Annotated in this window: 51 protein-coding genes (1 of these 51 only partly in view); 17 read left to right on the forward strand and 34 right to left on the reverse strand. The window is 69.5% G+C overall.

What is annotated here, in order from left to right; genetic code table 11:
- Window positions 1-120: 120 nt before the first annotated feature.
- The 3 genes from B7K23_RS14000 to B7K23_RS15565 all read right to left on the reverse strand — a co-directional run bounded on the left by B7K23_RS14000 (window position 121) and on the right by B7K23_RS15565 (window position 2,192).
- Window positions 121-870, reverse strand: coding sequence for a hypothetical protein (locus tag B7K23_RS14000; RefSeq protein ID WP_084127308.1), 750 nt, complete (start codon window positions 868-870; stop codon window positions 121-123).
- Window positions 871-1,008: 138 nt separating this feature from the next.
- A complete protein-coding gene (locus B7K23_RS14005) occupies window positions 1,009-1,779 on the reverse strand; it encodes a hypothetical protein (RefSeq protein ID WP_084127309.1) in 771 nt (256 codons plus the stop codon).
- A gap of 188 nt (window positions 1,780-1,967) precedes the next feature.
- The gene (locus tag B7K23_RS15565) at window positions 1,968-2,192 is read right to left on the reverse strand and encodes a HypC/HybG/HupF family hydrogenase formation chaperone (RefSeq protein ID WP_143338310.1); all 225 of its coding nucleotides are present in this window, start codon (window positions 2,190-2,192) and stop codon (window positions 1,968-1,970) included.
- A 326-nt stretch (window positions 2,193-2,518) separates the two neighbouring features.
- On the opposite strand from B7K23_RS15565, the gene B7K23_RS14015 reads away from it, so the two are divergent.
- The gene (locus B7K23_RS14015; RefSeq protein WP_084127311.1) at window positions 2,519-3,136 is read left to right on the forward strand and encodes a hypothetical protein; all 618 of its coding nucleotides are present in this window, start codon (window positions 2,519-2,521) and stop codon (window positions 3,134-3,136) included.
- Between the two features lie 21 nt (window positions 3,137-3,157).
- Here the strand turns inward: B7K23_RS14015 and B7K23_RS14020 are convergent, their stop codons facing one another.
- The 4 genes from B7K23_RS14020 to B7K23_RS14035 form a co-directional block, all read right to left on the reverse strand.
- Window positions 3,158-3,433, reverse strand: a complete 276-nt coding sequence (locus tag B7K23_RS14020; protein WP_084127312.1) for a hypothetical protein — start codon at window positions 3,431-3,433, stop codon at window positions 3,158-3,160.
- A gap of 105 nt (window positions 3,434-3,538) precedes the next feature.
- Window positions 3,539-4,501, reverse strand: a complete 963-nt coding sequence (locus B7K23_RS14025) for a hypothetical protein (protein ID WP_084127313.1) — start codon at window positions 4,499-4,501, stop codon at window positions 3,539-3,541.
- 54 nt (window positions 4,502-4,555) lie between these two features.
- Window positions 4,556-4,792, reverse strand: coding sequence for a hypothetical protein (locus B7K23_RS14030; RefSeq protein WP_143338311.1), 237 nt, complete (start codon window positions 4,790-4,792; stop codon window positions 4,556-4,558).
- Window positions 4,793-4,901: 109 nt separating this feature from the next.
- Window positions 4,902-6,773 (reverse strand): DUF2075 domain-containing protein, encoded by a 1,872-nt coding sequence (locus tag B7K23_RS14035; protein ID WP_084127315.1) that lies wholly within the window; start codon window positions 6,771-6,773, stop codon window positions 4,902-4,904.
- A gap of 130 nt (window positions 6,774-6,903) precedes the next feature.
- Here B7K23_RS14035 and B7K23_RS14040 point away from each other — a divergent pair, with 130 nt between their 5' ends.
- Window positions 6,904-7,263, forward strand: coding sequence for a nucleotide pyrophosphohydrolase (locus B7K23_RS14040; RefSeq protein ID WP_084127316.1), 360 nt, complete (start codon window positions 6,904-6,906; stop codon window positions 7,261-7,263).
- Window positions 7,264-7,501: 238 nt separating this feature from the next.
- On the opposite strand, the gene B7K23_RS14045 is transcribed toward B7K23_RS14040, so the two are convergent.
- The 4 genes from B7K23_RS14045 to B7K23_RS14060 form a co-directional block, all read right to left on the reverse strand.
- Entirely contained in the window at window positions 7,502-8,002 is a 501-nt protein-coding gene (locus tag B7K23_RS14045) for an HNH endonuclease (RefSeq protein ID WP_200809848.1), read from the reverse strand.
- Complete coding sequence (locus B7K23_RS14050) at window positions 8,002-10,107, reverse strand: nuclease-related domain-containing DEAD/DEAH box helicase (RefSeq protein ID WP_084127317.1); 2,106 nt, start codon at window positions 10,105-10,107, stop codon at window positions 8,002-8,004. The genes B7K23_RS14045 and B7K23_RS14050 overlap by 1 nt, the downstream gene beginning before the upstream one ends.
- A gap of 49 nt (window positions 10,108-10,156) precedes the next feature.
- On the reverse strand, window positions 10,157-12,007 hold the full coding sequence (locus tag B7K23_RS14055; protein ID WP_084127318.1) for a glycoside hydrolase family 6 protein: 1,851 nt from the start codon (window positions 12,005-12,007) through the stop codon (window positions 10,157-10,159).
- A gap of 73 nt (window positions 12,008-12,080) precedes the next feature.
- The gene (locus B7K23_RS14060; protein ID WP_084127319.1) at window positions 12,081-13,265 is read right to left on the reverse strand and encodes a transglutaminase domain-containing protein; all 1,185 of its coding nucleotides are present in this window, start codon (window positions 13,263-13,265) and stop codon (window positions 12,081-12,083) included.
- Window positions 13,266-13,546: 281 nt separating this feature from the next.
- On the opposite strand from B7K23_RS14060, the gene B7K23_RS14065 reads away from it, so the two are divergent.
- Window positions 13,547-14,407, forward strand: coding sequence for a nuclease-related domain-containing protein (locus B7K23_RS14065; RefSeq protein WP_084127320.1), 861 nt, complete (start codon window positions 13,547-13,549; stop codon window positions 14,405-14,407).
- 109 nt (window positions 14,408-14,516) lie between these two features.
- On the opposite strand, the gene B7K23_RS14070 is transcribed toward B7K23_RS14065, so the two are convergent.
- The 3 genes from B7K23_RS14070 to B7K23_RS14080 all read right to left on the reverse strand — a co-directional run bounded on the left by B7K23_RS14070 (window position 14,517) and on the right by B7K23_RS14080 (window position 17,085).
- Window positions 14,517-15,677 (reverse strand): DUF2510 domain-containing protein, encoded by a 1,161-nt coding sequence (locus B7K23_RS14070; RefSeq protein WP_084127321.1) that lies wholly within the window; start codon window positions 15,675-15,677, stop codon window positions 14,517-14,519.
- A gap of 88 nt (window positions 15,678-15,765) precedes the next feature.
- The gene (locus B7K23_RS14075; protein WP_084127322.1) at window positions 15,766-16,329 is read right to left on the reverse strand and encodes a hypothetical protein; all 564 of its coding nucleotides are present in this window, start codon (window positions 16,327-16,329) and stop codon (window positions 15,766-15,768) included.
- Window positions 16,330-16,404: 75 nt separating this feature from the next.
- Entirely contained in the window at window positions 16,405-17,085 is a 681-nt protein-coding gene (locus B7K23_RS14080) for a TetR/AcrR family transcriptional regulator (protein WP_234996550.1), read from the reverse strand.
- A gap of 98 nt (window positions 17,086-17,183) precedes the next feature.
- Here B7K23_RS14080 and B7K23_RS14085 point away from each other — a divergent pair, with 98 nt between their 5' ends.
- Both B7K23_RS14085 and B7K23_RS14090 read left to right on the forward strand, forming a co-directional pair.
- A complete protein-coding gene (locus B7K23_RS14085) occupies window positions 17,184-17,678 on the forward strand; it encodes a DUF6326 family protein (protein ID WP_200809849.1) in 495 nt (164 codons plus the stop codon).
- Window positions 17,679-17,782: 104 nt separating this feature from the next.
- Window positions 17,783-18,241 (forward strand): lamin tail domain-containing protein, encoded by a 459-nt coding sequence (locus tag B7K23_RS14090; protein ID WP_234996551.1) that lies wholly within the window; start codon window positions 17,783-17,785, stop codon window positions 18,239-18,241.
- A 7-nt stretch (window positions 18,242-18,248) separates the two neighbouring features.
- Here the strand turns inward: B7K23_RS14090 and B7K23_RS14095 are convergent, their stop codons facing one another.
- Window positions 18,249-19,346: a DUF2510 domain-containing protein gene (locus B7K23_RS14095; protein WP_084127325.1), complete on the reverse strand. Its 1,098-nt coding sequence runs from the start codon at window positions 19,344-19,346 to the stop codon at window positions 18,249-18,251.
- A gap of 157 nt (window positions 19,347-19,503) precedes the next feature.
- Here B7K23_RS14095 and B7K23_RS14100 point away from each other — a divergent pair, with 157 nt between their 5' ends.
- Window positions 19,504-20,115 carry a TetR/AcrR family transcriptional regulator gene (locus B7K23_RS14100; RefSeq protein ID WP_200809850.1) on the forward strand — a complete coding sequence of 204 codons (612 nt, stop codon included), beginning with the start codon at window positions 19,504-19,506 and terminating at the stop codon, window positions 20,113-20,115.
- A 44-nt stretch (window positions 20,116-20,159) separates the two neighbouring features.
- Complete coding sequence (locus B7K23_RS14105) at window positions 20,160-22,346, forward strand: alpha/beta fold hydrolase (RefSeq protein ID WP_084127327.1); 2,187 nt, start codon at window positions 20,160-20,162, stop codon at window positions 22,344-22,346.
- On the opposite strand, the gene B7K23_RS15570 is transcribed toward B7K23_RS14105, so the two are convergent.
- The gene (locus B7K23_RS15570) at window positions 22,327-26,166 is read right to left on the reverse strand and encodes an ExeM/NucH family extracellular endonuclease (protein WP_234996552.1); all 3,840 of its coding nucleotides are present in this window, start codon (window positions 26,164-26,166) and stop codon (window positions 22,327-22,329) included. The two genes, B7K23_RS14105 and B7K23_RS15570, sit on opposite strands and share 20 nt — an antisense overlap.
- Before the next feature lie 374 nt (window positions 26,167-26,540).
- Between B7K23_RS15570 and B7K23_RS14115 the strand changes: the two genes are divergently transcribed.
- Complete coding sequence (locus B7K23_RS14115) at window positions 26,541-27,611, forward strand: class I SAM-dependent methyltransferase (protein WP_084127328.1); 1,071 nt, start codon at window positions 26,541-26,543, stop codon at window positions 27,609-27,611.
- A 100-nt stretch (window positions 27,612-27,711) separates the two neighbouring features.
- Here the strand turns inward: B7K23_RS14115 and B7K23_RS14120 are convergent, their stop codons facing one another.
- Window positions 27,712-28,974, reverse strand: a complete 1,263-nt coding sequence (locus tag B7K23_RS14120) for a DUF2254 domain-containing protein (protein ID WP_084127329.1) — start codon at window positions 28,972-28,974, stop codon at window positions 27,712-27,714.
- 253 nt (window positions 28,975-29,227) lie between these two features.
- Here B7K23_RS14120 and B7K23_RS14125 point away from each other — a divergent pair, with 253 nt between their 5' ends.
- Genes B7K23_RS14125 through B7K23_RS14135 form a run of 3 tightly spaced genes read left to right on the forward strand, consistent with a single transcriptional unit; the run spans window position 29,228 to window position 30,001 of the window.
- The gene (locus tag B7K23_RS14125) at window positions 29,228-29,509 is read left to right on the forward strand and encodes a hypothetical protein (RefSeq protein ID WP_084127330.1); all 282 of its coding nucleotides are present in this window, start codon (window positions 29,228-29,230) and stop codon (window positions 29,507-29,509) included.
- A 55-nt stretch (window positions 29,510-29,564) separates the two neighbouring features.
- Window positions 29,565-29,759, forward strand: coding sequence for a hypothetical protein (locus B7K23_RS14130; protein ID WP_084127331.1), 195 nt, complete (start codon window positions 29,565-29,567; stop codon window positions 29,757-29,759).
- Window positions 29,756-30,001, forward strand: coding sequence for a hypothetical protein (locus tag B7K23_RS14135; RefSeq protein ID WP_084127332.1), 246 nt, complete (start codon window positions 29,756-29,758; stop codon window positions 29,999-30,001). Before B7K23_RS14130 ends, B7K23_RS14135 begins: the two co-directional genes overlap by 4 nt.
- A 145-nt stretch (window positions 30,002-30,146) precedes the next feature.
- Here the strand turns inward: B7K23_RS14135 and B7K23_RS14140 are convergent, their stop codons facing one another.
- Entirely contained in the window at window positions 30,147-31,082 is a 936-nt protein-coding gene (locus tag B7K23_RS14140) for a 5'-nucleotidase (protein ID WP_084127333.1), read from the reverse strand.
- 61 nt (window positions 31,083-31,143) lie between these two features.
- Window positions 31,144-33,174 (reverse strand): ATP-dependent helicase, encoded by a 2,031-nt coding sequence (locus tag B7K23_RS14145; protein WP_084127334.1) that lies wholly within the window; start codon window positions 33,172-33,174, stop codon window positions 31,144-31,146.
- A gap of 90 nt (window positions 33,175-33,264) precedes the next feature.
- Here B7K23_RS14145 and B7K23_RS14150 point away from each other — a divergent pair, with 90 nt between their 5' ends.
- From B7K23_RS14150 to B7K23_RS14165, 4 genes are all read left to right on the forward strand, one after another.
- The gene (locus tag B7K23_RS14150) at window positions 33,265-33,513 is read left to right on the forward strand and encodes a hypothetical protein (RefSeq protein ID WP_084127335.1); all 249 of its coding nucleotides are present in this window, start codon (window positions 33,265-33,267) and stop codon (window positions 33,511-33,513) included.
- A gap of 60 nt (window positions 33,514-33,573) precedes the next feature.
- Window positions 33,574-34,053: a helix-turn-helix transcriptional regulator gene (locus B7K23_RS14155; RefSeq protein ID WP_234996553.1), complete on the forward strand. Its 480-nt coding sequence runs from the start codon at window positions 33,574-33,576 to the stop codon at window positions 34,051-34,053.
- A complete protein-coding gene (locus B7K23_RS14160; protein WP_084127336.1) occupies window positions 34,050-35,105 on the forward strand; it encodes a permease in 1,056 nt (351 codons plus the stop codon). Before B7K23_RS14155 ends, B7K23_RS14160 begins: the two co-directional genes overlap by 4 nt.
- An 89-nt stretch (window positions 35,106-35,194) precedes the next feature.
- Window positions 35,195-35,437: a thioredoxin family protein gene (locus B7K23_RS14165; protein ID WP_234996554.1), complete on the forward strand. Its 243-nt coding sequence runs from the start codon at window positions 35,195-35,197 to the stop codon at window positions 35,435-35,437.
- Window positions 35,438-35,468: 31 nt separating this feature from the next.
- Here the strand turns inward: B7K23_RS14165 and B7K23_RS14170 are convergent, their stop codons facing one another.
- A complete protein-coding gene (locus B7K23_RS14170) occupies window positions 35,469-36,134 on the reverse strand; it encodes a flavin reductase family protein (protein WP_084127337.1) in 666 nt (221 codons plus the stop codon).
- Window positions 36,135-36,249: 115 nt separating this feature from the next.
- On the opposite strand from B7K23_RS14170, the gene B7K23_RS14175 reads away from it, so the two are divergent.
- Window positions 36,250-37,734, forward strand: a complete 1,485-nt coding sequence (locus B7K23_RS14175) for an MFS transporter (protein ID WP_084127338.1) — start codon at window positions 36,250-36,252, stop codon at window positions 37,732-37,734.
- Window positions 37,735-37,779: 45 nt separating this feature from the next.
- Here the strand turns inward: B7K23_RS14175 and B7K23_RS14180 are convergent, their stop codons facing one another.
- The 3 genes from B7K23_RS14180 to B7K23_RS14190 are packed head-to-tail and all read right to left on the reverse strand — an operon-like array spanning window position 37,780 to window position 41,341.
- Window positions 37,780-38,316, reverse strand: a complete 537-nt coding sequence (locus tag B7K23_RS14180) for an N-acetyltransferase (RefSeq protein ID WP_084127339.1) — start codon at window positions 38,314-38,316, stop codon at window positions 37,780-37,782.
- Complete coding sequence (locus tag B7K23_RS14185) at window positions 38,313-38,828, reverse strand: N-acetyltransferase (RefSeq protein WP_159451437.1); 516 nt, start codon at window positions 38,826-38,828, stop codon at window positions 38,313-38,315. The genes B7K23_RS14180 and B7K23_RS14185 overlap by 4 nt, the downstream gene beginning before the upstream one ends.
- 20 nt (window positions 38,829-38,848) lie before the next feature.
- Window positions 38,849-41,341, reverse strand: a complete 2,493-nt coding sequence (locus B7K23_RS14190; RefSeq protein WP_084127341.1) for an LPXTG cell wall anchor domain-containing protein — start codon at window positions 41,339-41,341, stop codon at window positions 38,849-38,851.
- Window positions 41,342-41,648: 307 nt separating this feature from the next.
- Here B7K23_RS14190 and B7K23_RS14195 point away from each other — a divergent pair, with 307 nt between their 5' ends.
- Window positions 41,649-41,879, forward strand: a complete 231-nt coding sequence (locus tag B7K23_RS14195; RefSeq protein WP_200809851.1) for a TM2 domain-containing protein — start codon at window positions 41,649-41,651, stop codon at window positions 41,877-41,879.
- 132 nt (window positions 41,880-42,011) lie between these two features.
- Here B7K23_RS14195 and glpK read toward each other — a convergent pair whose 3' ends face one another.
- The 11 genes from glpK to B7K23_RS14250 form a co-directional block, all read right to left on the reverse strand.
- A complete protein-coding gene (glpK, locus tag B7K23_RS14200; RefSeq protein WP_084127342.1) occupies window positions 42,012-43,526 on the reverse strand; it encodes a glycerol kinase GlpK in 1,515 nt (504 codons plus the stop codon).
- Between the two features lie 66 nt (window positions 43,527-43,592).
- Window positions 43,593-45,362 carry a glycerol-3-phosphate dehydrogenase/oxidase gene (locus B7K23_RS14205; protein WP_084127343.1) on the reverse strand — a complete coding sequence of 590 codons (1,770 nt, stop codon included), beginning with the start codon at window positions 45,360-45,362 and terminating at the stop codon, window positions 43,593-43,595.
- A gap of 68 nt (window positions 45,363-45,430) precedes the next feature.
- Window positions 45,431-46,507, reverse strand: a complete 1,077-nt coding sequence (locus B7K23_RS14210; RefSeq protein WP_084127344.1) for an FHA domain-containing protein — start codon at window positions 46,505-46,507, stop codon at window positions 45,431-45,433.
- Window positions 46,508-46,547: 40 nt separating this feature from the next.
- A complete protein-coding gene (locus B7K23_RS14215; RefSeq protein ID WP_234996555.1) occupies window positions 46,548-47,504 on the reverse strand; it encodes a hypothetical protein in 957 nt (318 codons plus the stop codon).
- A 179-nt stretch (window positions 47,505-47,683) separates the two neighbouring features.
- Window positions 47,684-48,301 (reverse strand): hypothetical protein, encoded by a 618-nt coding sequence (locus B7K23_RS14220; RefSeq protein WP_143338314.1) that lies wholly within the window; start codon window positions 48,299-48,301, stop codon window positions 47,684-47,686.
- A gap of 20 nt (window positions 48,302-48,321) precedes the next feature.
- Complete coding sequence (locus tag B7K23_RS14225; protein WP_084127347.1) at window positions 48,322-49,185, reverse strand: WXG100 family type VII secretion target; 864 nt, start codon at window positions 49,183-49,185, stop codon at window positions 48,322-48,324.
- A gap of 72 nt (window positions 49,186-49,257) precedes the next feature.
- A complete protein-coding gene (locus B7K23_RS14230) occupies window positions 49,258-49,530 on the reverse strand; it encodes a WXG100 family type VII secretion target (protein ID WP_084127348.1) in 273 nt (90 codons plus the stop codon).
- 124 nt (window positions 49,531-49,654) lie between these two features.
- Window positions 49,655-54,070, reverse strand: coding sequence for an FtsK/SpoIIIE domain-containing protein (locus tag B7K23_RS14235; RefSeq protein WP_084127349.1), 4,416 nt, complete (start codon window positions 54,068-54,070; stop codon window positions 49,655-49,657).
- Window positions 54,071-54,072: 2 nt separating this feature from the next.
- Complete coding sequence (locus tag B7K23_RS14240; protein ID WP_084127350.1) at window positions 54,073-54,846, reverse strand: hypothetical protein; 774 nt, start codon at window positions 54,844-54,846, stop codon at window positions 54,073-54,075.
- Window positions 54,837-56,462 (reverse strand): serine/threonine-protein kinase, encoded by a 1,626-nt coding sequence (locus B7K23_RS14245; RefSeq protein WP_084127351.1) that lies wholly within the window; start codon window positions 56,460-56,462, stop codon window positions 54,837-54,839. Before B7K23_RS14245 ends, B7K23_RS14240 begins: the two co-directional genes overlap by 10 nt.
- Window positions 56,459-56,901 carry the end of an FHA domain-containing protein gene (locus B7K23_RS14250; RefSeq protein WP_084127352.1) on the reverse strand. It continues 1,039 nt past the right edge of the window, so 443 of the gene's 1,482 nt are visible here — the last part of the coding sequence; its start codon lies beyond the right edge, outside the window; it ends in the stop codon at window positions 56,459-56,461. The genes B7K23_RS14245 and B7K23_RS14250 overlap by 4 nt, the downstream gene beginning before the upstream one ends.

The raw sequence follows: 56,901 nt of genomic DNA on the forward strand, positions 1-56,901 counted from the left end.
TCGCCTCGGGGACTCGACCCAAGCCCCGTGCCGCCCCGCGAGAACGGCGTACCCCCTGCACGAATGTGGGCGCGCGGGCCAACTCCCCTCAGCCTGCTGGCCCGCGCGCCGACCCCCCGTCTAGAAGTCCTGGGCGGCGTCCCCCTCGAGCGCGCGCTCGAGGTCGAGCGCCTCCTCGAGACGACGGCCGATCGCGACCGACAGGTCCGCGGTGCGGGTGTAGTCGAGCGGCGCGCCGACCATCGCGAGGAGCGCCGCGTGACTGAGGCTCGTGAGCGCGCGGTCCAGGTCGCCGGCCGAGAGCAGCGCCGAGCCGTTGACCGCCGCGAGAGTCGCCCGCATGTACTGCCACGACACCGCGGGCAGCGGGAAGGTGCGGGCGAACAGTTCGCCGGGCTCGGTGTCCTCCAGGCTGAGCCGCTCGAAGTCGGGCCGGTGGGCGTGCGCGGTCGGCTGGGCCGCGCCATCCGACCTCGTCGACGTGTCGCGGAACAACTCGCACGGCGCGCAGCCCGCGCGGTTCGCGCGCTCGTCGAGCATCGCGATCGCCGGCGACAAGATCGAGATCGCAAGCATCGGGTCGCCGAGGTCCTCGAGCCGGGACGCGCAGCGCGCGGCGGCCGCTCCGTAGTGGAGCGCATCGCAGTTGCTCAGGTCCTCGAGCCCCTCGATCGAGGCGAGCGTCTCCGCGCATTCGGCGAGGAGCGCGAGCTCGGCCTCGAACCAGCCATCCTCAGCGTCCGCCCCGGCCTCGAACGCTCTCGCGATGAGCGCCTGGGCCAGGCCGAGCTTCGTGTAGGCGTCGGACGGCTTCTCGTCGAGCGCGGCGCGCCAGGCCCCTGGACTGATCAAACCCCTGGTGTACTGCATGCGAAAACTCCCCCAGAATTGACGCCGCTCCCCCGAGGCGTCCCTGGGTGCCAAACTAAAGGCTTCGTGTGACGAAGGCCACACCTCAGGGCAAAATCACCCGGAAATTGGGTGACATGTCCATCAATGTCCGATTCTCTAGCGGCTGGTCGCGCGCCCGTGAGGCGCGCTTGGCGCAAGAAGCTGCTCGAGTCGGCGGCCGATCGTGGCCGACAGGCTGACGGTGCGCGCGTAGTCATAGGGCGCGCCAGCGAAGCACGTGAGCATCGCGTCGCTGTGGACGGCGATCGCCTTCTCGGTCTCGCCGACGGCGGCGAGACCGCAGCCCATCGCGACGCCGACGGAGGCCCGCAGGTAGTGCCACGACACAGGCGGAAGCGGCCACGGCGTCGAGAAGACGGAACCGGGCGCGACGTCCTCGGGGCTGTACGGCGTGAAGGACTGGAACTTCTGCGAGGCCTCGGAGCGGCGGGCGGAGGCCGCGAGCGCGCGACCCTTCGCCTCGCTTGCGTCGTTGGCCTCGGAGGTCCCGGGCAGCTGAGGCTTGGCCTGCGGCGTCGGGATGCCCGCGAGATCCGGGCGCGAGTCCAGCACGTGGGCCGCGGGAGCAAGGACACCGAGCGCGAGGCGCGGACGGCCCGCGGTGACGAGCCCGCTCGCGCAGCCCGCCGCGGTGCCGGCGAACAGGAGCGCCTCGGGATCGGTCAGCGCCTCGAGGTCGTCGATCGCGCACAGGGTGAAGGCGCACTCGGCGAGCAGGTCGGCCCCGTCACCGCCCGAGCACGTGGCGCGGATCGAATGCGAGACCAGGGCGCGCGCGAGACCCAGCTTGAGTGCCGCATCGTCCTGGTGGTCGGCCACGGCCTTGCGCCAGAGATCCAGGCTGCTCGCGTCTCCGCCGATCTGCATTCTTCCGCCCCCAGTCCTCGCACTTCGTGCAATCTCGCACCCAGTGCAACTTCAACTGTGGTGAACTATACGGCGCACGTGTGACATCTGTCACACACCACGCTAGGCCTCGCCAACACTCGGGGCCACCGGGACACGCCGATGCCCGGACGCGAGCGCGCCCGGGGCATCGACATGCACTGCCGGTGTCAGGCAGTGATCTCGGTCTTGTGCTGCGCCTGGAGCTCCTTGACCTCCTTGTCGGTGAGGCGCTCGAGCGCGAAGCCCGCGCGGACGATGACCCAGTCCCCCGGCGTGATGTCGTCGTCGGAGACGGTCATCTCGAGCACCTCCTGACGCTCGCTGCCGATCTCGACGATGGCGCGGCCGTTGCGGTGGACCTCGACGACCTTGGCGATCTTTCCAGCGGTCACGGCATTCCCCTTCCGTAGGTGTGCGCGAGCCCGGCGCCCGCGCACTTCGTGTGGCGCGTGGCGGCACGGCAGCGCTGGCCGTGCCCCCGGGGAAGGGAAGGGTGCAGTCGCCTGTGACGTGCCTCCACCACAGACGCTAGGACCGTGTTTGACGGTCGTCAAGTGCCGGCTAGCCCTGAGTGCTTCGCGACTGCCGCATCGTCCCTTTTGCAGGGGCGACGCACCCGAACCGGAGGTATCCTGAAGGGGCAGTCTCAGACGCAGAGAGCCCCTTCCGCCCGTGGACCCGGACACCTCCGGACCGTGGCTAGAGGAGGAGGTGCGTCATGGCTGAGGGAAGGACGGCGACGCCCATCGTCGCCGCAGGAATCTGCATCCTCGCACTCGCGGGATGCAGCTCCGGATCAGCGGATCTGGAGGAGGAGCTCGCGCAGGTCACCTCAGAGAGAGACGCGCTGCAGGCCGAGCTCGACACGATCGACGCGCGGCATGACCTTGTCGTCGAGAAGAAGGCCGAGCTCGAGGAGATCCTGACCGACCACACGTCCTACGGAACGCCCGCGCAGGTGGCAGACCTGCTCGGGACGTTCGCCACCGAGGACGCCGTCATGGACGACGACGTCTACGGCGCCGTCGACTACCGCGACGCCTGGTACTACACGCTCTACCAGGACGCCACGTCCGAGGTGGAGTCCATTCACCAGTGGGTCGACGCGGACGGGTCCGAGGCAGGAACGCTCTGGATCTGGCGCGGCACCAACGGCATCGGCAATCCGTTCGAGCTCATCGGCATCTCCGTCGACTCGTACAACGACGAGGGGCTCATCACCAACGAATGGGTCGCGTATCCCTACGACGACGAGTACGTCCTTGAGGCGCTCGACGGAGCCGGGACCGCGACCGACATCTACGGGGAGCTCTGGGACGACGCGGCCGAGCAGTGACCCCAGCCCGCGACAGGCGGCTCAGCCGCGCGCGGCGCGGACCTCGAGCGCGGCGAGAGTCGCGTACGCGATCGAGCGATGGGTCGCCTCGGCGGCGACCTGCGCGCGCGTCTTCTTCTTGCCGAGCAAGGTCACGGACGCGTGCACGCCGCGGTCGGTCGGGACGTCGAGGATCTCAGTGTCGGCCAGAGTCGCCATGTAGGCCCTCTCCTCGCGGTAGTCGTGGTGGTCGGCGAAGACGGGCTCGGGGCCGTGGAAGTACACGACCCCTGCCGTGGATGCGTTATCGACCGCCATGACCGCCTCCTTGACACTGACTGCCTCAAGGGTACTGCGTGGGGTGTGACATGTTCCACACTCTGCGGAGGGGTCGGGTGCACGCCTTTCGGGCGCCGGCTCCGATCAGATGTCGAGGATCGAGTTCTTGGCCTGCGCGAACTCGTCGTCGGTGAGCAGCCGCTCGTAACGCAGAGCGTCGAGCTGCCGGATGCGGTCGGCGGCGGGCTGGCTCGTGTTCGCGAGGATCGAGTCGACCATCTCGCGGATGTCGGACCGCGTGACGGGCTTGCCGGCGCGGCTGGACAGGTGCGCGGTGAGCCGGCCGAGTAGGGCGCGCGCCTCGTTGGCCTGATCCGGGTGGATCGGCGTGCTGAGGGACCAGTCGGCGCTCGCGAGCTGGAACTGCGCGGTGCGCATATCGTTCTCGCGCTGGCTGACCTTCTTGCGGCCGTCGCGGTCCTTGATGATCGTGCTCATCTGGATGGCGCCGCCGGTGAAGACGTCGCCGTGCGTGGCGGCGTCGAAGTTGTGGGCCCTCTGCCCCAGCACGACGTAGTCGCGGAAGATCTCGACGGAGCCGCCCTCGAGCGAGGCGACGTAGCCAAGGCGCTCGGAGCCGATGCTGGACGAGTCGAAGCCGATGCGCGCGATCTCCGCCTCTCGCACGGCAGCCGCGTCCTCAGGCGCGAACTGGCGGACCGTCGCGTCGAGGTTGCGGTAGGCGACGAGGGCGGGCCCGCCTGCGGTGGCCGCCGCGAGTGCGGCCGAGGCCTGCTCGATGCTCGCCGCGGGGACTGCAGCGGGATTCTGCCCACCGGCGGGCTGGCGACGCTTCGCCTTGGTGCCGTCGCCGGGACCTCGCAGCAGGTAGATGCCGGCACCGAGGCATGCGCCGCCGACCACGATCATCACCAGCGGGTTCGACGCGGGCTCGCCCGAGATCAGGTCGACGAGCGAGTACAGCGCCGACAGGAGGCTCAGCCCCCCGAAGATCGAGAGCCCTATCCCCCACGGCTTGTTCTGCTTGGGCGCCGCGAAGGGACGACGCGTCGGCTGGCTGGGCTGTGCTGGTCCGGTTCCATTCACGGGCACCACCCTAGGGAAGGCGCGCCTGAGTGCCAATGGTGGGGTGTGGGTTGTTCATGAGGTGTCGAGGACGTGGCGCGAGACGGCGACGACGTCGTAGGCCTCGTCGACAGGGACGATGCGGTTGGCTGCGATCTCGGTCGAGAGCTTCGCGAGTCGGCGGGCATGGCGACGGCGGGAGAACCTGCCGAAGCAGCCTTCTCGGTTCTCCGCCGCGGCTAGAAGTGCGCGCCAGAGGTCGCGCGCGATCTCCGAATCGCGGGGATGCTCCGAGTGCGCAGTCTCCAACACAGCGATGGCCGCCTCGTACGAGCGGGCCGCAGCGCAGGCACGATGAGTTGGACGATGCCATGACCACGTTTCCGGAGCCGCGAAGCGAGACGACCACATGGCGGTTGGTCTACTCGAGGAGCCCTCGCAGGAACTCCTGCGTCCCCTCGTCGGTCGAGTAGAGGACCGTGCCGACCATGCCGCGCGTGAGCAGGACCTTGTAGACGTTGCGCACGTTCCGGTCAAACGCCTCGTCGCTGACCTGCTTGCGGCTCTTGAATGCGGGGTCCCTGTTGAACTCTCGACGGCTCACGAACCGCCCCTCCCGCACGACGAGGTCGGGGCCGATGATCAGCCCGTTCCAGTCGTACTCGAATCCCTGCGCGGTGTAGACGCAGCCGACCTGGCCGAAGCCGCCAGGCTCGGTTGCCCACAGCGCGGAGGGCGGGATGGTGCCGAGCTTGCGGGTCGCCTTGGAATTCCATGGGCGACGCCACTCGCCAACAACGACGTCCGGCACAAGCGCCCCATCCTTCGCGTCGGACCACGGCCAGCAGAAGCCAGCCGTCATCCGGGCCGAATAGCCCTGCGACTGCTTCTCCTGTAGACGCCTTTCGAGGTCGAACACCGAGTCGGCGACCTCGACGGAGAACGTCTCCTCGTCATTCCAACCGACGGGCCTGTCGCCAGCGAGGCCGAGCAGCCGCAGCACCCAGTCGATGTAGGCCGCGCTCCCTCCTGAGCGGTACTGCGCGTTGAGATCGATCTGTCGAACGGCCAGGCCACGTGCGGCAGCGTGTGCGCGGATGTCAACCACGGTGCCGAGCTCGCCAGGCTTCACCACCTGATGCTCGTCGAGCAGGAACACGGGCACGCGCGCGGCGTCAAGGAGCTCCTCCACCTGGGGTCGGGCGCGTTCCGCGAGCGCACGGGGCGTGTACCGGTCGACCGACTTCTCGCGGATGCGGTGAGCCTCGTCCAGCACGAGCACATCGAGACCGTTGCGTTCGGCCTCCATGAAGCTGTTGAAGTACTTGAACAGGCTCTGCGTCGAGGTCGAACCCTTGCCAGCGACTTTGCGCAGCGTCTGGGTGAACGACCTCGATCCGGTCGCGTGCAGCGCGGTACGGCCCTGGCGGGCGAGCTCACCGAGCAGCGACAGCGCGATCACGCTCTTGCCCGAGCCGGGTCCGCCGCTGACGATCACGACCTCCTTCGAGTCGGAGGCACGGGCGGACTCGACGGCGCGCATCACCAGTTCGTAGGCGACGCGCTGCTCGTCGAGGAGCACGAACTGCTCGCGGTCACGGATCTCTGCGGCGGCGACTTTGAGCAACTGCTTCGACGGTGCGACCGCGGAAGCGAGGAACTCGTCTGCAGCACCCGCTCCGCTATGGGGAGCGAGTCGACTCTTGAGGAAGTCCACGAACTCCCCACGCCGCTGACCGGTGAACATCCGGCCCTCCTCGGACGGGGCGACGGCCCACAGATCGGCGACCCCGGCATCGTCAGCGTTGTGAAGGTAGGCGACGCCGACGAGCGCGCCCGGACGAGACGCGAGCGCGCGGAGGAAATCGCGGTAGTAGCGCGCGTACTCCCCGACCTGGAGAGATGGGTGTAGCACTGGGTTGTAGGCCACGCCCTCGACCTCGACAAGGTTCTCGGCGTCCTCGTGACGCTTCGCCTTGCTCCATTGCTTCAGTTCGACAACAACGTACGAGCTCTCGCCCGTCGCCGGGTGGATACCCGCCAGGACGACGTCGGCGCGTTTGCTCGTCAGAGGCAGCCGGTGCTCGAGCAGCACCTCGACGTCGCCGAGGCCCGCATCGTCCAGGACGTGAGCGAGATGCGGGATGCTGTTCCGCCACGATGCTCGCTCGTTGGCGCTCGGCGCACCGAGACCGTGGAACACGAGCATGTCTGCGAGCGCCTCCTCCACGATGGAGAAGTCACCTGCCGCGGCGGCGGCGAGCGACCTGGCACTGTGGCGAACGACCTGCATGAGACTCCTGGGCAGCGAGATGCTGCGCGGGAGGCATATCCGCAGGTGCGAAAGCCTGTCATTGCGCTTGTGAGAATGACACTAGCGCTTCGTCTGGGCTCGGATAGGTTTCGCGTGGGAGAGTCGTCGCATGTCTTCTTCGACCGACTCGATCTCCGGACTCACCGTTGACATCAGGGCATTCGCCCAGGAGCGCGACTGGGAGCAGTTCCATGACCCCAAGTCGCTACTGCTCGCTCTCGTGGGCGAGGTCGGCGAGCTGGCTGAGCTGTTCCAGTGGGTTCCCGCGGGCGATGCTGTGGCTGCCTTCTCCTCAGCCGAGCGTCAGCAGCGGGCAGGAGAGGAGATCAGCGACGTTCTGATCTACCTGTTGCGGCTTGCCGACGTGCTGGGGGTCGACGTGGGTGCCGCCGCGAGCGCGAAGCTCGCCGACTCAAGGGAGCGGTTCGTCGCTCACGACGTGCGTGGCACGGCGCCTGAAAAGAGGTAGGGCAGTCGTGAGCCGGCGCGGGGACTTCGCTACTCGCCAACAAGGACGCCTTGGTTGCGAGGCCCGCTGAGTCTGTCGGGATTCGCGACGGCTTCGACCGGCTGGCCCCGTGGGAACTCGTTGCTCGTCGGCCGTCCGCGTCTTGCCGGCCCCTACCACGCAGCGCAACGGCACCCCAGTGATCCGCGAAGGCTTCAGCGACGGACTCGAGCGAGCGACTTGGCATTGCGGTGGCCAGCTACGTGCGATGTCTCCCTTCCCGGCCGCGCGCCTGCACATCGAAATCGGACATCACGGCGAGCACGCGGACGTCCTCGCCTTCGGGGAAGTAGCTCCGCCGGCGCTTCTCCAACCCGAGGACGTACCACCACTGGGGATCCCGGTTGCCCTTGCTTCGGTTGCATCGCATGCACAGTGCCTGGCCATTGCTGATGACAGTCGGCCCGCCCTTCGAGTGCGGGAAGACGTGGTCGGCCTCGACCGCACGACTGCTGCATCGTCCCCAGGCGAGCAGCAGCGAGCCTTCGCATCGTCCGCTCGCCCGCTCCAGGATCCTGTCACAAGCCCCGTGCTTGAATCCGCGCCACGGATCGCGCTTCGACGAATTCGGCCCACGGCCTAGCATCGGAAAGCGAAGCACGGCGACGATAGCGAGCAGCGGTATGAGCCACGGCAGTAGAGGCTGAACGCCCGTCCATACGCCAGTCACGAACGGCCCGACAACACCTACCTCGCCCATCACCGCGCCACGACCCCGACCCAGAGGCCATCCCGTGCCCGGGTCAAAGCCACGTACAGTTCCCGCCTGGCGAGCTCCCACGCCTCGCGCGCAGCAGCATCGTCCTCGGACGGAGGCTCGCCCTCGAGCAGAGACAGCCTCACCGAAGCGACGAGCACCTGCTTGAACTCGAGCCCCTTGGCACGCTTGATGGTGCCGACTCGGACCGCATCCACCGCTGATCCGGCGTATTCCTTGAGATCCACCGTTGGGATGCCGACGCCCGCGAGCGCCTTGTGCGCTGCCGCGACGGAGCGACTCGATGCGCACAGCACTCCGACGTCCCCGAGCGATGTGCCGATATCGCGCACCGCCTGCTGGACCCGGGCGACGAGCATCCTGTCGTGCTCGCGCCAGGTCGCGCACCTCACCACCTCAGGCTCTGGACCGGATCTCGCGGTGGACTTGGGGCGCTCACCGCGAGCGATCTCGCCTTCGATGTCTGCGTACCCGGCCCCTGCGACGAGCCCGTGCGCAAAGTCGAGGATCTCCTCGGTGTTGCGATAGTTGATGTCGAGCACCACGCCTCGCGAGGCGACAGAGAGCCCGGCCTCTGCAAGGGTGTAGCCACCCGGATAGATGCTCTGCTGGCCGTCGCCGATGAGCGTGAAGCCGTCGGGACCGTCGCCCACGAGCGAGTGCAGCATCCGCACCATCGCGCAGCTGAGGTCCTGCGCCTCGTCGACGATCACGGCCGCGTAACCGCCGTCCAGGGGCTCGCGTCGCAGCTCGGCGTCGGCGAGCAGGATCACGTCCGCGAAGTCATGCACACGCTGGCGCCGCAGGTTGCGGTCGTAGTCCAGGTACAGGACCCACACGGCCCGACGCTGATCAAGCCCCAGACGATGCTGCCGCCCGGTGCGAGACAGCTCAGCGTAGGTGTCGAAGTCGGAGATGCCTCGCCCCTTGATGACGTAGTCGATCTCCTCCCTCCAATACCGCTCGGATAGCCCCTTGCGCCTCAGTGGGCTGTCTTTGGGGACCGCATTCCACGCTGCGGCGAAGCCGCCATCCGCCGCAGAACTGTCGAGCCTGCGACGCACTCCTCGGTCGTCGAGCACAGACGACGCGAACTGATGCACTCCCATGAAGTCGACGCGGTCCACCACATCGGGCGCCATACGGCCGAGCAGGGTCTTCAACACTGAAGGAAGAGTCCGCACGTACGTCGTGACGAGCACACGCCCCGGCCTGGTCCGCGCCAGATACGCGGCACGATGCAGCCCCACCACAGTCTTGCCGGTCCCGGCCGCGCCACGGATGCGGGAGGGCCCGTTGAAGGAACGACGCACAAGCTTCGCCTGCTCGGGGTGGAGGAAGGTCATCCACTCCTCCACAGGCTGCGCCATGATCCCCTCGAGCAGCGCCGCCTCAACCTCTGAGGCCGAGAAGAGCGCGTCGGTCTCGTCGACCACACGCTCGTCCGCCTGCGCAGCCAGCACGGGGACCTCGACAGATACAGGCGGGGCCGTCTGCACAGGCGCGGACACAGGAGGGAAGAACTGCCGGCACCGCGCGTCGACCTCGTCCACCTGGGTCACGGTGAGCCTCTCGCCCTTGGACGCGATGTGACGCAGCAGGTCCTTCTCCCCGACCACCTCCACGGGTCCGACCCGCGCGTTGATTCCCTGCCGGCCAGCGAGGACGACCACGGCGTGCACCTCGCCCGGTGCGAGTCCGATAGACGCGAGGTCTTCCTCCGCGCGGTCGCATAGGTCGGCGAGGTTCATCAGATCCTCAGTGACGTCCTCGTCTCCACGAAAGATGCGCTGGTCAACGATCGAGACGTCCTTCCAAGCCTTCGTATCGATGATGAAGACGCCGGGCTTGCCGACCATGATCAGGTCGACCTGCGCCCGACGCGACCCAGGCCAACGGCGGTCGTGGAGGAACCGTGCCTCGTAGACACTCAGCGGCGCAAGCAGCCGCGCGATCCGATGCTCGGTCACACCCGCAACCTCGTAGCGCCCAGCCGCAGCTCGCGCGTCAGCCGCCGCAGCCTCGTGGGCAGCCGCGAGTGCGAGCTGTCGCTCGGCCTCCGTCTTTGCAGAACTACCAGCGGTCATGTGTCCCCCTCGGGTGAAGACTAGCGATCAGTTCGAGAACCGAGAAGAGTCAGTTCCCCGCACACACCACATCCACGGCATCCGGCGCGTCCCCGCTCGCCGTGAACCCGAACTCCCCCGTCTCACCCGCCGCGAGCACCCCGTTCCATCCGACGTCGCCGACGGTCACGGTCCCGCTCGTCCCGGACGAGTCACCGTTCCATAGTCCGTCGATCTCGACACCTGAGGGGAGATCAAAGGAGACCTCCCAGCCAGACAGCTCCCCAGCAGCCTTGACGACCACGTTCGCCTGGAACCCGCCCTGCCACGAGTTGGTGACCTCGAGCGAGGCAGAGCACTCCCCCGCTGCCCCGGCCACAACCGCATCGTCCGTGTCGTTTGAGGAGTCACCGGCGGCCGAGTCCTCAGAGGAACCCAGCTCCACCGAGTCATCCTCCCTGGCAGGCGGGTTCTCCTCCCCGACGGCCGGGTACGCATTCGCCACGAGCTCCGCGAACTGCGCGGCGAACCACTTGCCCGACAGCGGCGCATCGGCCAGCGCCCCGGTCGAGTTCCCACCAAGACGTTCAGTGGAATACGAAGGCGAGCACATCGGGTCGTAGCTCTTGCCCTCGTCGTTGGCGATCTCCTCCGACGACCCGTCCGACTCCCCCGGCGGCTTCACCCACAGGTACGCGTCCAGGTGCGAGTCCGGATACCCCGACGGCAGCGCCTGCGGCCTGAGCCCCAGCCCCGCGCCCGCCTGGTTGCACCACGCCCCGCGATGCGTGCGCTGATCGATCGCATTCGCCGCGACATACGCATCCACGGACGATGCGTCAGTCACCTCGGTCGGGCGAGCGGAACCTCCCCAGCCGTTGCGGGAGGTGTCGATGAGCATGCCGATCGTCTCGGGGAAGCCCGTGGCGACGGCGCGCGCGTACAGATCCGCGGTCCAGTCGGCCTCGTCGAACAGCGCGTTCCACTCGTAGAAGCTCCCCGACCGGATCTCCTGGCCTCCCACCTGGAGCGAGGCGTCGGGCAGGTAGGTCTCCTCGGTCGGCGTGTAGTTGGCGGTGTTCGTGACGAAGCCGTCGACAGCCTCGAAACCCGCCTCGGTGGACTCCACGACGGAAGCGAACAGCGCGACCGACGGCCCCGAGTTCGAGTCCCACCCGAGCCAGCCCGAGTGCGCGGCGTCGATGTAGCTGTACACATTCGGAAGCGGGGCGAAGGCGTCGAGCGCATAAGCGATGCCGGCCCGGTAGTACGGATCTGCGGCCTGGCAGTTGGCGTCGGACGCGTTGGTCACGAGGTTCGGCAGCGAGTCGGGCTCGATCACGGTGACGATCCGCAGGTCGGCGTACTCGGGCTCGGCGAAGATCGCGGTGAGCGCGTCGATGTACTCGCTCTCGTATCGCTCGAGCCCCTCGTCGGTGGCGGGCAGCTCGCCGTTGGACGCGAGCGCGAAGCAGTCGCGCCCCGGCAGGTCGTACACGACGACGGTCACGGCGACAGGCTCACCGTCGACGCTCTGGGACAGCGCCGCATCCAGGTGATACCTCAGCCCGGGGCCGTCGGTGTTGCCCTCGATCGCGGAGATCCGGTCCATCCACACGCCGGTCGGCTCGGACGCGACGGCACGCATCGACTCGGCGAGGTCCGGGTCGCCGGACTCATAGGAGGCAGCGGTCGCCTCAACCTGCGCGGACCACTCCGCGTTGACGTACATCGTCGCGCCCGCGAAGGGATTGTCGACGTGGCCAGCCTTGGAAACCGAGCCCGAGGACGATGCGCCACCCGAGTCGGACGTCGAGTCCGAGGGCTCCGCCGAATCACCCCCGGTGCAGGCGGCGAGCGCGAGCACCGCCGCAAGCCCCGCCGCGGTCACCGACGCCCGACGCCGCGCACTTCCACCCATCCGACTCACGAGACCACCCCTTCTCCCAGGGAAGACTAGCGATCTCCACCAGAACTGAGAAGGAGCGTCGCCGCTACTCCCCGTAGCTCGAGATCGCCGCGTCGATCGCCCAGTCGGTGCCTGCGGCGCGGGTCGCGAGGCGCGGGCTGTCGGAGGACAGCAGCAGGTAGTCGTCGCTCGCGCCGGCCTCGCCCAGGTCGTCCCACGTCGCGTCGACCACGAGCCATTCGCCGTCGATCAGCACCTTGTTCCATGCATGACCACCGCTCGTCAGCCCGTCGCTGACCTCGCCCGTCACGATGATGCTCTGAAGCCCGACCTCGTCGGCGAGCAGCTGGAAGGCCTGCGCGTAGCCGTTGCACACCGCGCGGCCCTCGACGAGGGCCTCGTAGGCCTCCTGACCCTGATCGGGCCCTGATCGCACATTTGCGCCCTGCAGCGTCGCGTAGACGTCGTAGTCGTACTCGGTCGCGGAGATCACCGCGTCGTGGATCGCTTCGACGAGCTCCACCTGGGTCGAGGCGCCCGAGACCGCGGGCGTCGCGGCGATCGCGTCCACGGCCTGCGCCGTAGCGACGCGCCGCCGCTCCGCCTCCTCCGCGTCGTACGTGTAGTCGAGCGAGACCCACGCGCCAGTCGCGCTTGTGCTCCACCGCCACGAATCCACGAAGACATAGGGGTTCTGCACGGAGACCTCGTACATCGCGTCCGCGAACGCGTCGTCGAAGTGGCTGTCCTCGACGAAGGCGGACACGTAGATGCGGCTCTCCTGCGCGATCGCCCCCTCAGCGATGTAGGTGCTGAGCTCGCTGTTGCCGTGCACGGGGTACGAGACTCCGGACACGGAGGACTGCACCTCCGTCGCCTGGCTCTGGGCGGAGGTATCGACGCTCATCAGGGCGTCGGTCGCGTTCCTCTGGTAGCCGTACAGCGCCACGACGACCAGGAACAGGCTCACGAGGACGAAGGCTCCCCTCGCGCGCGAGTCCCCCGACGCTCGCGCCGGCGCGCGGCTCGAGGCGGGACCCCCGCGCCACACGGAAGTGTCCTGCCATCCGGACGAGCGCACCGTCGCCGCACCCACTCGGCCGGGGACCTCGGCGAGCGGCACGCGTTCGAGCCTCGACACCCGATCGCGCGTGCGCGGCGTCCAGCTCTGGCCGTCCCAGTAGCGCTCGATGTCGAGCCGGCTCGGGTCCGGCAGCCACCCGGGCGCAGGCAGCACCGGACGATGCGCCGAAAAGTCATGCTCCCCCACGAAGCCCCCTTCTTCGAGGGAAGACTAGCGAGATCTCCGCGCGCTGAACAGAGACGCCCTCACCTCGCCGGCTGCCCGGCATGCCGAGGACGCGGAGCGCGCCACGCGAGCGTCACCTCTTCCCGCGAGCCCGCCGCGCGCTGAACAGAGACGCCCTCACCTCGCCGGCTGCCCGGCATGCCGAGGACGCGGAGCGCGCCACGCGAGCGTCACCTCTTCCCGCGAGCCCGCCGCGCGCGTAATGTGCCAATCAAGGCAGGGCAAGGAGGTCTCCCCGGACCATGACCGGCTTCACCGTCACCCGACTCGGCGCGCCCGGCAGGGATCGCGTCAGGGTCGCGCGCGCCGATGGTACGGAGCTCGGATGGATCGACCTGGGAACCGGCTGCCTCACGGTGAGCCCCGGCGGCGACGCCGAGCTCGTCGACCTCGCGGTGAGGGCTTGGGCCGTCCGCGAGCACGTCTCCGTCCCGGCGCTCGATCCGCCGGACGACCCGGCCCGCATCCTCGCCGCCGCGCCGGGCCCCACCGAGATCCCCGGCGCGGACGAGCCCTCGACCGAGAGCACGCCAACGAAGGCACAATCCCCCACGACACAGACCACCGCAACCCCCAGCCCCTTCGTCCGCCCGGCCGTCGAGTCGCAGCCGCCGGATCAGGACGATGCGCGGGTCGCGATCGCGTCGCGCCTGGACCGCCTCACGGACGTGGGTTGGCAGGTGCTCCACGACGTGCCCTTCGGGCCGTCGGACGCGCGGCTGGACCACCTGCTGGTCGGCCCCGGTGGGGTGTTCACCGTGACCACGCGCAGCCACCGCGGCAAGCGCGTGTGGATCGGCGCGGAGGATGTCATGGTCGACGGCCGCCCCGCGAACCACCTGCTCGACGCGCGCGCCGACGCCGACATCGCCGGACGGCTGCTGTCGGACGCGACGGCCACGCCCGTCGAGGTACGCCCGACGCTCGTGATCGTCGCCGGCGCGATCGGACAGGGCCTCACCTTCCTCCAACCCCCGGCCGACGTCGCGGTGCTGCGCCCGCTGGACCTGCCCGATCACTTCGAGCGTCGCGCCGGAAACCTCACCTCACAGGAGGTCGAGGCGATCGCGAGCGCGGCGCGTCGCCCCGCCACCTGGCACTGAGAACCTGGCGCTGAGAGAGGGCAGCTCAGTCGCACGCCGCCGCGGGCGGGCAACCGCCGCGCGAACGGCCGGGAGGCACGGGACGGCCGGCGCGGGCAGCAAGACCCGTCTACGCCCGGAAGCTCCACACCAGGTCGTCGAGCACCCATTCGCTGTCCGCCGCGCGCGACGACATCGCGGAGTTAGACCCAGCTATGAGGAAGTAGTCGTACGCCGCGCCCAGCTCACCCAGGTCATCGAACGCAGCGTCGGCCACGAGCCAGGCGCCGCTGACGAAGACCATGTTCCATGCGTGCTGGCCGACGGTGTCACCGTCGTACGCGGTGCCGGTGACGACGATGCTCGTGAGCCCCGCGGCCTCGGCGAGCGCCTGGAACGCGTGCGCGTAGCCCTCTCCCACCGCGAGTCCCTCGACGAGCGCGCCGTAGGCCTCGAACTCACTGTCGGATGCCGTGGCGCCGCCGACGGAGAAGGCCGCGTCGGCGTCGTAGTCGGCCGTGTCGATGAGCGCGTCGTACAGCGCCTCGGCGATCGCGACCTCGCCGACCGCGCCCGCGACCGCATCAGAGGTGACGATCGCGTTGACGGCGGTGACCGTCCGCTCGCGCCGGAGCTCGGCCTGGGTGTCGGTGTAGGTGTACTGCGGGATCACCGCCTCGCCTAGCTCCGCGAGCACGGACGCGTCGGGGTCGATGTAGACGTAGGGGTTCTGCGCGGCGACCTCAAGCAGCGCGTCCTCGACGAGCGCCTCGCGCTCGTCGCCGAGCACGGTCATCCAGGACACGTCGATCTCGGGCTCCTGCGCCACGAGGCTCCGCGCGAGGTACATGCTGAGCGAGTCCGTCCCGAACACGGGATAGACGACGTCCGGTCCGGCGGGGGCGCCCGAGGTGCTCGACGTCCAGGGCAGCGTCCCCGGGAACAGGCTGACCGACGCGACGGTGCCTGCGGCGAGCACGCCGACGAGAGCGACGCCCATGGCCCAGTGTCGGTGCGGGTGGGCCTCGTGAGCCGCCGAGACTCCCGGCAGCTCGGGCACGATCGCCTCAAGCCGGGGGTCGATCGGCACCGCCTCGGCCCGCCGCCCGCCCAGCTTCTCGGCCGCGGTCCACAGGGGGTCGACGAACTCGAGCTTGGTGTCGCGATCGCGCGTGTGGGAGCTCCACGAATGCCCGTCCCAGTAGCGCTCGACGTCAGTGAGCGCGGGATCGGGCAGCCACCCCGCTTCGGGCAGCCGCGGCGGCCGCACCTGGCCTTCGCCTGCTGGCATCGGCCACCCCCTGTCACCTTCGACCCGAGAACGGTTTCCCCCTTGTTCCCAGGCTAACCACGCACGACACGACGTGTCGCGCGGAACGCTACTGGTCGTCCCCCGACGACAGCAGCGCGTGGAGCTGCCGGAGCGGCTCCCTCACCATCGAGTTGACGATCGCTGGGCTCGCCTCCGAGCCCGCGAGCATCTCGAGGATCGACTCGCACATGGCCGCGATCTCGGCCTCCCGATCCCCCTGATCGTGAAGCATCTCGGCCCTCACGCCGAGGATCGGGCCGCGCAAGGCCAGCACCATCTCGGGGCTGTCCGTCTCCGACACGAGCCGGTCGTACTGCCTCTCGGTCTCCTCGACCACGGCCAGCGCATCGTCCTGCTTGCCGGCGAGCAGCATCGCGTGCGCCGTGCCGACGCCGATGCGGATCAGCTCGGTGCGCTCGTACTGCGTGGGGCCGGAGCCCTTGAGCACGTAGCGGGCGACGCCGTACGCCTCCTCCCACGTCTGCTCGGACTTGTCGTAGTCCTTCGCGAGCGCGAGCTCCATCGAGTACCAGGACAGACGCTGCGCAAGGCGCAGCGCGCTCTCGCGCGGCTCGACGCTGAACTCCGCACGCAGGCGGCTGACCTCTCGGCGCGTCTTCTCGATGCTCATGTGACGACTGTATGTGAGATCCGTCACATGGCAACCCCCGGTGTCACATATGTGACTCGATGTCCGGCTCGCGTCTCACCGCAGCGCCGCGCGGCGGGCCTCGAGTCCATCCAGGATGAGGTCGAGCGTGAACACGAACTCGGCCCGGGTGTCGCAGGCACTGAGTGATCCGTCGGGGTCGTGCGGCCCGGTGGCCGCCATCTGCAGCAGGTGCGGCATCTGGGCGGCCATCGCGAGCATCGCCTCCTCGTCGATCTCCTCGTCACTGTCGGGCGCGGGATCGAACAGCTCGTTCGAGAAGCCGAGGATCAGCGAGCCGATGCTGTGGATCGCCCGATGCGCTAGCCCGTAGTCGAACCCCGCGTCGATGAGCGTCGCGAGGAAGTCCTCGTAGAGCGCGAACATCGCCGCGGGCGACTGGGTCTGCTCGGAGATCAGCGCCGGGGCCCATGGGTGGGCGAGCATGACACCGCGCGCGGCGAGGCAGCGCGCCCGGAACGTGTCGCGCCAGTCCTCCTCGCGGATCGCGGCCTGCGTCACTGCGACCTCGCCGACGATCGCCTCGACCATCGCGGCCATGAGGTCGGGCTTCTTCGCGACGTGGTGGTACAGCGACATGGCCTCGCAGTCGAGCTCGTCGGCCACCCCGCGCATGGTCACGGCGCGCAGCCCGGAGAAGTCCGCGATGGCGACCGCCGCCTGGACGATGCGGTCGCGGCTGAGCGGCTCGCGCGCGGTCTCCCCTGGTCCGGACATCATTTCCATCCTTCTGTGGCGTTCATCCATCTTACGCCGTAAGGTGACCTTACAACGTAAGGATGGACGACGGGAGAGTCGTCCACGAGGGGAGCACCATGACCACCGACACGACCCACGACGGCGCGACCGGCGCATCGTCCGCGAGCGCCGCATCGTCCACGACCGCGGCCCCGGCCAAGGGCGATACCCGGCCCTTCGCGTTCTTCGGCACGCGCCGCGTCGTCTCCGCGCTGTGGCTGTTCGCGATCCTTAACTACCTGTACTGCGACGTGCTCGGCACGCACGACCCGGAGTACATGAACGACATCCTGGACGGCACCGCCCCGATGGAGATGTCGCCGGGCTTCCTGCTCGGCGCGGGCGTGCTCATGACCATCCCGATCCTCGCGGTCCTGCTCACGCGCATCGCCCCTCACGGCATCGCGCGCTGGTACTCGATCGTCGCGGGCTCGGTCATGACGCTCGTCCAGCTCGCGACGCTCTTCGTGGGCACGGCCACCATGTACTACTGGTACTTCTCCGTGATCGAGATCGCGACGACGGCCGCGATCGTCTACTCCGCGGCGGTGCGCTGGCGCGCGGACTCGTGAGTGCGCCAAGGGCGCTGTGAGATCCCGCACGGAGGTGTCGCCGGAGCCCCGCGTGAGACGTAGGATCTCGCTGTAGATTCCGCGAATGTCTGAGGGGGCATCCTGTGTTTGCTGTTCGCCGCGCGACCGCGCTCGTTCTCGCCGCTGCCATGGCGATGATGCTGAGCGTCACCGTCGGATCGGAGCCGGCGGACGCCGCCTCGTCCGTCCGCTTCTCCTACGTGCAGTACGACAGCCCCGGCTCGGACAAGGGCTCCAACAGCTCGCTGAACGCGGAGTACATCCGCATCAAGAACTACGGCAGCAAGTCGAAGAGCCTCACAGGCTGGACGGTGCGGGACAAGGCCGGCCACGTCTACAAGTTCGGCACGCTCACGCTCAAGCCCGGCGCTACCGTGACGCTTCACACGGGCAAGGGCTCCAACTCGAGCAAGCACCGCTACTGGGGTCAGTCCTGGTACATCTGGAACAACAGCGGCGACGTCGCGGTCCTCAAGAACAAGGCGGGCACCAAGCTCGACACGTGCAAGTGGGGCAGCACCGGCTCGGCCAAGAAGTGCTGACGACTCGTCAGGCCCCGTCGACGAGGTAGGCGGCCTCGCGACCGTCCATGATCCAGTCGGCGTCCGCGGCGCGCGTGTCGAGCACCTCGCTGCTCTGGTCCAGGAGCAGATACTCGCGCCCCGTGCCGAGCAGCCCCGCATCGTCCCAGGTGGTGTCGACGACGAGCCATTCGTCGTCGATCTGGACCAGGTTCCACGCGTGGAGACCCGTCGTCACGCCGCCGTCGGCGGTGCCGGTGACGATCACCGAGTCGAGACCCACCGCGTCCGCGAGCAGCTGGAACGCCTGCGCGTAGCCGTTGCACACCGCCGAGCCCTCCACGAGGATCCCGTAGGCCTCCTGCGAGCGGGCGACGCGCGGCGACGTGGCGGTCGTCTCCCCCGCGATCACGGCGTCGGCCGCGGCGTAGTCGTAGACGGCTGACGACACGACCAGGTCGTGCACCGCCGTGGCGAGCGCGCGGTCGTCGACGGCCGAGGTGACGGACGCGTCGGCGACGAGGCTCGCGACCTCGGCCGCGGTCTCGCGACGGCGGCGCTCCGCCTCGGTGTCGTCGTAGGTGTAGATGGGCTCGAGCACGGCCTTGGGATAGCCGATGCTCCACTCCCACCCCTCGACGAACACGTAGGGGTTCTGGGTCACCGCCTCGAACACCGCGTCGGGGATCGTCTCCTCGGACGCCTCGTCGGTGAACGCCATCCACGACAGATCGATCGTCTCCTCCTGCGCGACCATCGAGCGCGCGAGGTAGGTCACGAGCTCATCGGAGCCGTAGACGGGATACGCGACCTCGGGGCCGCTCGGCGCGGGCCGCACCAGCGCGTCGGGCCACGGGATCCAGGACGGCAGCGCACCCATCCAGCCGACGCCCGCGACGATCGCGGCGAAGACCGCGAGCGTCGCGGTCCAGCCGATCGCGCGGCGCCGCGAGCCGGGCCTCGGCGCACCGCCCGAGGACTCCCCCACCTCGACGCCGGTCTCCCTGTCGCGCACGCGCAGGGTCCACTGCTGGCCGTCCCAGTAGCGCTCGAAGCCGGGACGCATCGGGTCGGGAAGCCAGCCCGCAGGCCGCAGCGACGTGCTGCTGCGCGAGGCGTCGGTCATGCGGCACTCCCCCCTGGCCCGGTCGTGGTCACGTCAGCGTAGCGCGCGGCCCGGGCCGTTGACAGGGAGGGACGACGCCTCTATCGTCGGCAGTATCGGTCGAACGACCGAAACCGTTCGCGGGCACCGCCGCCCGCCGTACCAGGAGGGCAGCCCGTTGCCGACCGCCGACACCCGCGCCCTCATCCTCGACGCCGCGCGCACCTGCGTCCTCGACGAGGGCTACGCGTCCCTCTCCACGCGCAAGGTGGCGGAGCTCGCGGGCGTCCCGCTCAGCCAGATCCACTACCACTTCGGATCCAAGGACAACCTGGTCCTCGCGCTGCTCGATCACGAGGACGCATCCCGTCTCGATCGCCAGGCCGCGCTGTACGCGGGCGACGAGCCGCTGTCCGAGCAGTGGGCCCGCGCGTGCGACTACCTCGACGACGACCTCGGGTCCGGCTACGTTCGGATCCTCCAGGAGATGTTCGCGGCGGGCTACTCGCAGCCCGCGCTCGCCGCGAGGCTCGACGCGATGATGAACCGCTGGATCGTGGTCCTCACCGACGCCTTCGCCCATCACATGGACCGCGGGCTCGACCTAGGCCCGCTCACCCCGGCGCAGCTCGCCTCGCTCGCCGGCAACGTCTTCCTGGGCGCGGAGCAGTCCATCCTCATCGGCCATGAGCACGACGCCCACCCCGCCCGTGAGGCCCTCCGCGCCGTCGGGGGCCTCATCGCCGCCGCCGAGAGACGCGCCGGCCTCCTCCCCGCCCCCACCGACTGAAGGGCACGGGATCCCCGGAAACCCGCACGCAAGGAGTCCCCGCCATGCGAGCAGTGCAGTCCACCCGCGAGGGCTTCGTCGAACGCGACGAGGCCCGCCTCCACTACGACGTCTACGAGCACCTGTGTCCGGAAGACGCCCCCAGCATCGTCCTGCTGCCCACCTGGACCGTGGTCCACGCCGAGGCATGGAAGATGCAGATCCCGTACCTCGCGCATCACTATCGCGTCGTCGTCTACGACGCCGCGCGGTCGGGACAGTCCACGGGCCCGCGCAGGGCCGACCGCCACACGCAGAGCGCACGCCTCGCCGACGCCACCGCGGTCATCGAGGCCACCTGCGCCGAGCCCGTGCTCATCGCGGGCGTCTCCATGGGCGGGACGCTGACCTACTCCGTCATGGCCTACCGACCGGACCTCGTGCGCGGCGCCGTGATCTTCGGAGCGAATCATCCGTTCCTCGTCGACCCGCCGGGCTGGCGCGACGTACCGCCTGCATACCACCCCGCCACCAACCCGCGCCCCGAGGGGTGGGCCAAGGTCAACCCGGAGTACATGAGTCAGGAGTGGCGCGACTTCGTCTCCTTCTTCATGGCACAGGTCGCGAGCGATGAGCACTCGACGAAGGCGATCGACGACCTCACCGCGTGGGCCATGTCCCAGGACCCCGAGGTCGCGATCGCCGCGATCACGCAGGCCGAGGACCTGGATCTCGAGGACTGGCGGCGGCGCCTGTCCGAGTCGACCATCCCCACCCTCATCATCCACGGCACGGACGATCAGATCTGCCATCCCGACTGCTCCCGCCTTGCGGCCGCGACGATCCCGACCGCGAGGCTGCTGATCGACGAGGGCGTCGGCCACGTCCCAGGCTCCCGGTATCCCGTCCTCAACAACCATCGCCTCCGGGACTTCGCCGACGAGGTCTTCGACCGCGAGCCGCGCCCCGGCTCGGAGCGTTGGCGAGCATTGCATCCCGAGCCGACCCGCGAGGAGCTCGACGCGACCGCGTGGGCAGCCCCCGCATCGTCCCCGCGCAAGGCCCTGTACCTGTCCTCGCCCATCGGCCTGGGGCACGCGAGGCGCGACGTCGCGATCGCCGAGGAGCTGCGCTCACTCCATCCCGACCTCGTGATCGACTGGCTCGCTGACGACCCGGTCACCCAGGTGCTCGAGGCGTCCGGCGAGCGCATCCATCCGGCGTCGCGGCTGCTCGCCTCCGAGCTCGCGGTGCTCGAGGCCGAATGCGGGGAGCACTCGCTCAACGTCCTCGAGGCCGTGCGCGACATGGACGCGGTGCAGCTGCACAACTTCCATCTCCTCGACGAGCTGACGGCGAGCGAGCACTACGACCTCGTCATCGCCGACGAGGCCTGGGAGCTCGACTACCACCTGTTCGAGAACCCCCACCTCAAGCGCAGCCCCCTCGCGTGGATGACCGACTTCGTCGGCAACTACGCGATGCCCAGCGGAGGCGAGCGACAGGTCGAGGTCGTGAACGACATGAACGCCCAGATGGTCGAGCACGTCGCCGACCATCCGGGCCTGCGCGACGCCTCCGTGTTCGTCGGATCCGAGACGGACGTGCCGGAGGACCCGCTCGGGCCCGGGCTGCCGACCATGCGCGAATGGACCGAGCAGCACTTCGACTTCGCTGGCTACATCACGGGCTTCGACCCCCGCACCCTCGGCGACCGCGAGCGTCTGCGCGCCGAGCTCGGCTTCGGGGAGCGCGAGAAGGTGTGCATGGTGTGCGTCGGCGGCTCGGGGGTCGGCGTCGACCTCATCCGCCGCGTCGTCGCCGCAGCGTCTACCGTCCGCCGGACCCTGCCGGAGCTGCGGATGATCGTCGTGACCGGGCCGCGCATCGACCGCTCGCGGATGCCGGTCGTCGAGGGCGTCGAGTACCACGCCTACGTGGACCGGCTCTACCGCTGGCTCGCCGCGTGCGACGTCGCGATCGTGCAGGGCGGGCTGACGACCACGATGGAGCTCACCGCCTCGCGTGTGCCGTTCATCTATGTTCCGCTCAGGGAGCACTTCGAGCAGAACCACCACGTCGCGGCCCGCCTTCGCCGCTACCGCGCCGGCCTGCGCATGGACTACGACGAGCTGAGCCCCGAGCGCGTCGCTGACGCGCTCGGGGCTCTGCTGGCCTCTGAACCGGACTACCTGCCGGTCGAGACGGACGGTGCGGCCAGGGCCGCCGCCCTCATCGGAGCCGTGCTCTAGCGACCGACAGGCCACCGATCAGCATCGCGAGCGTCGCGGCCAGCGCGAGCGCCCAGGACAGGCTGCCGATTCCGGTCGAGGCGAGCGAGTCGCCCGCCGCCGCCTCATCCGAGGCCTCGGTGGTCGAGTCGTCGTCCGCCTCCTCGCCGGCCGCCGCCTCGTCCGAGGCGGCCACGGTCACCGGGACCCAGCCCATGAGCTCACCGTCGGCGCCGTACACGGCGACCCGGTGGCTGCCCGTGGCCAGGGTCGTCGGCACGGTCAGCGTCCCGGAGCCCGAGCCGAGCTCGGTGGGCGTCGAGAAGATGAAGACCTTGGTGCCCTTGCCGAGCGTCTTTCCGGTGCACTTCTTCACGTGCACCGAGAACTCCTGCCCCGGCTCGAGCGAGGTGACGACCTCACCATCGACGCAGACCACGATCGCGTTCTTGAGCGCGGCGATCAGGTCCGCGGCGAAGGCCGCGAACTCGACGTCGCCGATCGTGTCACTGTCCGTGAGCTGGTCCAGTCCGTCGGCGTCGAGCGTGGCGCCGTAGGTCACGGAGCCGCGCGCGAAGTCCTTCGGGAGCAGGACGTGGTCGACGGTCCAGGTGAGGGTGCTGCCGGCCGCGAGCGTCGTCTCGGTCGGGAACACACCGGAGATGTCCGAGTCGGAGGTCTCCGCGAGCGCGATGCCCTCGAGCGAGTAATCGCCCTCGTTCGTCACGGTGCCGGTGAAGGTCACCATGTCGCCGATGCTCGGCACACCGTCGCCGTTGGTGTCGGTGTACTCCGCGGTCACGTCGAGCGTCGTCTCCGGCGCCGTGTAGCCGCCGGTGCGGCCGCTCAGCGACAGCCCGATGAGCGCCGCGTCGTGGTCGGACGCGCGGTACGGCGTCGTGTCGTCGAACAGCGCGGCCTGCGCGTCCGACTTGTACGACGTGTCGTAGTCGACGATGTCAGGCTCGTCGGAGTTGATGTGCCACTCCGTCGCGCCGGTGACCTGGCTGGACAGCGTCTCGCTCGACATCACGTAGTCGAGGTAGCCGACCTCGCCGTCGTAGACGTAGCTGTAGGCGTACTCGCCCTGGTAGGCGCCGATCTGGTCGGTGTACCCGGCCGACTCGAGGGCCACGATCGGGTCCTCCTTGTCGTACGAGTTCAGGTCACCGAGGATCAGCCAGTCGGAGTCGCCGCTGCCGGTCGGGTCGCCCTCGATCCACTCCGCGAGGACCTCGGCCGCCGCGGTGCGGGTGTCGTTGCAGTTGCCCTCGAGGCCGCCTTCGCCGGTCTCACCGCACGCGGAGCCCTTGGACTTGAGGTGGTTGACCGCGACCGAGAAGACCTCGCCCGAGGAGTTCTCGGTGAAGGACTGCGCGACGGCGGCACGGTTCTTGCTCGAACCGACGCCCAGCGGGTCGAGGAAGTCCTCGGAGTCGAGGACCGCGGAGGCGCCCAGCGGCGTCACCGCATCGGTGCGGTAGATGATGCCGGTCTTGATGGCATCAGTGCCCACCACCCCGTCGGTGCCCGCGACGATGTAGTCGTAGGTGCCCTCGCCGAGGATGTCGTTGAGGCCGCCGAGACCCGAGCCGTCGCCGTAGGCGCCGTCCTCACCGTCGACGATCGTGGCGAGAGCCTCGACCCCGGTGGTGTTCTCGATCTCGACGAGGCCGACCACGTCCGCGTCGAGTCCGACGAGCGCGTTCATGAGCTTCGCGTGCTGACGCTCGAACTCCTCACGGTCGTCGGCGCCACGGCAGTCCTGGTCCTCGGTGGGTCCGCAGGTGTCGGCGGTGTCGAGCGACACGAAGTAGTTCAGCGCGTTGAACGACGCGACCGTGAGGTCACCGCCCACGTCCTCCGGCTCCGACGGAGCCGTCGTCTGCGTGTAGGTGTCGTAGCCGTCACCGTCGCCGTACGGGAGGATCCGGTACAGCGAGTACGAGTAGAAGATCGGACCGGTGAGGCCCGTCACCGTGTCGCCGCCGCGGAACGCGTTGTCGAGCGTGAACAGCTCCCGGGTGATCGGGTGGATGCTCACGTCGGGGTTCGAGGACGTGTTGCCGTCGTCGATCGTGATGCGGCTGCGCTCGTTGAGGTCGCTCAGCGCGGCGGCCTCGGCGCTGTCCGGCGCGAACACGGCGGTCGGGTTCATGACCCGGTCGACGCCCTCGATGGACGGCAGCGCGACGACGACCTCGCCGTACTGGTCGTAGTTGTAGTACTCGGAGACGACGAGCTCTTGCGGCAGGGTGCCGACCATGCCCTCGTACGCCTCGAGGTCGTCGAGCGACGACACCGGGAACTCGATGGTCGCGGCCGTCGGCAGCGCGACGCCCGTCTCGATGACCTCGATGCTCGTCGCGTTGATCTGGGTGTTCGAGTAGTACTCGGACACGGTGCCCGTGACCTTCACGTGGTCGCCGAGCGACACCGAGTCGCTGCTGCCGTTGTAGACGAAGACACCCTCGGAGGTCGAGTCGTCAGCGTCGGCGTCGGCGTCCTCCTCCTGGAGGAAGAAGCCACCCAGCTCGGGCGAGGCTCCCTCGTAGTCGCCGACCACGACGGCCTCGACCGTCACGGTCTGACCCACGAGCGGCGAGTCGCCGCCGGTGCCCTGGACGTCGTGGAGGAAGACGGTCTCGGCCTCTCCTGAGCCGTCGCCGTCGCCGCTGGACGTGCTCGCGGTCGGAGTGTTGGGCGGCGAGGCCAGGTTGAAGTCCAGCATCGTCCAGTCCTCGACGGTGTCGGTGTCGACGCCGGCCTCGGTGCGGCCCCAGCCGGCCGCGCTGTACGAGCCGTCGGGCCCGAGGACCGGCGCGCCGAGGTAGGTGAGGTCCGACGCCCCGGTGTCGATGCTCGCGAGCGAGTCGAGGGTGGTGACGCCGTCGGTGGTGTCGCCGACGCCCTTGCCGGCGAGCCCCTCCGAGTCCACCAGCGCGATCGTGAGAGTGCCGTTCTCGAAGAAGTTGTCCGCAAGCGCGAGGTCAGCGGTCACCGAGTACTCGGACTCCGCGAGCGAGTTCGCGATCAGGTAGTAGCCGTTGTCGCCGATCTCCGCGCCAGCGGGGATCGTGACAATGTGGTCGATCTGACCCTGCGTCGAACCGCTGTCACCCTCGACCTCGATGATGCTCAGCCCCTCGAGCGAGGTGCCGGGCGTGCCGTAGAGCTCGACATACTCCCGGTCATTGCTCGTGGTGCTGATCAGCACCTCGTTGATGACGAGCGCCTGAGGGGCGTCTCCGGCCGGCGTGGGCGTGTTGGGCGGCGAGGCCAGGTTGAAGTCCAGCAGCTCCCAGTCGTCGGCCGTGTCGGTGTCGACTCCGGCCTCGATGCGACCCCAGCCGGCACCGGCATACGAGCCGTCAGGGCCGAGGACGGGCGCGCCGAGATACGTGACGTCGTCGGCGCCCGTGTCGACGCTTGCGAGAGAGTCGAGGGTGGTGATCCCGTCGGTGGTGTCGCCGACACCCTTTCCGCCGAGTCCCTCGGAATCGACGAGCGCGATGGTGAGCGTGCCGTTCTCGAAGAAGTTGTCCGCGAGCGCGAGGTCGGCCGTCACGCCGTACTCGGTCTCCGCGGAGGTGTTCGCGATCAGGTAGTAGCCGTTGCCGCCGAGCTCGGCGCCAGCGGGCAGCGTCACGATGTGGTCGATCTCGCCCACTGCCGAGGCGCTGTCCCCCTCGACCTCGATGATGCTCAGCCCCTCAAGGGAGGTGCCGGGGGTGCCGTAGAGCTCGATGTACTCCCGGTCCGCGCCCGTGGTGCTGATCAGCACCTCGTTGATGAGGACGTCGTCCCCAGTGGCCGCCTGGGCGGTGGGAACCGCGATCACTCCGATCGAGGCGAGGGCTGCTGCGGCAATGACTGCGCTGGCACGGCGTGGGTGAGACAAGACGTGGCTCCACTACTCCTGATTGACAATTCGACCACGCTAGCGATCCTTTTAGCGTCACGGGGTGCCGGAAAGCGAACTTCAGGTTAATTCTTTGTTTCATCAACATTGACTCGGCCTCCCGCGCGGGACCAGGCACTTCGACGATCCGGGCCTCACGGCGCTGCGATGGTGGCCGCTCGCCCATGCCCTCTCCCCTGTCCGCGACCGCGTCTCGCGCCGCCCGCGTCGCCTCCGCACGTGTGGACGGCGACCCCCTCCGGTGCGACCCTGGAGATATGTGAGCGCCGTTGCCCGCAGGAGGAGGTCCTGCCATGTCCCTGCACCCTCACGCACCCGCCAACGCCTGGGCGGACAGAGTCTTCGAGTCCGCGCTCGGCGCGATCGACATCCTCGCGATCCATCTGGGCGACCGGCTCGGGTGGTACCGCGCCCTCGCGGCGGCCGGGCCGCTGACCGCGAACGAGGTCGCCCAGCGCACGAGCACGCATCCCAGGTACGCGCAGGAGTGGCTCGAGCAGCAGGTGACGTCGGGCTTCCTTGAGGCGCTGCCGACCGACCCCATGCAGTTCCGGCTGCCTGCTGGCGCCGCCGAGGCCCTTACCGACGAGCACTCGCTCGCCTACATCTCCCCGCTCGCGCGCATGCTGTCGGGCTCCGCCTCTCACATGCCCGCGCTGCTCGATGCGTACCGCACGGGCAAGGGCGTGAGCTGGAGCGAACTCGGAGACGATGCGCGGTGGTCCCAGGCGGACATGAACAGGCCGTGGTTCGAGTCCCTGCTCGCGGACGCGATCCGCGGGGTGCCCGACGTCCACGAGGTGCTCGACCGGCCGGGCGCGCGCATCGCGGACGTCGCGTGCGGCGCGGGCTGGTCCACGATCGCGCTCGCCGACGCGTATCCGCGGGCCGGCGTCACGGGGATCGACATCGACGGGCCGTCGATCGAGCGGGCACGCCGCAACGCCTCCGAGTCCGCGGCATGGGATCGCGTGGCATTCCACGCGGGCGACGTCGCCGACCTGGATGGGCAGTTCGACGGGGTCTTCGTCTTCGAGGCCCTGCACGACATGCCACGACCGGTCGAGGCGCTCGCCGCGATCCGCAGGGCCGTCAAGCCCGACGGCGTGGTCGTCGTGATGGATGAGGGCGTCGGCGACGCGGTGGCCCCGGGGGACGACGTCGAGCGGCTCATGTACGGGTTCAGCCTCTTCGTGTGCCTGCCCGACGGCATGTCCTCGCAGCCATCCGCAGGAACAGGAACCGTGATGCGCCCCGCGACGCTCGAGCGCTACGCGAAGGAGGCGGGCTTCGCCGACGTCACTGTGCTGCCGATCACCGACTTCAGCTTCTTCCGCTTCTACCGGCTGCACCTGCCCGGCTGATCGAGCCCCGCCCGCCCGAGCCGAGGCCTGCCTCGGGTACGGACCCTTAGCGACGCGACCCGGCCGGGGCCCCCGGGCTGGCGCATCGTCCCTGGCAGGACTACTCGGCCGCGAAGACCGTGTCTGCGGCCGCCCGCACGGCCGCGAGGTCCGACGGATGGCTCAGCGCCGCCTCGGCGCGCTCGACCGCGCGGGACGATGCGGCGAAGAGGACGTCGCGATGCGCCTGGTCCGGGGCGAGCGCCACAAGGTGGACGAGCACCTTCTGCACGCGCAGCCCGACCTCGACGAGCGGAGCGCCGTCGCGCGCGATGGGCCGCAGCACGTCCTCGACGAGGTCCTCGAACGCGACCGCGGGGACGTGGACGCGAGGGCAGTCGCACTCGCTGTCCGCCTCCGCGGTGAGCAGCACCGTCAGCACCCGCTCGGAGGCGCCGAGCGCCTCGACCGCGGTGCCGGGATCGTTGGTCGACGGCGACAGCGCGCGAGAGCCGATCTCGGCGAGGGCCACGAGCCCGAGCCGAGGATCCTGCTCGTAGGTCCGGTGCCTCTCCACGAGGAAGGCTCCGCGCAGCCGCTCCCACGCCTCGGCATCGTCGCTGCTCGGGCCGCCGCCCGTGATGCGCGCGAGCGCCGAGCCCTTCCCGACGTAGCTGCCGGGGATCGCGTCGACGTGGATCTCGATCCCCTCCTCCGCCGCGATGGACTCGAGCAGCGGCACGTCGACGCGCGTGACCGAGCCCGCGAGAGTCGCGCGCACCACGCGGGCGCCGTCAGGCACCGCGACCGGGGCGACGCCGCCCAGGTGCGGATCGCGCGCATAGGCGCGCGCGGCATCGGTCGCGGCGCGCTCCACCCGGTCGATCACATCGGGCACCCGCCCGAAGGTCGTGAGGTGGTGGATCCAATGCAGCAATGTGCCGACGACGAGCGCCGTCATGAGGATCGCGCCGATGAACAGCAGGCCGCGCGCCTGGTCCGTGAGGCCGTCGACGCCGAGCACGACGATCCCGAGGATCGCGAACACGAAGGCGCCGAGGAAGGTCGACAGGGCGTTCTGCGACGTGCGATCGGAGATGAGCAGCTGGGTGGCGCGCGGCGTCGTTCCTCGGGCCGCGGACCCGTACGCCGAGATCATCGCGGTCAGCGAGAACGTCGTGACCGCGAGCATCGACGAGGCGAGGACCTCGAGGACGCTCTGCACCGCGCCCTGGGCCAGCGGGAACCCGAAGGCCTCGGGCAGGTGTCCGCCGAGCCCCCACGAGAAGGCGACCAGCACGAGCGCGAGCGCCGTGTAGATCGCAAGCCTGAACCAGATGCGCTCCGGCAGCCGCGCGAGGAACGCGCGCACCCCGATCTCCATCGTCGCCTCCTCGCGGCATGCGCGGCCCGGGCGCCGCTGTGCCTGTGCCGCTCACGGTACGCCACGCCGGGGCCCCTCACCCGCGCGCGAACTGAGCGCGGCGCGAAGGTGCGGACCGCATCGTCCCTGGACCACGCACGACTTGTCCGTATCGGTTGACGCATCAACGTGACGGGCGCACCATGGAGGAGGTTCGGTCGAACGACCGAACTAGGACGACGAAGACGTCGTCCCTCCCGGGAAGGAGTCCCCCATGTCGAACGACGACGACGGATTCGTGACGATGCGACTGGCACCACCCGACCCGATGTTCGCGCTGGCCACGCTGTGGATGTACACCGCCGAGACGCAGCAGAGAAGGCTCGCGAAGCGCCAGAGCGAGCCGCTGCCTCTCGAGACCCCCACCCAGCACGATGTGTGGGAGCGCCTCACCTCCGCGGGTCGCCTGCTGCTCAGCAGGGCGAAGGGCGCTGGAGCGTTTACCGACCGTAGACCGACTCCGCCGAACCTGGGATCGGGCGCCACCACCGCGTGACGGTGCCCCGTCCCGACACCCTCGCACAGCCCGCCAGGAACCAGGAGTACCCACCATGACCAGTGCCACCGCCCCGCGGCTCGCCATCCGGCCGCTCGCCAATCCCCTCCGATTCCGCGCGACCGCCGCCAGAACCGATCCGCGCGACGCCTTCCAGCAGCTGTGGCAGTACGCGTACGCGCGGCACCAGGACGAGGCCTCGCGGCAGGATCCGCGCCGCACCGACGCCCACGGGGACGCGCGGTCATGACCACCGCGCGCGTAGCGATCGGCCCCAGCGTCCCTCACTCGACCGTCCTCGCCGCAGTGTTCAACACGATCGGCTACACGGTGCTGATCGTGGAGGCGCCCGTGCGCGGCGCCCGCGCGGCCGGACGGCTCGCGGGCCGCGCCGTCAGCGCGCCGGCGGCATGGCTGTTCGAGGCATCGACCTCACGGCTCGACGCACGCCAAAGCCGAAAGATCCGGCACATCGCCGGCACAGGAGTCTGAGCCGGGCGGGGGTGGGGGGTACGTCGACATCGATGAGGGGGTCGACACCCGCCCGGCTCGGCGCGGTCGGCTCGCGCGTTCACGTCGCACCGCCGCGCCGCACCGGTACATCCCACCTACCGGGCCCGAACGGTCGGCGGCCGGTCTAGAACAGCGGCTCGTTGGCGACGCCGTACGGCACGTGCACCCCGGCGACGTGCTCGAGCGCGGGGCTCAGGTGCCCGTGCTGATCGTCGAAGAACATGTGCGGGCGCAGCACCTCGAGCACCCGCGCCTTCTCGATGCCGCCCATGAAGAAGGCGTCGTTGACGGTGACGCCCCAGCTCCGCAGCGAGTGCACCGCGCGCTCGTGCGCGGGAGCGGCACGTGCCGTGACGAGCGCGATCCGCAGGCGCGGCTGATAGGCCGGATCCGCCGCCTGCTTCTCCTGCTCGAGCCGCTGGATCCTGTTGAGGTCCGCGACGAGCGGCTGGAGAAGGCCCGGCGCGTGCGCGACGTCGCGCTTGGCGACCTCGTTCGCGACGAAGCCGTCCATGCCCTCGGTCTGGAACACGCGCTCCGACTCGTCGGTCGCGAGCACCGCGTCGAAGTCGAACGCGATCCTCAGGCCGCGATCCGCGTCGTCGTAGGCCGCGCTGTTCTCGAGCACGTGGCCGGCTGGGTAGCCGGCCTTGACCGCCGCGAGGACATCGTCAGCGTTGCGCGTGAGGAACAGGCTCATGCCGAGCGCGGGGATGTAGTCGAGCGGCGACCGGCCCTGCGTGAAGAACGCGCGCGTGACGCCGAGTGCGTACTTCTCGACCGACCGCATCACCCGCAGGCCCGTGCTCGCGTCGTTGCGCGACAGCACGATGACCTCGACGAGCGGGTCGCGGGGACGCAGGTCGTTGAGGGTGAGGAGGCGCTTGATGAAGGGGAACGCGGGGCCGGGCGGAAGCAGGTCGTCGAGGTGACGGTCCTGGTAGTCCTGGTAAGCCATCTCGCCGTGCTCACGGAAGTACGCGTCGGACTCCGTGAGGTCGAACAGCGCGCTCGAGGCCACGCCCACGACGAGTCGATCGTGAAGATCGTAGGCGGGCATGCGAACCTCCGGTCGGAATGGGCGGAGCCTCGACTCTAGTCGCCCACGGCGAGGCGTCGCATCATCCCAGGTCACCCAGGTCCACTCCGAGGTCGATCTCCGCGGGCCCGCTGAGCCCAGGCCGCGGCGTGGGCTTGGGCGGGCGCTGCGGCACGTGGACGGTCTCCTCGACCAGCCCCTCGGGCAGGGTGCCGAGGAAGTACGCGTCCTCGATCTCGTGCATCGCGTAGGGGCCGCCAACCCATGCGCGCACGGGGGTGTGGAACACCGAGCGCGTGACGCACAGCCGATCGCGAGCGCGCGTGAGCGCCACGTAGAGCACGCGCCGCTCCTCCTCGACCGCGTCCTCGTCGCCGAGAGCGCGGGAGGACGGGTAGGCGCCGGGGCTGACGCCCGCGCAGAAGGCCCAGTCGCGCTCGAGACCCTTCGCGGAGTGGACCGTCGACAGGACGACGTGGTCGTCGTCCTTGGACTCGGCCGTGAGCTCGGAGGTGAACACGGGTGAGAGCAGGTACTCCTCGATGAACTCGAGGATCGAGCTGCGGCTCGCCGCGAGCCGCTCGACGTGCACCAGGTCACGCTGGCGCGCCTCCCAGTTCTCGTTGCGGTACTTGTGCGCGAGCACCGGGGTGAGCATCGCGGCCGCCCTGCCCACCGCATCGTCCACCCGCTCCGCGGCATCCTCGATCGCGTCGAGCCCGGCCGTGAGCCAGTCGGGCATGCTCGCGAGCGCCGAGGCGCGCGCCTCCCTCGCGGTCGCCCCCTGGTCGCGGGCCGCGAGCAGCGCGTCGAAGGCCCTCACCGCGGTCCTGTCTCCCACCCGAGGGATCAGCGTGAGCAGCCGCATCCACGCGACCTCGTCGTCAGGGTTCGCGACGACGCGCAGCGCCGCGAGGACGTCGCGCACGTGCGCACTCTCGAGCAGCTTGGTGCCTCCGAAGAACACATACGGGATCTCGTTCTCGACGAGCATCGCCTCGATGCTGCGTCCCGAGTAGTTGGAGCGCACCAGGATCAGATGCGTCGCCCACGGCAAGCCGTCCGCATGGGCGCGGTTCATCTCTCCCGCGATCCAGCCCGCCTCGTCCTGCGGGGTCTCGAAGCTGTGCAGCTCGGGCTTGGGGCCGCTGCCGCGCACGGCGTTGAGCCGCTTGTCGTACGCGAGCGGGCTCGCTCCGAGCAGCCAGTTGGACAGGTCGAGTATCTGCTGCGTGGACCGGTAGTTGTCCTCGAGCTTGAGGATCCGCGCGCCGGGCACCCGCTCCGAGAACGAGTGGATCGACGCGAAGTCCGCGCCTCGGAAGCCGTAGATCGACTGCGCGTCGTCGCCGACGCAATAGAAGCGCGTGTGCGGCACGAGCGGGTCGATGATCGTCCACTGCAGCGGGTTCGTGTCCTGCATCTCATCGATGAGGATCTCGTCGTAGTGGCTGCCCACCCATGCGGCGACCTCGGGGTCCGCGAGCCTGGCCGCGAAGATCAGCAGCAGGTCGTCGTAGTTGAGGTAGCGGCGCTCCTTCTTGCGCGCCTCGTAGTCGCGGACGACGGTCGCGATCGCCTTGGGGTCGATCGTCTGCTCGGGGAACTTCGCACGGATCGCGTCGGCGAGCGTGACCTTGGTGTTGCGCGCGAACGAGACGACGTCGATGATCTGCGCGGCCTTGAGCCCCTCGACCCGCTTGCCGCGGCCGAGCACGCCGCGCATCACCTGCGCCTGGTCGTCCGAGTCGAGCACGCTCCAACCGTCGTAGCCGAACACGTCGGGGTTGGCGCGCACCTCGCGCATCGCCCACCCGTGGAAGGTCATCGCGCTCACGCCCTCGGTCGCGGCGCTGTCGGCCTGCACGCGCGAGCGGATCTCGGCGGCGGCGCGGCGCGTGAAGGTGATCGCGAGGATGCGGTGCGGCGCGGTGCCGTTCCTGATGAGGTGACGGATGCGCGCGACGATCGTCGTCGTCTTGCCGGTTCCTGCGCCCGCGAGGACCAGATTGTGGCTCGCGCCCGTGACGACGGCCTCGCGCTGGCCGGGGTTGAGCCCTGCGAGGAGATCGCCGTCTCGCGTCGCTCCGCCCGCTCCCACCTCGTCAGCCATGCGGACGAGTCTACGAGCGCGCCCTGACACCTTCGCCCGTAGCCTGGACACGACACCCCGTGCCGACCCTCCGCCCCGAAGGAGCACGCCATGTTCTCCGATGACCTCGCTCCGTGGGAGCTCAGGCCCGATCTCGAGTCGCTCAAACCCGTGGCGCTGTTCGGCCACGGCGGCTGGATCATGTTCCACGCGGAGAAGTGCCGCTCGATCAGCCGCCGCACGTACACGACCGTGCCGGTCACCTCCCGGACGGTCGAGGCCATGTACGAGATGGGGCTCGCCGCGGGCGACGCGCGCACCGTCGCATTCTGCGGGAACTGCCTGGTCCGACGCCGCTGAGGCACACCCCAGGGACGTACGTCCCCACTGCGGCGACCCCGCGAGGCGGACACTTCAAATGTGACTCAAGTATTGGAGATCGGCCTCGCTCCCGCGGACCAGCCCGCGGTTGCGCGCGTCGGCTGCGCGCCAGGCGCGTGCGGCTCCGAGGCGAGCCCGCGCGATCCCGAGCCCGCCCTCGCGCTGCTCCAGGCGGTCGCCGACCCCGTGCGCTGGACCGTCATGGAGCGCCTCGCCGACGGCACCCACTGCGTGTGCGACCTGCGCGCGCACGTCGACGTCTCCGACACGCTCCTGAGCTACCACCTGCGGATCCTGCGCGACGCGGGACTCGTCACGACCGCGCGCCGCGGCCGCTGGGTCGACTACACGCTCGCGCCCGACGCCCCCGCGCGGCTGGCGCAGGCGCTGCCCGCCGCATCGTCCCTGGTCCCTCGGGACCCGGCGACCGCCGCATCGTCCCTGGCACCCGCATCGTCCGTGGCATCTCAGGACCCGGCGAGCGCGACCCCCTCCGGCGGGAGCGAGGCGACCGCGTGACCGTCATCGACCACGTCCACAAGGCGACCCCCACACAGCGGTGGGCGGGCCTCGCCGGGGCCGCGGTCGCGTGGTGGGCGCTCTACAGCGTCAACCTGCCGTTCTGGGACTGGGCGATCGGCGACGTCGTGGGCCTCGACCTCGAGTCGCGGCTGGGCTCGGGCGTCCACTTCTTCTTCTACGACACCGTGAAGATCCTGCTGCTGCTGACCGGGATCATCTTCCTCGTCACGGTGCTGCGCTCTTTCATGTCGGTCGAGCGCACGCGCGCGATTCTCGGCGGCAAGGCCGAGGGCGTCGGCAACGTGTTCGCGGCGGGGCTCGGGGTGATCACGCCGTTCTGCTCGTGCTCGGCGGTGCCGGCGTTCATCGGCTTCGTCGCGGCGGGGGTGCCCGTGGGCGTCACGATGAGCTTCCTCATCGCGAGCCCACTGGTCAACGAGGTCGCGATCGCCCTGCTGCTCGGCCTGTTCGGGTGGGGGCCGACGCTGCTGTACGTCGGCGCGGGCCTCACGATCGCGATCGTCGCGGGCTTGATCCTTGGCCGTATGAAGCCCGAGCGGTGGATCGAGCCGTTCGTATTCGAGACCAAGATCGGCGGTCACGCGGTCGACCCCGGCATGTCACTCACGTGGAACGACCGGATCCAGATGGGCATCGAGGAGGTCGTCGACATCCTCAAGAAGATCTGGCCGTATCTGCTGGTCGGCATCGGCATCGGCGCCTCGATCCACGGCTGGGCGCCCGAGCAGTGGTTCGCCGAGCACGCGGGCCCCGACAACCTGTTCGCCGTGCCGCTCGCCGTGCTCCTCGGAGTGCCGCTGTACTCGAACGCCGCGGGCATCCTGCCGATGGTCGAGGCGCTGTTCGACAAGGGCCTGCCGATGGGCACGCTGCTCGCCTTCATGATGGCGACCGTCGCGCTGAGCCTTCCCGAGATGATCCTGCTGCGCCGCGTGCTCAAGCCCCAGCTGATCGGGCTGTTCATCGGCGTCGTCACCGTCGGCATCATCGCCGTCGGCTACCTGTTCAACGCCGTCATCCCCGTCTAGCGACACTCACCTACCCGTCAGATGCGGCGACCATCTCACACCGACACTGACCTACCCGAACCGCACCGCCCACACGAAAGGACAGCATCATGATGAACATCAAGATCCTCGGCGCCGGCTGCGCCAACTGCGTCAACCTCGAGAAGGCCGCGCGCGAGGCCGCCACCGACCTCGGCATCGAGGCCGAGTTCGAGAAGGTCACCGACTACGGCGACATCGCGGGCTACGGCGTCATGAAGACCCCGGGCCTCGTGGTCGACGAGAAGCTCGTGATGTCGGGCCGCGTGCCCACCACAGCGCAGGTCAAGGAGATGCTCGCGCCGCTCGCGTGAGTCCGCGCCCGCCGGCCGGCCGGGCACCGATCTACCGGTACCACTCCTCGTCGATCGTGGCGAGGCGCGACGGGCTCACACGCGCCCCGAGACCGTAGAACTGCTGGAAGCTCATGAGGAGCGGCCTCCACCGGTCGGGGTCGATGCGGTTCGCGTGGCCCTGCGCGCGGATCTCGGGGTGCACATGCACGCGCGAGATCGCGACGTCGAAGATCCAGGTCGGGTCCTCGTCGTGCTCGGTCCCTGCAAGCGGACGATGCGCCACGACCCGGCCTTCCAGGTTCACTGGGCACTCGGCCACCCTGGGCGCGCCGACGGTCTCGGCGGACACGCCGGTCAGGTCGGCGTGGGCGAGCTTGTCGGGGACGTGGCGGTAGCCCGCGGCGTGCTTGCCCTCCGGCACATCCGCGCGTCCGGTCGTGAGCGCGAGGCGGTCCACCGCGTCGACCTGATCCGCGGACGGCAGGTTGAGCACGCACTCCCCCGTCGCGAGCAGGTTGCGCGCGGTGAGCGACCGCCCTCCCATCCCGATCACCGCGGTCGAGCCGAGCCAGAAGACGGAGGACATCGGGGCGAGGTTCGGGGCGCCGTCGGAGCCGACGGTCGCGAGCAGCACGACTGGCGTGCCGAAGTACAGGATCGCGGGGTCGATCACGTCGTGGGTGACCGGCCGAGGCTGTGCTGTGGTGATCGTCATGCGACCAGGGTGCGGCCGGGCGATGCGATCTGTCTGGCGGTTTTCGGACGTTGCAGTGGACACAGGACGGCGACCGGTGCGCGCCGCCTTGGCGGCGCAGACCTACCCTGAAGGCATGGCTGACGCCCCCGAGCCTGACGCGGAACCCGCGCCCGCGCGCCGCACGGCGGTCCCGCGCACGGGCACGCAGTCGCTCGTGCTGTGGATCGCGGTGCTGGGCTCGTTCGTGTCGTTCCTCGACGGCACCGTGGTGACGGTCGCGCTGCCCGCGATCGTCGACGAGCTCGGCGGCGGCATCACGACGCAGCAGTGGACGGTCGACGCGTACATGCTCACGCTCGGCTCGCTCATCCTGGTCGCGGGCTCGATCTCCGACGGCTTCGGGCGGTTACGGGTGCTGCGGATCGGGCTGCTCGGCTTCGGCGCCTCCTCGCTCGTCATCGCGCTCGCGCCGACGGCCGCGGTGCTCATCGGCGCGCGGTTCGTCCAGGGCGCCGCTGGCGCGCTGCTCGTCCCCTCGAGCCTCGCGCTCATCATGACCCACTTCCGCGGGCCCGCGCAGGGCCGCGCGATCGGCACGTGGACGGGCGCGACGTCGGCCGCGATGGTCGTCGGTCCGCTGGTCGGCGGCCTGTTCGTGGACCTCGCGTCGTGGCGGCTCGCGTTCCTCATCAACGTGATCCCGATCGCGGTGACGCTGTGGCTGCTCGGCCGACTCGCACGCCACGACGAGGCCCGGGACGTGCGCAGGCCGGACGCCCGCATCGACGTCGTGAGCGCCGCGCTCGCCGCGCTGGGCCTCGGCGGCGTGGTCGCCGCACTGATCGAGCAGCCCAACCTGGGCTGGACGGACCCGAGGATCCTCACCCTGCTCACGACCGGCATCGTCCTGCTGGCGATGTTCCTGGTGCGCCAGACGCGCGTGCCCGACCCGATGCTGCCACTGCCGCTGTTCCGCACGGGCAACGTCGCGTGGGGCAACGGCGCGACGTTCCTCATCTACGGCGCGCTGAGCCTCAACGGCTTCGTCCTGGGCGTGTACCTCCAGGAGGGGGCGGGCCTCACCGCGACGGCCGCGGGGCTCGCGAGCCTGCCGATCACGTTGATCCTCATGGCCGCCTCGTCGCGCGTCGGGGCACTGTCCGGGCGGCTCGGCCCGCGGATCTTCATGACCGCGGGGCCGCTCACGATGGCCGTGGGCGCACTGCTGCTGCTACTCGTGGGCGACGACTTCAGCTACTGGACCCAGGTGCTGCCTGGCGTGGTCGTCTTCGGCCTCGGCCTCGCGCTCACGGTGTCGCCGCTGACGAGCGCGATCCTCGGCGCCGTCGACCCCTCGCGCTCCGGGATCGCGTCGGCCGTGAACAACGCCGTGAGCCGCATCGCGGGGCTGATCACGGTCGCGCTGATCGGCACGATCGTGGGTGGCACGCTGGACCTCGCGGGCTTCCATCGCACGGCGCTCGTCACCGCGGCGCTGCTCGCCGCGGGAGGGATCGTGAGCTGGATCGGCATCCGGAACCCCGCGGCGTCGGGCGACCCCGTGGGCGATGACGGCACGCCGGGCGCGCGCGACGGAGAAGGCGGCGACGGCGCCTAGGCTCCCGCAGGCTACGGCGCCTGGGCACTCCGCCCGGCGCGGCGCCTAGGCACCCTGCTGCGTGCGCCGTCCGGTCTCGACGAAGCCGAGTCGCTCGTACAGCCGCAGCGCCCCGACATTGTCCGCGTCCACAGTGAGGCCGACATGGGTCTCGCCCGAGCGACGGAGAGCCGCTGCCGACGCCCCGAGCATCCCCGCCGCGACGCCCCGGTGCCGGTGCTCCGGCACGGTCATCACGTCGAGGAGATACGGGTAGTCGGGGGCGGTCGGACTCGGCAGCCGCCTTACCGCGATGACGGCCCCTCGGACCTCGCCCTCGGCCGTCAGCGCCAGGGGCGACGCCTCGGGAACCAGCTCGCCCCACACCCCCGCGCGATACTCCGCGGCGAGCGCGTCGAGGGCCGCACGGGACTCGAACGGCGGCAGCGGCGGATAGACCTCCCACGCGAGATCCATGAGCCAGTCCAGGTCGTCGAGCGAGACCGGTCGCGTGAGCGGTGCCTCGGGGGCGCCCGCGAGGACGTCGCCCAGCGCGGCGCGCATGTGGATGCGCTCGTAGGACTCGCCCGGTTCGGCCGTCACGCGGGCACCCTGCCGATCTCCGTGAACCCGAGCGACTCGTACAGCGCGATCGCCGACGGGTTGTCGTCGTCGACCGTGAGGGCGATCTCGATCTCGCCGTCGGCGAGCAGCGCAGCCGCGGCCGCCCCGAGCAGCCCCGCCGCGATGCCTTGGCGCCGGAACTCGGGCGCGGTGATGACGTTGATGACGTAGGGGCAGTCGGGCAGGTCGAACTTCGGCACGCGGCGGATGGTCGCGACGAAGCCCCTGACCCTGCCGTCGTCCGTCTCAGCGACAGGCGACGCCTCGGGCACGAGCTCGCCCCACTCCCCCGCGCGCATCTCCGCGTTCAGCGCCTCGACGGCTTCCCACGAGGCGAACGGGTGGCGCCGCGGGTAGACCTCCCATGCGAGCTCGCTCTGCCACTCGAGGTCGTCCATCGAGCCCGGACGATGCGACGGCGGGGTGGGCGCGGAGGCGGCCACGTCGGCCAGGCTCGCCTGCATGCGGATCCTCATGCGCTGCTGCACCATGCGTCCCAGCATGGCATCGCTCAGCCGCGCGAGCGCCTCCGACGCACGACGAGCACCGCCGCGCCTGCCACCAGGAGCGCCGCTGCGCCGAGAGCGATGAGCTGCGCACCGTCGGCGCCCGTGGAGGCGAGCGCATCGTCCGTCGTGCTGTCAGAACCCGACACGCGCTGGTCGCCCTCCGCATCATCCGACGCATCATCCGCATCAACGACAGCCGCTTCGACCGAGAGCGACTGCCAGCCGACCACCGTGCCGTCGGCCGCATACAGGACGATGCGGTGCTCGCCGAGGTCTGCGTCGCTGGGCACCGTCACGGCGTAGCTCCCGGCGGACAAGATGACGGGCGTCGACATCATGACCACGTGGGTGCCGTCGGCCGAGCCGGCGTGGTCACATCCCTCGGGGGTCACGACGAGCGCGTCGCCAGGCGCGACCTCGCTCACCTGCTCGCCGTCAGGGGTGCACACCGCGATGCCGCCTTCGGCCAGGCCTTCGAGGTCGGACTCGTACGCCTCGAACGACACGGCCGTCAGTGTCGCGGACGCCTCGAGCGGAGTCGCCAGGCCCTCGGCGGTCGCCTTCGCGGCGAACAGCACCTGCAGGCGCGCGTAGTCCTCCGCCGTGATCACGTGCGTGTAGGTGTGCGTTTCCGAGTCTCCCGCGGCCAGCGTCGACGCGAAGCCCGGCAGAAGTCCGGTCACGTCAGCGCCCGTGCCGTCTTCCACGGCGATACCGGTCAACGCGTACGCGCCGGTGTTGGCGAGCGTCACGGTGACCGTCGCGGTCTCGCCGATCGACGGCGTGCCGTCGCCGTTCGAGTCCACATAGGTCGCGTCGAGGTCGAGCGACGAGGCGGGAGCCACGTACGCGCCCGTGGTGATGGTCATGGCATCCGCCGACAACTGGAGGGGGATCCCATCGATCGCTCCGATCACCTCGACTGCCGCGCTGTAGTCCAGCGTGCCGCGGGCCTCGTCCGCGGCGGTCAGCTCGTAGGTCACCGACCCACTGGCCACGTCTCCGGCGACGAGCGTCTCGCCGATCGACGTGCCGCCGAGGATCGAGGCGTCGGAGCCGGCCCCATCGGCCAGAGTGCCGACGGTGATCGCCTGCTCCGAGTCCTCCCCGTTCGTCACCGTGTAGTCGTAGAAGACTTCCTCACCGGCCTGCCCGATACCGTCGCCGTTCGTGTCCTGCAGGATCGGGGTCACCATCATCGAGCCGTAGGTGACGAGGTCGCGCAGGACCACGGTCTCCGTCATCAGGCGCAGGTCGTCGCCTCCCTCGGGGAACTGCGCCTCCAGGGTGGGGCTGGTCTGTGCCGCTCCGAGATAGAACGTGAGGGTCACCCAGCCGCGGTCCATATCGCTCGAAGAGATCGTGTAGGTGTCCAGATTGCCGCCGTCGGAGGTCAGGTCGGCCGCTTCCACCGAGCCGGACGGCAGGCTGTCGCCGGGAACGAGATTGGCGCCGTACCTGACCGTCACCCCGCTGCCGACGGCGTTGTAGCCGATTCCGACAGCGGGGAGGGTCACCGTGCCCGTGTTCGTCATCGAGTAGGTGTAGTCGATCAGGTCGCCCGCCTCGATCTCGCCCGGCGTCAGCTCGGCACCCGTGGTCTGGTCGTGAACCACGACGTCGACGTCGGCGTCGAACGACTGCGCGAACGGCTCGGTCACGGCGAGCGGCGTGTCGACTGTCGCGGTGCCGGTGGCCTCCCGCATCGAATCGACGCCCGGCGCCTCCCAGTCGATGCTCTCGTCGCCCAGGTCGATCGACCCGGCTTCCATGTCGGCATACGTGACGGTGTGCCACGCTCCGTAGAGCGTCGCCGACGTACCCGGCGCCAGACCGCTGACCATCGAATGGGTACCCGAAGCCGGGATGTCGATGACGGCGTCGCTGTCGTTCGTCACGGTGAAGACGTACCGCACCTCGTCACCCTGCACCGCGGCGTCGGCAACGGATCCGCCCCCCTCGTCGTATTCCACCGCGGCCACGACGTCAAGCGGCTCCGTGACGAGCGTGAGGCTCGGGGACTCCACCGCGAGGACGACTTCCGCACCATCATCGATCTGGTACTCGTATGTCGACGCGGTTGATCCTCCAAGGAGGAAGTTGCCCAGGACGTCCACGTCCTTGGCGACGGCCGGGGCGACGGCGGTGTAGGTGCGGGACTCGCCCGGCGCCACGTGCGCGCTCAGCCCGAAGCCCGTCGAGTTGCTGTGGAACTCGGCGTACGTCACCGTCCCCGGCGCGGTGGCGGCGACCGTGACAGTGATGTCGACCCGGTACTTGTCGCCGACGTCCAGGTTGCCGTCGCCGTTCACGTCGTTGTAGATGCTCACGTTGGCGTACGAGACGGTGACGTCGTCGTCCGAGCCTGCGGCGGCGTTGGCGACGGGCGCGTACGCGATCGCGCCGACGATGGCTGCGACAAGTGCGAGCACGACGACGTGCGCACGAGAGCGAGTGGACGTGATGTTCCTCAGCATGACTTCCTCGATGACCATCCCGTGGTTGACTCCTCACACCACCAGCGGCACTGAGGGACAGGACTGCATGCCAACGTAATGCAACCCGGCGTCCCGTTCAAGCAATTTCGCACATCCCGAACCACTTATTTCGCCAGAGCATGTGCCAGGGGCTTCATTCAGGCATCCTCCGACGCTGGCTCTTCGCCGGCACACACCCTGAGCACGACCCAGGGACGCGATCCTGCCTGGGGAGGAGGGCGCCGCTCGCACCACGGACGTACCATCGAAGCAGCCCCAGGCAGGCACTGGAATCACCGCCGGCCCCGACAGATCGGACATCGACATGGCCAAGACGACCGCTCCGCTGCCGATGAAGGACACCTTCATCACGTACATCCTGTGGTTCTTCCTGGGCGTCTTCGGCGTGCACCAGTTCTACATGGGCAAGATCGGCCGCGGCATCCTCTACCTGCTCACCGCGGGCGTCTTCGGCATCATGGTGATCTGGGACCTGTTCACGATCCCTGCCCAGGTGCGCCAGGTCAACGCCCAGCGCGCGGCGGGCATCCGCTGACTCTGCGGCGGCCTTCGCCGTACACACCTGCACGCACCTGAGACAGGTGTGACGAACGGGACGTCAGCGGTTCCTCACGAGCACCTCAGGGCACACGAGTCACACGTGCGTGCAGAAGTGCACACTCCCCGCTCAGTCGACGTCGTCGTCCACCCAGTCAAGGGTGCGCGCCACGGCCTTGCGCCAGTTGCGGTAGAGCCGGTCGACCTTGTCCTGGGGCATCTGCGGCTCCCAGCGCTCGTCCTCCTGCCAGTTGGCGCGGAGCTCGTCGAGCGAGGCCCAGTAGCCGACGGCGAGGCCCGCGACGTAGGCGGCGCCGAGCGCGGTGGTCTCCGACACGACGGGCCGGACCACGTCGATGCCGAGGATGTCCGCCTGGAACTGCATGAGCAGCTCGTTGACGGTCATGCCGCCGTCGACCGCAAGCGTCTGCACGTGCGCGCCCATGTCGGCCTCGACCGCCTCGAGGACGTCGCGGGTCTGATACGCGGTCGCCTCGAGCACCGCGCGCGCGAGGTGGCCGCGCGTGACGTAGCTGGTCAGGCCGACGATCACTCCCCTCGCGTCGGACCTCCAGTACGGCGCGAACAGCCCCGAGAAGGCGGGCACGAAGTACGCGCCGCCGTTGTCGGGGACCGTCGCGGCTTGGCTCTCGATCTCGGAGGCCGAGGAGATCATCCCGAGGCTGTCGCGCACCCATTGGACGAGCGCGCCGGTGACCGCCACGGAGCCTTCGAGGGCATAGTGCGCAGGCGCGTCGCCGAGCCGGTACGCGACCGTCGTGAGCAGTCCGTGCTCGCTCAGCACCCGCTCGGTCCCCGTGCCCACGAGGATGAAGCTGCCGGTGCCGTACGTGCTCTTCGACTCCCCCTCGTCGAAAGCCGCCTGACCGAAGGTCGCGGCCTGCTGGTCGCCGAGGATCCCCGCGATCGGCACGTCGCGCAGCAGCGAGTGCCCACCGACCACCCCGTAGACCTCGGACGACGACCTGATCTCGGGCAGCATCGCGCGCGGGATGTCGAAGTCGCTCAGCATCGGCTCGCTCCAGTCGAGCGTCTCGAGGTCCATGAGAAGGGTGCGCGATGCGTTGGTCACGTCGGTGACGTGGAGGCCACCGTCGACGCCGCCCGTGAGGTTCCACACGAGCCATGAGTCCGTGGTGCCGAACAGCAGCTGCCCCGCCTCCGCCTTGTCGCGCGCGCCGGGCACGTTGTCGAGGATCCAGCAGATCTTGGTCGCGGAGAAGTACGTCGCGAGCGGCAGGCCGGTGATCTCGCGGTAGCGACCGACCCCGCCGTCCTCCGCGAGCCGGTCGACGCACGGCTGGGTGCGGGTGTCCTGCCACACGATCGCGGGGTATACGGGCTCGCCGGTCGTGCGGTCCCACACCACGGCAGTCTCGCGCTGGTTGGTGATCCCTACGGCGACGAGGTCGAGGCGCGTGAGGTCGGCGGTCGCGAGCGCCTCAGCGATGACGCGCCTGGTGTTCGCCCAGATCTCGAGGGGGTCGTGCTCCACCCAGCCGGGACGTGGCGTGCTCTGGCGGTGCTCGAGCTGCCCCGACGAGACGATCGAGCCCGTGCGGTCGAAGATCATGGCGCGCGTCGACGTGGTGCCCTGGTCGATCGCCATCACGAAGCGATCCATTCCTGCCCCCACGCGCGGCTGCCGATCAGCGATGGCGCACCGCCGCGTGCGCCGTCGAACGTTGACTCATGCTAACGACCAGGGACGATGCGCGCTCGGCAAGCCCTTCTCCACGTCCACCCCGTGCGCGTCGGCGAGCACCGCGGCGGTCGCGGCGACCTCCTCCTTGCGCCGGCGCCTGGACCAGCCGAGGGTGTCACCGACGACGTCGGCGAGCTCGGCGAGCACGCGCGCGTCGACGCCTCCCTCGAAGGCGAGCGTGGTCCTGCGCAGCACGAGGTCCTCGAGGCGCACGACCCGCTCGCGCCCGGCGAGCCACCAGATCTCCCCCACGCTGTACGAGGGCGCGCTCGCAAGCCTGCGCGCGGATGCCTCGTCGGAGGCCTCAGCGGCCGCGACGCCCGCCGCGCGCGTGCCGTAGCGCGCGAGCAGCTCCCTGCCCCGCACCAGGGTGACCTCGTCCAGATGGGTCGCTATCCAGGCGTCCCGGTCGTCGGCCTCGGGAAGCCCGCGGGCGCCTCCGACGGGCGCCGAGATCGTCGAGGCGACGCGGGAACGACCCAGCCGGGACATCGCCTGACCGGACACCCGCTCGCCCAGCGCGCGATGCGTCGTCCATTTGCCACCCACGACCGACAGCACCGGCACCTGGGGCGCGTCGGGAAGCGTCCCCTCCTCGACCCGGTAGTCGCGGCTGATGCGGCCCGGCTCGGTCGAGTCCGCGGCCGGCAGCGGGCGGATGCCCGCATAGCGGAACACGATCTGGTCGCGCGTCACCGGGATGTCGGGGAACACGTGCGCGACGAGGTCGACGAAGTAGTCGACCTCCGTGTCCGTGCAGCGCGCGGGCTCGCGAGGGTCGGCGGGGATGTCCGTCGTGCCGAGGATCACGCGGCCATGCATCGGGTACACGAGGACGATGCGGCCGTCGGAGTTCTCGAAGAAGATCTCGCGCCCCCGGCACGCTGTGAGCAGCTCGGGGTTGTCGACGACGATGTGCGAGCCCTTGGTGCCGCCCATGTAGGCGGTCTCGCCACCGAGCGCGCCGTTCGCGAGGTCGGTCCACGGCCCGCACGCGTTGACGACGAGGCGCGGGCGCACCCGCAGCTCCTCGCCAGAGATCTGGTCGCGCAGCACCACGGACGCGCCCTCATGGCCGACCGCCGCGACGTATGTGGCGACGCGGGCATGACCGGTCTCGACCGCATCGTCCGCCATCTCCATCGCGAGCCGCTCGGGGCTCGACGCCATCGCGTCGTAGTACGTGGCCGTCGCGAGGGTCTCGGGGTGGAGGTCGGGAAGCTCGGCGAACGTGCGGCGCGGGCCGACGAAGCGGTGGCGCGGCACCGCGGTGCCGTCGGAGGCGCGACCCGCGCGCGAGTATGCGTCGTAGAGCCACAGACCCGTCTTCACGAGCAGCGCGCCGCGGGGCTTCGACTGCTTCGAGGGCCGGCCGGTGAGGAACTGGATCGGGGCGCGCAGCAGGCCGGTGAAGAGCGTGCGGACGGGGATGGTCGTCGGCAGCGGCCGGACCTGGTGGGGGGCGTTCGCGAGAAGCCGGTTGCGCTCCTCGACCCCCTCGCGCACGAGCCGGAACTCGCCGTTCTCGAGGTAGCGCAGGCCGCCGTGGACCATGCGCGAGCTCGCAGAGGAAGTGCCCGAGGCCATGTCGCCGCGGTCGACGATCGTCACGTCGACGCCGTTCATCGCGAGGTCGCGCGCGATCGCGACCCCGTTGATGCCTGCACCGATGATGAGCACGTCCGTCTCGGGTCGCTCGCGCAGCGCGGCGACCTCCTCGCGGATCTTGGGCGAGCGGCGTCGATGCGGGGTCATGTGGACATGGTGCGCATATGTCACCCAGACGCGCAACGGTGGAACCTCGCTCAGAGAGCGGACCGCGATCAGCGGATCTGAGCGAGCGTGAAGGAACGCTCCCCGATCACGAGCCGATCTCCTGCGCGAACCGGCTCCGGCACACCGGCTGCGAGCGACGAGTCCGCGCCGTCCCTCACAAGCACGACACCATTGGTCGAGTACAGGTCGGTCACGGTCAGGCCCGCAGGACCAGGCTCGATCGCAAGATGGGTCTTGGACAGCGAGAAAGACTCGTCCGAGACGGCCACCGCGCGCGCCGCGCCCTGGGATGCAGGGGCACGTCCGATGACGACGCCACCCGCGATGTCGATCTCGGTTCCGTCATCGCCCCGCAGCACCGCTCGGGAAGGCGGAGCCTGACGCGTCATGTCGAGATCGTCATCGAGCGGAACCTCGACCACGTCGACGAGCGGCATCACACCCTCCTGTGCTCCCGGCTCGGCGATCGTCGCTTGGCCGAGATGTACATCTGCCCGAGGCGGGATCGTATCGACGGCGTCCGCCGAGGGCACCAAGCCTTGCGCACCTTCGGGAGCAGAGATCGAAGCGTCGCCAGAGGTCACCTCAGGCGTCCCGATCGCTGACCACAGCACCGTGTCGGAGCCCTCGAGCGTGCGGACCACCTGCCGTGCGCCCGGCATGGAGGCCGCGACGTGCACGAAGGCGCTGCGGGCGCTCTCCATCATCTTCGTGGACTCCGACACTCCGTCGAGCTGCAGCCACTGCGTGACCGTGTAGGAGACGGTCGAGGTCTCGTCGTCATCCTGCTGGACCACCACGGCGACGACGAATGCGTCTGACATCTTGTTGCCGTACGACATCGTGAAGGCCTCGGGACCGCTGCTGACAAGATGGAAGACCGCGCCGACGAGCGGTAGCGAACCCTTGCGGAAGTCGAGAACCTCGTCGATCGCGTCGCGCACAGTGGAGATGCTGGTCGTGGCGACTGTCGCAGTGAGCACCTCTCCGGTGAGCTCCTTCTCGCGTGCGACGGTACCTCGCCGCACGGCGCGATTGATGCCCCTCGAGACTGCCTTCTCGGCCTTGTACTTCACGATGCCGATCACGATCGCGGCGACGATGAAGAGGATTGCCCAGCCCATCGGAGGTTCCTTTCTCTTGAGCGCGGAAGACGCTCGTGGCTCAGAAATCGCGGATCTTGTAGCGATACATCTCGGTGGTGACGCCCTCGCCCGAGGCGAACTCGCCTGTCGAGGCGTTCCAACCGTCCAGGGTTCCTTCGCGAGCGGCGCCGAGCATGTTGCCCACATAGGAGTCGAGCTGATGTTGATGGGTAGCCTGCGCCTGCGCGCCGTCGAGAAGCTTCTGGATACCGGCCTCCGAGAGCATCTCGGTCGGCGACTGCGTGATCGCGTAGCCGAAGTCGGCATTGAAACCGGGGTTGTCCACGTGCAGTACCACGTCAGCGCGGTTGGTGGCCTGCTGCAGTCCGACAACGGTGCCGACAGTCGCCATGGGGTCACCGCTGTCGATCACCTGGAGCTGAGAGACTCCGTCCGGCAGCTCTAGCGGCGAGTACGACCCGACCGTCACGACGCTCGTGATGCTGAACTCGCCCGCATTGTGTGCGGCGATGTTCGCAGAGACGAGCCCCCCGAGGCTGTACCCGGCCATCTGGACGGGCTCACCGGACTCGATGCCGTGCTCACGCATCGCCTCGAGCACGCGATGCTCGAGTTCCGTCTGCTCTCCCTGCCCCGCGGGAAGCCACGACCCCGAGTTGAAGACGGTGTCGCTCTGACTGTTTTCCAGGTCCTGAGTGCCGGGGATCATCACGATGTGCGAGCGCGTGCCGTCGGCATTGACAAACGTGATGATGCCGATGTCATCGCCGCCATGCTCGCTCAGCGTGCTGAGCATCGTGACGGTCGTCTCCACGCCCCTGATGCCACCCTTGAGCTCGTGCTGAGCCTCAAGCTCGGCGAGGTCGGAGTCGTATCCGGTGCCCGCGACTGCCGATCCCGTCGCCCCTTCGACGGCGCTCGCCCGCTCCTGGTCGGCAGCGTTGGCCTCGAGAGCACGGGCGGCCTCGCGCAGCGCCGCAGCAGCGCGCGCCACCGTCGGACGGTCCCTAGACATCCATCGTGAGAGGAAGGAGTCTCGGTCAGGACCATCCCACGGACTCATGGAAACACGAGCCTCGAGTTCGGTCACGGCCATATCCAGCTGATCCGCTGCGAGCGCGAGCCGCGCGCCCAAGTCCCGAAGTTGCGCAACGTCCGCGCCGTAGAAGTCCACGTCGCCGCCCATGCGCGTGATCAGCCGTTCGGCAGGAGGGCTCGGTCGAGGAAAGCGCTGGCAGCTTCGGCGACCGCGGCGGCATCGCCCGCGCCACGGCTCGAACCGAGGCCAGCGGTCTCTCCGAACTCGAAGTCCGCGTCGGCGCGACTGACCCCGAACACCGCGTCTCCGGAGGCATCCGAGTACTCGATCGAGACCTTCTCCACCTCCGCCGCATCCAGGGCGGCCGCCACGGTATCGCCCACCATGGTGCGAATCGCAATGGCACCTCGGACGATGGTCGTCCTGAGAATCCCATCCTCGCCGATCCGCACGACGGCCGACGCCTGCGGACCGACCGCAGCGAAGTAGGCCGAAGCCGCGTCGGGGCCGAACGCGCCGAACCTCACAATCGCGGTCGACGCTCCGAGCAAAGTCCCGACAAGCGCCACCGGATCAACTTCACCCGGCTGCACGTTTGATGGCACGAGGCCACGCAACCGCAACGAAGCCGCGCCAGACTCGACGAGGAGCTCTTTCGCCCCGTCGTCCGCGGGGAAGCGCAGCGCTTCGAGCACCCGAAGCATGTTCGCGCCCCCAGCTACTGTCGCGACGAAGCCGAGCTCCGCAGCGGTCAGAGAGATCTCGTCCTCCATGGTCATCACCTTCCGTGTATTCACCGCTCGCCTCCGGACGAGTAAGTCTCAGTTCGCCCGCGGGCGTCGTTCATCGCTCCTGACGCAGCGCCAGAAACCGATTCCTCGAGACTGTCGCCGAAGCCGATCGCCTCCTGCTCGACACCGTCCCAAGCGTCGTCATACGTGCCGTCCCCGTACACTCCATCCACGACGCCCTCGGCGACCCATCCGCCTGCGGTGATGACCGTGTCGATCGCTCCGACCGCCGGGAACACCTTGGCGACGATCCACGCATTCGAAAAGACCGCACGGCCGAAGCGGACGATGTTGCCGCTCTGGATGTCCGCCCACGTCTGCTCCGCGTTGAGAACCAGTTCAATAGCCGCCATCACCACCGATAGCCCAGGCACCTTGGAAATGCCCGTGTGCCGGAGCATCTCGACCACAGTCATGTTTGCCTTGATGAACTTGTAGAGGTCGTACAGATCCTCAAGCCCCTTGGCAAACTTGATCAGCTCGTATATGCCGAGGAAGAACTCCTTTGCCTTGTCGATTGCGCTGTCGACGGACTCGACGGTCCTCTGCTCCCGACGGATTGGCCCAGGCGCGAGAGATGAGGCTCCTCCCCCGTCGGCCGCGCTGGCCTCCTGCTGCTCGTCGGCATTGCCCAGCAGCGCCGCAGCAGCCTCCCTCAAACTGACAGAGGCTTCGTTCACCGCGGCACGGCCCTGGCTGTGCCACGCATCGCGGAAGTGTTCCGAATCAGGTCCCTCCCACCGCTGCGCGAGGACAACCGCGGAGCCGATCTCAGCGCCCGTCGAACTGAGCGCATCCGCCGCCCGTGAGAACTGCTGCGCGAGCGCGCGGAGCTGCGCAACGTCCGCGCCGTAGAAGCCGGTCACGGCTCCTCCCCTCTCGATCAGGATCGCGCACGGTGGGCGGGTCCCCTCAGTGGATCCGCCCACCCACGCGCGTCAGCCGTTGGTGTTGGAGACGTTCTCCTGGGCGGCGGCGTTGGCCTGCGCCTTGCGGCCGGCCTCCTGCAGCGCGTTGATGACCTGCTTGAGCGAGCTGGTGTGCTGACCGGTCCAGTCCGAGCGGAACGAGTCGGCGTCGGGGCCGGTCCACTGGGTGTTGTTGAGCGCCGTCGTGAGCTGGCTCAGGATCGACTCGATGTCGCTCGCCTTCGCGTTGAGCTGCGTGCTGAGCTGGCGGACCTGCTGAACGTCGAGACCCCACACTGCCATGATGTTCTCCTTCTGATTCCTGTAATCGTTTCCCGGTTCCGGATCCCCCGGGCCGGCTTGACGCCCCGCGTCGACTACGACGCTACGGGCGACGTCTCTCCTCGTACATGGGCATGTTTCCCCATCACCTGACCCATGCGACCTGCACCTTCTGCGCGCGCCCAGCGTCGATGAGGAAGCCTCTGCCGGGCGGGAAGTCCGCGCGCTTCACACGACCAAGCGGGGTGGAGAAGAGCATGTCGCCGTCCATCTCCCCTGGCGCGAGCACCAGCCCTCGCTTCGCGGCCTTGAAAGGCTGGCTGAGCGTGTACGCCTGAGACCAGGCAGAGCTCTCGGACTCGCCGATCGCGAACTGTTCCGCGCGCACAGCCGCCTTCACCAGGTCATTCACTGGCATCTCCGCCTCGGTTCCGCCGAAGTCGCCGACGGACGAGACGAGGATCGCCAGCTGCCCCGGGGCGAGGCGCCCCGAGGTGACATGCGTCAACAGACGCTCGGCGAGAGCGGCGGCACCCTCGGGGCTCGTCGCGAGGTCGTCCCAGCCGCCTGCTCGTGTCATCGCGTCCGCACGCGGGGCGAGCACCGCCACATGAGTGCCCGGATTGGCGCGCTTGAGGGCCCGGCCCATCGCCAGCATCGCTGACGTCCGACCCGACTGCGGCGAGCCCGCCACCATGAAGGCACCCGTCGTCGGCTTCGTCGCTGGACCGAGCGTGGAATCGAGAAGCCCGATCACCGGGGCGCCTTCGTGCGACTCGGGCAGCTCCTCGAGCGGCACCTCAGTGGGCAGCTTCGGTACGCCAGGAGCCTCAGCCACGCCCTGTCGCCGCATCGCCTCCGCAAGTCGACCGATCTGCTGGGCCTGGACAGACATCGATGAGTTTCCACCGAGCACTGCGAACTGCATCTCGTTGTCGCCAAGGATGGCCCGACCCGGGCTCGAGGTGCCGTCAAGAATGTCCTTGGGCACTCCGAGCATGATGTAGTCGTCCTCGGTCGCGCACCGCAGCACGAGGCGCTGCTGGAAGGTTGACGAGAGCGAGTGCGGCAAGGCGTTGCCGCGATCGCCTGTCACGATCACGTGCACCCCGACCTGGCGCCCGTCAACGGCGAGCTGCGAGAACACTCCGAACCACGAGGACTGGTGGGAGAACTCGTATGCGTCGCGGAAGGCGCTCATCCCGTCGATGAGAAGCAGGATGCGCGGCTCGTTCGGCCGGTTCGCGGCGGCGCGGTACTCGGTGATGGTCCCGGCAGACAACGCGGAGTACCTCGCGGATCGCTCCTCCACCATGTCGCGGAGCATCCGCAGCAGACGGACGATGCGCTCGTCATCGTCTCCCGAGATGATGGCGCCCACGTGGGGAAGGTCGTTGAGCATCCTCAGGCCCGATGCGCCGAAGTCGATGCCGTAGACCTGCACCGGCCCACCACGCGCGGTCAGCGCGGCCGACACGGCGATGGACCGCAGGGCCGTCGACTTGCCGGAGCCGCCAGAGCCGAAGATGGCCAGGTTGCCCACCTCATCGGGCTCGTAGAACACCGTCGGCTGTGCCTGGGCAGCGGGATCGTCGACGACGCCGAGCAGCAGGCGCTGGTCGACGCGCGGGTTAGGGAGCTTCGCGAGGTCGTAGGCCGACGCGAGCTCGGGGAGCCAGGGCTTGCGCGGCTCGCGGAGCTCAAGCCCAGTGGCCGCGGCGCGGATCACGAGTACGGCACGGGAGATGTCGGAGGGTCCATCATCCTTGTGCGAGGACGGGGCCTCGGGGACGTCCCATGCCTCACCCGGACCGAACGCCCGCTCCTCGATATCGATCCGCGGGGGCGGCGGCTCCGTACCCGTATGGCCGCCCGCGTAGGCCGCCTGGAACGTCGTGATGCGGCCCGGCCCGGTCTTCGCGGCAGCCCTGCCAGGGATGCCCGGATCGAAGTGCGCCGACATGGGGTCGCCCAGGACGTCGGTGGAGTCCTCGGTGTCTGCCATGCGCAGCGCCACGCGCAGATTGGTGTTCGCACGCAGGTTGTCCTTGATGACGCCGGCTGGTCGCTGCGTCGCGAGGACCAGGTGCAGGCCGAGCGAGCGTCCGCGCTGGGCGACGTCGACCACCCCGTCGACGAACTCCGGTACCTCCTGCACGAGCGCCGCGAACTCGTCGACCACGATGACAAGGCTCGGAGGCGCCTCGGGGTCGCGCATCTTCTCGAGCTCCGCGAGGTCCTTCGCTCCCTTCCGGTGGAGCAGATGCTCGCGGAAGCGCAGTTCGGCGCGCAGCGAGGTGAGTGCGCGCCGCACCAGGTGCGGCGACAGGTCCGTCACGAGCCCTACGGAGTGCGGAAGGTCCACGCAGTCCGCGAAGGCCGAGCCACCCTTGTAGTCCACGAAGAGGAAGGTCACCCGGTCGGGCGCGTGCGCCGCTGCCATGCCCAGCACCCACGACTGAAGGAACTCGGACTTGCCGGACCCGGTAGTCCCGCCGACCAGCGCGTGCGGTCCATGCGTCTTCAAATCGAGCTGGAACGGCTCGACGCCAGCGTGCCCGACGACGGCCCGCAGTGAGCTCGGCACCTTTCGCTTCGGCCGGGGCTCGCCCTCCTTCGGCGCCAGCGAGTCGCTCTGGCGCCATCTCTCGGCGACCGTCTCGGACTCGGACACGATCTCCGGCCCCACCAGGTCCACGAACGAGACGGTGCGCGGCAGGTCCGATTCGTCGGACACCGGGACGCCCGCATCGACAGCCGCAGCGAGCGACCTCGCTACCGCGTCCGCGGTGGCCGCGTCGAGGCTCTCCACCGCCACCTCGGAGATCACGTCTCCGCGGCGGACCCTGCCGGCAACGACGCCGTCGCGCGAGGACACATCCAGGTGAACACGGCACGCGGCGGGAAGCTGCGCGACGGTCCTCGCGCACCAGATCACATGCACGCCTACGTCGGCCCCGCGCTCGGCGAGCCGCGTTGCGCGGGCACGATCCACGGGCGCCCCCGCCTCGATCAGCACGAGCACAGAGGGCACCACCGGTGCCGTCCGGTCGGGCTCACGCTCCGGATCGATGCCGCCGCGCAGCGCGGCAGGCTTGCCCTCACCCCGCGCCTCCACCAGGCCTTCGAGCCTCGACAGCAGCGCACTCGCGCGCCCGGGCGACGACGCGAGATGCGTCTCGCCGCCGAGCGGAGAGTGGGACGAAGCGGTGTGCGGCATCCAGTCGAGCCAATCCCAGTCGGGGCGCGCGGGCTGCGGGATGATGGCTGCGCACACCACCTCGGCGGGCGAATGCAGTCCGAGGACCTGCGTCACCACGCCTCGCGCCACACCCGCGCGAACCCCAGGGTCTCCCGCGATGCCAAGCGCACCGTCGAGTCGCAGCTCCGCGAGCAGCGGCACCTGAGCGATCGTCGCGTACTCGGCCTTGAGGTCCAGCAGCGATCGCCAATACCGCGGCTCAGTGTCCTGAGTCGAAGGAAGGACGACCACGTCCCTGGAGGGAAGCGTCGCGATCCCGAGGCGAGGTGCCAGGAACTCGAAGTGCTCGGGTCGCCTGGTCCACAGGAGAGGGCTGCGGGTGGTCGCGGCGTCGAGGATCTCCTGAAGCGACGGCGCCTCCTGGACGCGCACCTCACGCTCGCGGTCGTGGCGCTCATTCATCATGCCGCGCGTGGCGTCGAGAGCCTCCTCGAACCGCTCGGCCTGCGCCTTCTGATTGCGACGCGACGTGACCTTGCCATCGACCCATGCGCCGACGACGAGCAGCGGGCTGAGCGCGATCATGACGACGCCGATCAGCTGGCGCGTCAGCGCGTACATCACGAGTCCCATGAGGATCGGGGCGAGGATCGCGAGATACGGGAAGCGCGACGGCTCCGGGGGCTTCGGAGGCTGTGGCGAGGGGATCTCCTCGCCAGGGAACCTTGCGACGACGCGTGGGGACCGGATGATGTCGACGCTCGGCGCCGCACCGGCCGACGTGGCCTGCCCTGCCTGCACGAGCACGACGAACGAGGTGTCGCCGATCGTCACGGGCTCGCCCGGCTGCACCGCTGCCCGCGCGACGGGGTCGCCGCTGACGAGCATCCCGTTGGCCGAGCCCAGATCCATGACCTCGATCGCCTCACCCACGTTGACGCGCGCGTGCCGCTTCGACACGAGCGGATCGGAGAGCACGATGTCGGCGTCGCGTGCGCGGCCCACGACCGAGGTGCCGCTGGGCAATGCGAACTGCTGCCCCTCGTCGGGCCCGGACACGACCCTCAGTACGGCGACGCCCGATCCCTTGGATCCGTAGGAGGCGCTCGGCTCGACGACCTGCACACGCGAGCCCGAGGTGATCCCGGACTCGACGAGCAGCGTGCCCGCGGGAACCTCACCGGCGCCCGCTCCCGAATCGGCCACGAGGGTGCGACCGGTCGCGTCGGTGACCGCGGAGGTGGGGTCCGCAGCGAGCAGCGCCGAGGCGACATCCCCCACCGTGGCGGTGCCATCGGCGGTGATCGAGACGTCGACGACGCTGCCGCCTGCGCGGTGATAGCTGACCTTGAGCCGCATTCTCAGCGACCTCCCTCAGTTGCGGTGGGGGCGGAGTTTCGGGCGCGCTCCTCATCGAGCGCGGGAAGATCGGATCGGGTCACGATGCGCGCGGCGATGGCGTGCTCCACGAGCCGTGCACGACGGTTCGTCGCATAGGCACTGCCTCCGCCGTGAAGCCCCGGCACGCCAGCGCGGGTGAGCTTGTCGCAGACGTTGTCGAGCTTGCGGTTGAAGCGCGTCACGGTCCAGCCAAGTCGTTCGGCGGCAGTGGCCGAGGTCGGGATGTCACTCATCGACACTCCTTCGCGGCGGAGCATCGGCTCCGCGAGCGCGACGATGATGACCTTCTGCGCGGGCGTCAGGATGACGTCCCCGAGCGTCGAAAGCGCGTCCTCAGCCACAAGGTGCGCCGACTCCTCGAAGGTAGGCGCCTCAGTGAGCAGCGTGAGCTCGTACGTGGTGGAGCCGGCGGTGAAGATCACGGACATCGCGCGGAACACGAGCGGGATCCTCGCGCCCGGCGCGAGCCACGCCTGGACGCGCCCCGAGCCGTCGGTGACGGTGGCAGACAGTCGCGAGCCGACGTTCTCAAGCCACCAGAGGGAGTCGGAGACGCGCAGGCGGAGCAGATGACGGTGCAGGAAGCGGTTGTCATCGATCGCGAGATCGCCCTCTCGCCCGATCACGAACTCCCGGTCGGGCCCGACGGTCTGCACCTCGCCCGCGAACTCCACTGCCACCGGTGCGGGTCGGCCGGTCTCCGCGACCGCGGGAGACGCGGGCGTCACGCGCATCCCTCCGCCGAGTCACCGATGCGGCCGGAGCCGCCCAGCACGCGCACCTCGATGCACCGACTGCCCTCGGCCTCGACGTCGAAGCTCGCCTCGGCGTCAGCGGTGCTCGCGTACCCATCCTCGCTGCCGACGACACGCCATTGGTAGGTGTCGCCGTCGCCGAGCTCGTCCGACGTCCACGTGAATGTCGCCGTCGTCCCGTCAACCACACCCGAGACGTCCTCGATGCCGGCGACGGATCCGAGGTCGACGACCTGCACCGGAGCCTCCGAGCCCGCGCCGTCCGGCTCCGACGCGTCCGCGCCGGCGTCGCCGCCACCCAGCGCCAGGGCCGCACCGATCCCTCCGCCGACGACGACCACGAGCGCAGCGGCGATGATCAGCGGCCTCCGCGACCGGGGCGGGGAGTCCTCCTCTCCCTCCTGCTCCTGCTCGACAGGCCCCGACGCGGGGCGGAGCACTGTCGAATCGACCGCCGCCGCCTCGGGCACCGAGCCCGCGGTGAAGCCTCCGCGCTGGGGTGCGCGCAGCACGGTCGCGCCCTCCTCGTCCGCGGCCTCCGCGGGGGGCGGAGCGATCGCCCCCCAGCTCGAGGCGCGGCGCGGCGCCAAGGTGGTGTGCGTATCGGCGGGGAGCGCGGACGTGAACGTGGGGGCGGTTGGCGGCGAGGTCGGATCGATGCTCTGAACCGCCCGCACGCGCGTGCGGCCGTCGTCTTCGTCGTCCTCGATGTCCTCCTCGATCGCGTCGTCGAGCACGTCGACGGGCGTCACGGACATCGACATCTCGGCCTGAAGCCGCTGGAGCGCATGCGCGAGCTCGAGCACCGACGCGTAGCGGTCCTCCGGCCGCTTCGCCATGGCCTTCGCGAGCACCGCGTTGAGCGCGGGGGGCGCATCGGCCCGCCGCAGCGGAGGAACGGGAGTCGACTCGATGCGATCCATGAGAAGCATCGCGGTGCTCGGCTCGCCGGGAACCTCGAACGGTGTGTGTCCGGCGAGGAGGGTGTAGATCGTGGCGGCGAGCGCGTACACGTCGGTTCGGGTCGAGCTGCGGGGCGGATCCTCGAAGGACTCGGGCGGGCTCCATGGGATGGACATCCCGACGGACTCACCCTCCGCGTCGACCTCGCCCGCGATGCCGAAGTCCGTCAGCGCCGGCCGGTTGTAGGCGGTCACCAGAATGTTCGCCGGCTTGATGTCGCGGTGCAGGATCCCCGCGCGGTGCGCCGTCTCGACCGCCCCCGCGACCTGGACGCCGATCCGGAGCGTCTCGGCGATCCCGAGAGGCTCCTTCCGGTAGCGCGCCTGAAGGTTCGGCTTGGGGCAGTTCTCCATGACGAGGTAGGGGCGGTTGTCCGCCGACATCCCCGCTTCGTAGATGGACACGATCGCTGGATGCGTCGACAGCTGGGCCATGAGGTTCGCCTCGGCTGCGAAGTTCTCCACTGCGCCGCTCGCCATCCGGTCCTTGAGCAGGACCTTCACCGCGACTTCTCGCTTAGGCATGTGCTGCTGATAGAGGAAGACGTCGGCGAAGCCGCCCGATCCGAGGAGGCGACGATGCTCGAAGCCCGGCAGGTCCGGTGGCGCCGAAGGCGCGCGGCGGGCGCTCATGCGAGGTCCTCGACAGCGACGGACACACCCTCGCCGAGATCCAGCGCGTCGCCGCTCAGAAGGATCGTCGGCTCCTGGGGATGCAGCCGCACCGGGTCCTTGCCTGGCCGGCGCAGCACCGTGCCGTTGGTGGTATCCAGATCAACCGCGAGCACCGCCGTGCCCTGCACGCGCAGCTCGAGGTGAGATCGCGAGATGTCCTGCTGGGGGCTCGGGACGGTGATGAGGTGCGGCACGTCGCCGGTGGACCGCATGGACTTGGGCCGCCGCCCCAGGATCACCGATCGATCGAGGGAGACGGTCTCTCCGGTGGAGACGACGGCACGGCCCACGCAGCCGGAGGTCGCGGCCGGGGCCTGCTGGCGCATCGCCCGCAGCTGGGCCACCGACACGGTCATGCCGTCGTGGTCCCCTTCCTGGAGCGCAGGCGGGGCGGGAT

The organism is Demequina sp. NBRC 110054 (assembly GCF_002090115.1).
Taxonomy (GTDB): domain Bacteria; phylum Actinomycetota; class Actinomycetes; order Actinomycetales; family Demequinaceae; genus Demequina.

Coding starts and splice junctions, on each gene's coding strand:
- B7K23_RS14000 (WP_084127308.1), bottom strand. CDS start 870: ATGCAGTACACCAGGGGTTTGATCAGTCCAGGGGCCTGGCGCGCCGCG.
- B7K23_RS14005 (WP_084127309.1), bottom strand. CDS start 1,779: ATGCAGATCGGCGGAGACGCGAGCAGCCTGGATCTCTGGCGCAAGGCC.
- B7K23_RS14015 (WP_084127311.1), top strand. CDS start 2,519: ATGGCTGAGGGAAGGACGGCGACGCCCATCGTCGCCGCAGGAATCTGC.
- B7K23_RS14020 (WP_084127312.1), bottom strand. CDS start 3,433: ATGGCGGTCGATAACGCATCCACGGCAGGGGTCGTGTACTTCCACGGC.
- B7K23_RS14035 (WP_084127315.1), bottom strand. CDS start 6,773: ATGCAGGTCGTTCGCCACAGTGCCAGGTCGCTCGCCGCCGCCGCGGCA.
- B7K23_RS14040 (WP_084127316.1), top strand. CDS start 6,904: ATGTCTTCTTCGACCGACTCGATCTCCGGACTCACCGTTGACATCAGG.
- B7K23_RS14045 (WP_200809848.1), bottom strand. CDS start 8,002: ATGGGCGAGGTAGGTGTTGTCGGGCCGTTCGTGACTGGCGTATGGACG.
- B7K23_RS14050 (WP_084127317.1), bottom strand. CDS start 10,107: ATGACCGCTGGTAGTTCTGCAAAGACGGAGGCCGAGCGACAGCTCGCA.
- B7K23_RS14055 (WP_084127318.1), bottom strand. CDS start 12,007: ATGGGTGGAAGTGCGCGGCGTCGGGCGTCGGTGACCGCGGCGGGGCTT.
- B7K23_RS14065 (WP_084127320.1), top strand. CDS start 13,547: ATGACCGGCTTCACCGTCACCCGACTCGGCGCGCCCGGCAGGGATCGC.
- B7K23_RS14070 (WP_084127321.1), bottom strand. CDS start 15,677: ATGCCAGCAGGCGAAGGCCAGGTGCGGCCGCCGCGGCTGCCCGAAGCG.
- B7K23_RS14075 (WP_084127322.1), bottom strand. CDS start 16,329: ATGAGCATCGAGAAGACGCGCCGAGAGGTCAGCCGCCTGCGTGCGGAG.
- B7K23_RS14080 (WP_234996550.1), bottom strand. CDS start 17,085: ATGTCCGGACCAGGGGAGACCGCGCGCGAGCCGCTCAGCCGCGACCGC.
- B7K23_RS14085 (WP_200809849.1), top strand. CDS start 17,184: ATGACCACCGACACGACCCACGACGGCGCGACCGGCGCATCGTCCGCG.
- B7K23_RS14095 (WP_084127325.1), bottom strand. CDS start 19,346: ATGACCGACGCCTCGCGCAGCAGCACGTCGCTGCGGCCTGCGGGCTGG.
- B7K23_RS14105 (WP_084127327.1), top strand. CDS start 20,160: ATGCGAGCAGTGCAGTCCACCCGCGAGGGCTTCGTCGAACGCGACGAG.
- B7K23_RS14115 (WP_084127328.1), top strand. CDS start 26,541: ATGTCCCTGCACCCTCACGCACCCGCCAACGCCTGGGCGGACAGAGTC.
- B7K23_RS14120 (WP_084127329.1), bottom strand. CDS start 28,974: ATGGAGATCGGGGTGCGCGCGTTCCTCGCGCGGCTGCCGGAGCGCATC.
- B7K23_RS14125 (WP_084127330.1), top strand. CDS start 29,228: ATGTCGAACGACGACGACGGATTCGTGACGATGCGACTGGCACCACCC.
- B7K23_RS14130 (WP_084127331.1), top strand. CDS start 29,565: ATGACCAGTGCCACCGCCCCGCGGCTCGCCATCCGGCCGCTCGCCAAT.
- B7K23_RS14135 (WP_084127332.1), top strand. CDS start 29,756: ATGACCACCGCGCGCGTAGCGATCGGCCCCAGCGTCCCTCACTCGACC.
- B7K23_RS14140 (WP_084127333.1), bottom strand. CDS start 31,082: ATGCCCGCCTACGATCTTCACGATCGACTCGTCGTGGGCGTGGCCTCG.
- B7K23_RS14145 (WP_084127334.1), bottom strand. CDS start 33,174: ATGGCTGACGAGGTGGGAGCGGGCGGAGCGACGCGAGACGGCGATCTC.
- B7K23_RS14150 (WP_084127335.1), top strand. CDS start 33,265: ATGTTCTCCGATGACCTCGCTCCGTGGGAGCTCAGGCCCGATCTCGAG.
- B7K23_RS14165 (WP_234996554.1), top strand. CDS start 35,195: ATGATGAACATCAAGATCCTCGGCGCCGGCTGCGCCAACTGCGTCAAC.
- B7K23_RS14170 (WP_084127337.1), bottom strand. CDS start 36,134: ATGACGATCACCACAGCACAGCCTCGGCCGGTCACCCACGACGTGATC.
- B7K23_RS14175 (WP_084127338.1), top strand. CDS start 36,250: ATGGCTGACGCCCCCGAGCCTGACGCGGAACCCGCGCCCGCGCGCCGC.
- B7K23_RS14185 (WP_159451437.1), bottom strand. CDS start 38,828: ATGGTGCAGCAGCGCATGAGGATCCGCATGCAGGCGAGCCTGGCCGAC.
- B7K23_RS14190 (WP_084127341.1), bottom strand. CDS start 41,341: ATGGTCATCGAGGAAGTCATGCTGAGGAACATCACGTCCACTCGCTCT.
- B7K23_RS14195 (WP_200809851.1), top strand. CDS start 41,649: ATGGCCAAGACGACCGCTCCGCTGCCGATGAAGGACACCTTCATCACG.
- glpK (WP_084127342.1), bottom strand. CDS start 43,526: ATGGATCGCTTCGTGATGGCGATCGACCAGGGCACCACGTCGACGCGC.
- B7K23_RS14205 (WP_084127343.1), bottom strand. CDS start 45,362: ATGACCCCGCATCGACGCCGCTCGCCCAAGATCCGCGAGGAGGTCGCC.
- B7K23_RS14210 (WP_084127344.1), bottom strand. CDS start 46,507: ATGGGCTGGGCAATCCTCTTCATCGTCGCCGCGATCGTGATCGGCATC.
- B7K23_RS14215 (WP_234996555.1), bottom strand. CDS start 47,504: ATGTCTAGGGACCGTCCGACGGTGGCGCGCGCTGCTGCGGCGCTGCGC.
- B7K23_RS14220 (WP_143338314.1), bottom strand. CDS start 48,301: ATGGAGGACGAGATCTCTCTGACCGCTGCGGAGCTCGGCTTCGTCGCG.
- B7K23_RS14230 (WP_084127348.1), bottom strand. CDS start 49,530: ATGGCAGTGTGGGGTCTCGACGTTCAGCAGGTCCGCCAGCTCAGCACG.
- B7K23_RS14235 (WP_084127349.1), bottom strand. CDS start 54,070: ATGCGGCTCAAGGTCAGCTATCACCGCGCAGGCGGCAGCGTCGTCGAC.
- B7K23_RS14240 (WP_084127350.1), bottom strand. CDS start 54,846: ATGCGCGTGACGCCCGCGTCTCCCGCGGTCGCGGAGACCGGCCGACCC.
- B7K23_RS14245 (WP_084127351.1), bottom strand. CDS start 56,462: ATGAGCGCCCGCCGCGCGCCTTCGGCGCCACCGGACCTGCCGGGCTTC.